The organism is Kitasatospora sp. NPDC052896, from assembly GCF_044547075.1.
Taxonomy (GTDB): domain Bacteria; phylum Actinomycetota; class Actinomycetes; order Streptomycetales; family Streptomycetaceae; genus Kitasatospora.
On the sequence record NZ_JBITZU010000016.1, the window covers coordinates 53192 to 108448 of the forward strand.

Genomic DNA, 55257 nt, shown 5'->3' on the forward strand with positions numbered 1-55257 from the left:
CCCGGAGTGACGACGGCGGCCCGATCCGGACCCCGAGCGGGACCCACCGGCGTGGGGGGGGGGGGGGGGGGGGGGGCCCCCCCCCCCCCCCCCCCCCCGCGCCACCCCCCCCCCCCCCCCCCCCCCCCCCCCCCCCCCCCCCCCCCCCGCCTTGCGTGGAGCCGTCAGGTAATGGTTCTAGGGTGGGTCGAGTTCGCTGGCCGTACTTGACCGACAGTTAGGAAGACCGTGCGACGGATCGCCGGGGTGCTCCTTGTCCTGCCTCTGCTGGCGCTGACGGCGTGCAGCAGCGGTACACCCGTGAAGAGCGGGTCGTCCGCGGCGCCGACCAGTTCGGCGCCGGCGGTGCCGAGCCCGGTGAGTTCGGCCTCGCCGATGCCGATGGTGAGCGGTGACGTCGGGAGCAAGGCGACGATCACCCTTCCGTCCGGGCCGCCGAGCGGGCAGTTCGTGGTGAGCTCGGTCAGTGACGGGGACGGCCCGACGGTCGGCCACGGCGACTGGGTGACGGTGAACTACACCGCGAAGGACTGGACGACCGGCAAGGACCTGCCGAGCTCGTACGACGCGGGGTCCAAGCCGCAGCTCTACCAGGCCGGGATCGGGCAGTTGGTGCCGGCCTTCGACCAGAGCGTGGTGGGCAAGAAGGTGGGCAGCCGGGTGCTGGTGGTGGCGCCGCCGGCGGCGGCCTTCGGCAACACCGGGAACACCACCCTGGGGATCGGTCCGGGGGACACCGTGGTGTTCGTGCTGGACGTGGCGCAGGCGGTGCCGCAGGACTCGGTGGTGACCGGGGCGATGACCCAGCCGCCGCCGACGCTGCCGCAGGTGAAGGACAACGGCAAGGCGGCGCCGACCATCACCATCCCGTCGAACGAGGCGGCGCCGACCGACCTGAAGACCTCGGTGCTGATCAAGGGGGACGGCAAGCAGGTCAAGGCGGGGCAGACGCTGGTGGTCCAGTACACCGGGGTGACCTGGAGCAACGGGCAGCAGTTCGACTCCTCCTGGAGCCACGGCGGTGCCCAGGCGCTGCAGGTGGGGACCGGGAGCGTGATCAAGGGCTGGGACGAGGGCCTGGTGGGGCAGAACGTGGGCAGCCGGGTGCAACTGGTCATTCCGCCGTCGCTGGGCTACGGGGACAAGGCGCAGTCCTCGATTCCGGCGAACTCGACCCTGGTGTTCGTGATCGACATCCTGGAGGCTGTGTAGTTCCTGGCGTGGGTGGGCATTCGCGGGGTGTCATGGACACCCCGCGAATGCCTGCCCTCATGTCGAGCTGACATACTGCTGGCGATTTCGCACAGCGGCGAGCGATCTTGAGGGCGAGGATAGGGGAGTCATGGCTGAGAATGCTTCGGGCCCGGACGAGGCCGGTACCGCGAGTGGTGCGGTAGACCCGGCGGCGTCGCGGCCCGGCGGCCCGCTGCCCGGGGACGGCGAGTCGATCGTGATCCCGCCGTCGATCCTCAAGCAGCAGGCCGGTTGGGCGCAGCCCGGTCAGAGCGCCCCGGTCGTGTCGGGTGGGACGTCCGAGGACGAGGCGCCGCAGGTCTTCGCGTCGACCGTGCGCAAGCAGCAGCTGTCCGAGGCGGACTACGAGAACGCGCCGGGCGGTGGCCGGCTCGGGGTGATCCTGGGCACCGTGCTGGCCGTGCTGCTGGTGGGCAGCGGTGCCGGGCTGTACCTGGTCAACAAGCACGACGACAGCAAGCCGGCGGCCTCGGACACCGCTAGCAGCTCGCCGAGCACCCCGGCCGTGCCGCCGCTGAAGCACGACGCCAAGGTGCTGCCGACGGTCACCGGTGACTTCGGCAAGAAGGCGACCATCACCGTGCCGTCCCAGGCCCCGGACGGTACGTTCGTGGCGAAGACGATCTCCGAGGGCAGCGGCCCCAAGATCAACAAGAACGACTGGGTGACCGTCGGGCTCACGCTGAAGGACTGGAACACCGGCAAGGACCTCCCGGGGAGCTACGACAGCAACGGTCAGCCGCAGATCTTCCAGGCGGGCACCGGCCAGCTGATCCCGGCGCTGGACTCCACCCTGGTGGGGCAGAAGGCGGGCAGCCGGGTGCTGGTGGTCGCGCCGCCGACCGCGGCCTTCGGCTCCCAGGGCAACCCGCAGCTCGGCGTGGGCGGCAACGACGACCTGATCATGGTGATCGACATCCAGGGGGCGGTCGCGCCGGACGCCCGGGTGAGCGGTGACGTGACCGAGCCGCCGGCCGACTTCCCGCAGGTCAAGGTGAACGGTCCGAAGAAGGCCGACACCATCACGCCGCCGGCGAACGTGACCGACCCGACCAGCCTGAAGACCGCGGTGCTGATCCAGGGCAACGGGCCGAAGGTGCAGAGCGGTCAGCAGGTGGTCGTCCAGTACACCGGCGTGACGCTGAAGGACGGCAAGGAGTTCGACTCCTCGATCCCCAAGGGGCAGGCATTCCCCTTCGCCGTCGGTGCCGGCCAGGTCATCGCCGGCTGGGACCAGGGCGTGGTCGGCCAGAACGTGGGCAGCCGGATCGAGCTGGTGATCCCGGCCTCGCTGGCCTACAAGGACCAGCCGCCGGCGGGCAGCGGGATCCCGGCCAACGCCTCCCTGGTGTTCGTGGTCGACATCCTGGCCGCCGGGCAGGGCTCGGGCGGCAGCGGCGGGCAGTGATGACAAGATAGGGCGACCGGCTGTCGGGGCGACCCGCGGCCGGGCCTGAACTGCGCGGGCGGCGGACGCCCGTACGGTGGTTCCCGTCGGAGCCGCGGTACGGTGCTCCGCCGCCGTGCTGTGTTCCGGGTTGTTGACGTGACGGCCGAGTCAGTCGGCCGATGAGGAAGAGGCAGTGATGAGCGAGAAGAAGAAGCCGGAGATCGACTTCCCGGGCGGCGAGGCGCCGGCCGACCTGCAGATCCGCGACATCGAGGTGGGCACCGGCGAGGAGGCCAAGCCGGGCCAGCTGGTCAAGGTCCACTACGTTGGCGTGACCTTCGAGACCGGTGAGGAGTTCGACGCCAGCTGGAACCGCGGTACCCCGTTCCAGTTCCCGCTGGGCGCCGGCCGCGTCATCAAGGGTTGGGACGAGGGTGTCGTGGGCATGAAGGTGGGTGGCCGGCGCGAGCTGATCATCCCGGCCCACAAGGCGTACGGCAACCAGTCGCCGTCGCCGCTGATCCCGGCCGGCTCGACCCTGATCTTCGTGGTCGACCTGCTGGGCGTCTGAGCCCCTCGCCGAGGTGGCCGCAGCCCGCTCCGGCGGGGTGCGGCCACCTCGGCTTTCGCTCTGTGTGGTGCTACCGGTACGGTCGGGTCGCCGGGATCAAGATTCCTCGGCGGGCACCCGCGCGCGGCGCGGCACACCGGAAGGGTCAGCGATGGCGATCGCCAAGGCAGAGCGGCTGATGAACCTCGCCCTGTGCCTGATGAACACCAAACGTCCGCTCTCCAAGCGGGAGCTGCGGGAGTCCGTCGAGGCCTACCGGGAAGCCGGGTCGCACGGCAGCGAGGACGCCTTCAACCGGATGTTCGAGCGGGACAAGGACGATCTCCGCGAGCTGGGGCTCCTGATCGACACTGACGAGAACACCCTGGACGGCGAGATCGGCTACCTGGCCCGCCGGGACCGCAACCGGCTGCCGGAGATCGCGCTGGACGCCGAGGAGGCCGCCGCGCTCAGCCTGGCGGCCAAGGTGTGGCAGCAGGCCCGGCTCTCCGGGGCGGCGAGCGGCGCGCTGCAGAAGCTGCGGGCGGCCGGGGTGCCGTTCACCGAGGAGGAGCCCGAGGGGCGCACCGCGCTGGAGCCGCGGATCCCGGCCCGGGAGGCCGCGTTCGAGCCGCTGCTGCTGGCCGCGCGGGACCGCCGTCCGGTGAGTTTCGAGTACCGCAAGGCGGGTGCCTCGGCGGTCGAGCAGCGCACGGTGGAGCCGTGGGCGCTGGAGTGCTGGCGCGGGCACTGGTACCTGGCCGGCTGGGACCGGGACCGGGCGGCGGTCCGGGTGTTCCGGCTGAGCCGGATCAGCGGCCGGGTGCGGGCCCGCGGCGGCGTGTTCACCGCGCACATCCCCGAGCACGTGGACGTGCGCGCGTACGTGGCCACCTTCGCGGGCGAGGGCGCGACCGCGACGGCGACCGTCCGGCTGCGCCGCGGCGCCGGCTTCCCGCTGCGGACCAAGGCACTGAGCACCCGCGCGGTGGACGAGCAGTGGGACGAGCTGGAGATCCCGTACGGCTACGGGCTGGGCGCCGACCTGGCCGAGTACGGGCCGGACCTGGTCGTCCTGGAGCCGGACGACCTGCGCGCCGACGTCATCGACCGGCTGCGCGCGGTGGCCGGCCTCGCAGCTGAAGGAGCCTGACGGTGAGCAACGCCATCGACCAGACCCGCCGCATGCTCTCGCTGGTCACCTACCTGCGCGAGCGCCCCGGAGCCGAGGTCGCCGAGGTGGCCCGGGCCTTCGGGATCACCGAGCGCGAGCTGATCGCGGACCTGAACGTGCTGCCGATGTGCGGTACCAGCTTCCGCGGCGGCGACCTGCTGGACATCGACACCGACGGCGAGCGGATCTGGTGGCACAACGTCGACGACGTCGCGCAGCCGCTGCGGCTGGCGGCCGACGAGGCCACCGCGCTGCTGGTGGCCGCCCGGGCGGTGGCCGGGCTGCCGGGGCTGCGCGAGCGGGACCGCCAGGCGCTCACCCGGGCCGTCGCCAAGATCGAGAACGCGGCGGGGGAGAGCGCCGAGGGCAGCGCCCGGGTCGGGGTGACCTTCGAGGCCGAGGGTCAGGTCTTCGCCGACATCGACCGGGCGCTCAGCGAGCGGCGGCGGATCTGGCTGCGCTACTACTCGCACGGGCGCGGCGGGATGACCGAGCGCGAGGTGGACCCGATCCGGCTGGTCACCGAGGGCCACACCTACCTGGAGGGCTGGTGCCGGACCTCGGAGGACCGCCGGCTGTTCCGGCTCGACCGGGTGGCCGAGGTCAAGCTGCTGGACGCGCCCGCGGACCCACCCCGGCTGGAGCCGCGCGACCTCTCGCAGGGGCTGGTGAACCCGGCGGCGGACGACCCGCAGGTGGTGGTCGAGGTCGGGCCGGCCGGACGGTGGGTCGCCGAGTACTACACGCACGACTTGGCCGAGGAGCTGCCGGACGGCGGGCTGCGGATCACCCTGCGCAGCTCGGACCCGTCGGGGCTGCGCACCCTGGCGCTGCGGCTCGGGCGGGACGGGCGGATCGTTTCGCCGGCGCACCTGGCCGAGCAGGCGCGGGAGGCGGCGTCGGCGGCGTTGGCGGGGTACGGGGAGCCGGCGGGTTCGTCGGGCGTGGTGGGCTGAGGCGTGGCGGAGGAGGACGGGGGAGTGGAGGCCGGGTTCGCCGAGGACACCCGTTTCAAGGTCTACTGCTCGCAATGCCGGGAGAAGGTCGAGCTCGCGGCGTCCGAGTTCCGGCTGGCGCTGGGGCGCACCCGGGAGCGGACCTTCTACAGTTTCACCTGTCCCGCCTGCGGGGCGGCGGTGCGCAAGCCGGCCGGGGAGAAGATCGTCGCGGCGCTGAGCGGTGCCGGAGTGAGCACCATCCGGTTGCTCCAGGCCGTTCCGGCGGCCCAGGGCTGAGGGCGTTGGGCCCGGTCGGACTCGAGTTGAGGACGGAGGAGCGTCATGCCGTGGACCATCATGGCGGCGGTCGGCCTGGCCACGGCCGGGCTGCTGGTACTGGGGGTGCTCGCGGGTCGGTTGTGGCGGGACGTGCGGGGCCTGGCCCGGCAGGTGGACGCCGCCGGGCGGGCGCTGACGGAGGCCTCCGGGGAGCTGGCGCGAACCGTACAGGGCTGACGCGGCCAAACTTCACCTGCCCGTCGGGTGCACTGGTCTGCTCCTGCCGGGACGCGCGCGTTAGGCTCTGACCGTGGCCTGCGGTGTCCCGTGGGCCCGCCGTCACGTCCACCAGCGGTTTCGGCGCCCTCGGCGGCGTCCGGTCGCCCACGTCGAGAGAGCAGTCGCCCATGGGCAGGATCCTGGCGTTCCTGATGATCGCCCTGATGGCGTTCGCCTTCTTCGGCGGCAAGCGGCTGCCGGAGCTGGCCCGGGGACTGGCGCGGTCACTGCGGATCCTGCGCAGCGAGAGCGCCGCGCCGCGCGGCGGGGGGACGGAGCGGCCGGCCGCCGGTCCGGTGGCGTCGGGCGGGACGGTCAGGACGATTCAGGCCGCGCCCGGTGACACCTCCACCGCACGGCCGGTCACCGAGCACGGGAGCGGCGGGCCGCGCTGAGCGCCCGCCGGTCCGCACCGCGGTCCGCCGTCCGGCGGGCCACGACGCACGAGTTGAGGACCGGGGTTGAGCAAGTCTTCCAAACCGCCCAAGGACCCCGAAGGTCGGATGTCCCTCGGGGATCACCTGCGCGAACTGCGCAACCGGCTGGTCAAGTCGGTGCTGGCGATCGTGGTGTGCACGATCATCGCGGCGTGCTTCAACAAGGAGCTGCAGGTCTTCCTGATGCGGCCGCTGCCGAGCTGCACCGCCGCGGAGCTCCAGCAGCAGGCGGAGGCCGCCCACAAGTGCTCGGTGGTCGCCGTCATCGGTGTCACCACGCCGTTCACCCTCGCCCTCAAGGTCTCGCTGACCGCGGGCCTGCTCGGCGCGCTGCCGGTGTGGCTGTACCAGCTGTGGGCGTTCATCTCCCCCGGTCTGCACCGCAACGAGCGCAAGTACTCGCTGGGCTTCCTGGCCGCCGGCATCCCGCTCTTCCTGGGCGGCGCGGTCTGCGCGTACCTGCTGATGCCGACCACCATCCGGGTGCTGTCCTCGTTCACTCCGATCGGGGCGCAGCAGATCCTGCCCGCCGAGGACTACTTCAACATCGCCACCAGGATGGTGCTGGTCTTCGGGGCGGCCTTCGAGTTCCCGCTGGTGCTGGTGATGCTGAACTTCACCGGCGCGCTCACGGGCAAGCGGATGCTCGGCTGGTGGCGCGGCATGATCATGGGCATCACGGTCTTCGCGGCGTTCGCCACGCCCAGTGCCGACCCGCTGAGCATGCTGGCGCTGGCCTCGCCGATCTGGGTGCTGTTCTTCGCCGCGGTGGGGATCTCGCTGCTCAACGACCGGCGCCGGCTGCGCCGCAACCCGGATGCCGGGCTGAGTGACGAGGAAGCCTCGCACGTCGATCTGGGCGTGGAGACGGTCGGGTCGGCCGAGGCCGTGACGGCGTCCGCGCCGGCGGTCGCCTCGCCGGCGCCGGTGGCGTCCGTGCCGGTGGCGCGGGGCGAGCAGGTGGACGACGACATCACCTGAGGGTGATGCGGTGACGGTGACCGGTACGGCGGAGCGCCTCGACCCTGGTGGGTCGGGGCGCTCCGCCGTTGCTGCCTCCGTCAGCCGTCGGTGCCTGCGTCAGCCGAGACCTGGGCTCGCCGTACGGGATTCCTTGGCGGCGGGTTGGAAATGTGACATATTACTGACGTGGTTATGAGACCGTCCCACGATGTCGTGGTGGTCGGCGCCGGCGTGGTCGGCGCCGCCTGCGCCTACTACGCCGCCCGCGCCGGGCTGTCGGTCGCCGTCGTCGACCGGGGGCCGGTGGCGGGCGGGACCACGGGGGCGGGGGAGGGCAACCTGCTCGTCTCCGACAAGGAGCCGGGGCCCGAACTGGCACTGGCGCTGTTCTCCGCACGACTGTGGCGCGAGCTCGCCGAGGAGCTGCCCGCGGCGGTCGAGTACGAGGCCAAGGGCGGGCTGGTGGTCGCCGCGGACCACGGTCGGCTGACGGTGCTGCGCAGGCTGGCGACCGCGCAGGCGGCGGCCGGCGTGACGGCCGCGGAGGTGTCCGCCGCCGGGCTGCGGGAGCTGGAGCCGCACCTCGCGCCCGGAGTGGCCGGCGGGTTCCACTATCCGCAGGACGCCCAGGTCCAGCCGGCGCTGGCTGCCGCCCACCTGCTGCACGCGGCGCGTCGGGCCGGTGCCCGGGTCCATCTGGGCGAGCGCGTCGACGCGCTGGTGACCGGGCCGGGCGGTGCCGTGCGCGGGGTGCGGACGGCGCGGCGCACGCTGGCCGCCGGGGCCGTGGTCAATGCCGCGGGTACCTGGGGTGGCGAGATCGCGGCGCTGGCCGGGGTGACGCTGCCGGTGTTGCCCCGGCGTGGCTTCGTCCTGGTCACCGAGCCGCTGCCGCGGGTCGTGCGGCACAAGGTCTACGCGGCGGACTACGTCGCCGACGTGGCGAGTGACTCGGCCGGGCTGCAGACCTCGGCCGTGGTCGAGGGGACGCCGTCCGGGCCGGTGCTGATCGGTGCCAGCCGGGAACGGGTCGGCTTCGATCCGGTGCTGTCGGTCGCCGTGCTGGCCCGGCTGGCGGCTCAGGCGGCGGCGCTCTTCCCGGTGCTGGCCGATGTGCGGGTGCTGCGCGCGTACCGGGGCTTCCGTCCGTACCTGCCGGACCATCTGCCGGCGATCGGCGCGGATGCGCGGGCGCCGGGCCTGTACCACGCCTGTGGGCACGAGGGCGCGGGGATCGGCCTGGCGCCCGCGACGGGGCTGCTGATCAGCCGGCTGCTGACCGGGGGGCAGATGGAGTTGGACCTCGCGCCGTTCCGTCCGGAGCGGTTCGCGGTGGGCGGGGCGAGCGGGGGACGGGGTGGGTGAGCCGGTCGGGCCGTTCGTCCGGTTGGTCCGTCCGGTCGGTCGAGCGGCTGATCGCCTGACTGCTCGCTTGTCGCTCGCCCGTTGTTCGCGTGTTTGTTCTCGTGTTCGCTTGTTCGCTTGCGCAGAACGGAGGAGCCATGGCACGTACCCCCGCCGCGCTGGTCGCGGCCGACCCGGGGCCGGCCCACAGCATCGAGTTCGACGGGCGGCGCGTGCCCGCGCTGCCCGGGCAGACCATCGCCGCCGCGCTCTGGGCCGCGGGCGTCGTGGCCTGGCGGACCACCCGGGTGGCGGGCCGGCCGCGCGGTGCGTTCTGCGGGATCGGGGTGTGCTTCGACTGCCTGGCCACCGTGAACGGGCTTCCGAACCAGCGCACTTGCCTGCTGCTCGCCGAGCCGGGCGCCGTCGTCACCACGCAGGAGGGGGACGGGCATGCCGACCTCGGGGTCTGAGCGTGGTGGGCGGCGGTGGGCGGGTGGTGCGGTGGTCCACGACCTGGCGGTGATCGGGGCAGGTCCGGCCGGGCTGGCGGCGGTGGTGGCCGCTGCCGACCTCGGGTTGCGTTGTGTTCTGCTCGACGCGGGTGCCCGGGTGGGTGGGCAGTACTACCGGCACCCGGCACCCGAACTGCGGGCCGCCCGTCCGGACCGGTTGCACCACCACTGGCACGCCTTCGCCGACCGTGCGGACCGCCTGACGTCCCACTGCCGCTCCGGTCGGGTGGACCAGTTGACGCACCATCATGTGTGGGCCGCCGAACCGGGCGAGACCTGGCGGTTGTTCGCCGCTACCGGGCCGGATGGTGCGGGCGGCGCTGTCATCACCGCCCGGGCCGTGCTGCTGGCAACCGGTGCCTACGAGCGGCAACTCCCGTTCCCCGGTTGGACCTTGCCCGGCGTGGTGAGCGCGGGTGGGGTGCAGGCGATGTTGAAGTCGGGGTTGGTGCTGCCGGGGCGGCGGATCGTGGTGGCGGGGAGCGGCCCGCTGTTGCTCGCGGTGGCCGCGTCGCTGGCGGCGGCCGGTGCCCGGGTGCCCGCCGTGGTCGAGGCCGCCGACTACCTCGGCTACGCTCGCCGCCCGGATGTACTCGTCGGCGTCCCGGGCAAGTTGGCGGAGGGGGCGGCGCACGGGGCGGCGTTCCTGTGGCATCGCGTGCGGTTGCTGCGAGGCGGCGCTGTGGTCGAGGCGCACGGTGACGAGCGGGTCACCGCGGTGACGGTGGCACGGCTGGACGGTGACTGGCGCGTGGTGCCGGGGACCGCGCGGCGAGTCGCCTGCGACGCGCTCGCGGTGGGGCACGGGCTGGTCCCGCAGATCGAGCTGGCCGTCGAGTTGGGCGCGGCCACGCGGGTCACTCCGGACGGCGCGGTCGCGCTGCGCGTCGACGGCCGGCAGCGCACCAGCGTGCCCGGTCTCTGGGCGGCGGGTGAGTCCTGTGGTGTCGGTGGCGCTGAATTGGCTCTGTGCGAAGGTGAGTTGGCTGCTCGGGCGATCGCCGGGGAAGTCGCCGGCCGGTCTGTCGATCCGCCTTCGGAACTGCTCGGCAGGCGGCGGCGGTTGCGGGCCTTCGCGGAGCTGATGGCCGCGAGCCACCGGCCGGGGCAGGGGTGGGCCGACTGGCTGCGCCCCGACACCGAGGTCTGCCGCTGTGAGGAGGTCACCGCCGCGGCGGTCTGGGCGGCCGTCGATGACCTGGGGGCCGGAGACGTCCGGACCGTCAAGTTGCTCACCCGGGCGGGGATGGGGTGGTGCCAGGGGCGGATGTGCGGCTCGGCCGTCGGTCTGCTCGCGGAGGGCGCTGGTCCTGCCGCGGGTGCGGGGGATGGGTCGGGAACTGCTCCGGTGGCCGACCGCCGGCCGTTGTCGTGTCCCGTGCGGCTGGGGGAACTGGCCGCGCTGGCCGAAGGGAGCGTGGAGGAGTGAGAGCGCTGCTCTCCGTTGCGACTGCCGATCTGTTGACGGAGCGGTGATCGGCAAGGTGGCCGGTGCTCTGTATGAAGAGCAGCGCTCTCAAGCGAGATTGGCGCTCCTCGACGAGGGCGTTGATCGCGGGCGCGAGCACTGATCTCACCCTTGTCGCCCGCCCGGCGAACAATATAAAATGTCACACCTCATTAAGGAGAAGCTCGTGGTCAACGCTTCGCTCGACCGCATCCGCCCGTGGCACGGCATCATGGTCGCCACCGCGCTTCCGTTCCGGGCCGACCTCTCGGTCGACTTCGACGCCTACGCCCAGCACGTCCGCTGGCTGGTGGACTCCGGCTGCGACGGGGTGGTCCCCAACGGTTCGCTCGGCGAGTACCAGACGCTGACGCCGGACGAGCGCGCCCGGGTGGTCGTGACCGCCGTCGAGGCGGCCGGCGACGGGGCCCGGGTGATGCCGGGGGTGGCGGGATACGGCAGCGCCGAGTGCCGCCGCTGGGCCGAGCAGGCCGCCGAGGCGGGCGCCGGCTCCGTCCTGCTGCTGCCGCCGAACGCCTACCGGGCCGACGCCGCGACCGTCCGGGAGCACTACGCCGAGGTCGCGAAGGCCGGGCTGCCGGTCGTCGCCTACAACAACCCGTACGACACCCGGGTGGACCTCACGCCCGACCTGCTCGCCGCGCTGCACGGGGACGGCAGCATCGTGGCGGTCAAGGAGTTCAGCGGCGACGTCCGCCGTGCCTACCAGATCGCCGAGTCGGCACCGGGCCTGGATCTGCTGGTCGGCGCCGACGACGTGCTGCTCGAACTCGCGCTGGCCGGCGCGGTCGGGTGGATCGCCGGTTTCCCCAACGCGGTGCCGGAAGCGACCGTCGCGCTCTACCGGGCCGCGGTCGCGCACGACCTGGCCGCCGCGCTGCCGCTCTACCGGGCGCTGCACCCGCTGCTGCGCTGGGACTCCAGGACCGAGTTCGTCCAGGCGATCAAGCTCTCGATGGAGCTGGTGGGTCGGCCCGGGGGGCCGACCCGGCCGCCGCGCGGTCCGCTGCCGGCGGAGGCCGCCGCCGAGGTGCGCGCCGCCACCGAGCGTGCGCTCGCCCAGGCGTCGGGTCTGCCGGCCGCGGGTCTGCCCGCGGGCCGGCCCAGCTGACCGCGGCAGCGGCGGATGACAGCGGACGGACCTCGCCCCGCCGCGGGGACCGCCGACCCCACCACCGACCCCACCACCGACGAAGGGTCACCGATGCGCACCCGTCACGTCTTCCACGCCGTCGACTCGCACACCGAGGGCATGCCCACCCGTGTGATCACCGGGGGGTTCGGCGTCATCCCGGGCGCCACCATGGCCGAGCGACGAGTCCACTTCCAGCGGCACCTCGACCACTTCCGCACCCTGCTGATGTGCGAGCCGCGCGGCCACGCCGCGATGAGCGGCGCCGTGCTGCAGCCGCCCACCCGCCCCGACGCGGACGCGGGCGTGCTGTTCATCGAGGTCTCCGGGCTGCTGCCGATGTGCGGCCACGGCAGCATCGGCGTCGCCACCGTCCTGGTGGAGACCGGCATGGTCGAGGTGGTCGAACCGGTCACCACCGTCCGGCTGGACACCCCGGCCGGCCTGGTCACCGCCGAGGTGCAGGTCCGCGACGGCGCCGCCACCGCCGTGACGATCCGCAACGTCCCGTCCTTCGCGGTCGCCCTCGACCAGAAGGTCGGGCTGCCCGGTCGCGGCACGGTCGGCTACGACCTCGCCTACGGCGGCAACTTCTACGCGATCCTGCCGCTGGCCGCGCTCGGGCTGCCGTTCGAGCACGCCCGCAAGCAGGAGATCCTGGACGCCGGGCTGGCCCTGATGAGGGCGATCAACGAGGCCGCCCGGCCGGTCCACCCCGAGGACCCCGGGATCAGCGGCTGCCACCACGTCCAGCTGCTCGCTCCCGGTGCCACCGCCGAGCACTCCCGCCACGCGATGGTCATCCACCCCGGCTGGTTCGACCGCTCGCCCTGTGGCACCGGGACCAGCGCCCGGATGGCCCAGCTGCACGCCCGCGGCGAACTCCCGCTCGACCGCGACTTCGTCAACGAGTCGTTCATCGGTTCGCGTTTCACCGGCCGCCTGGTCGCCGAGACGTCCGTGTCCGGCCGCCCCGCCGTGGTTCCCACGGTGACCGGCCGCGCTTGGCTGACCGGCACCGCCCAGTACTTCCTGGACCCCACCGATCCGTTCCCCGCGGGGTTCCTGCTGTGAGAGAAGGGTTTCCGCTGTGACCGTCACCTCCCGCAACCCCGCCGACCCCGCCGACCTGGTCCTCGAGACGCAGACCCGCGGCGCGTTCGGCACCGCCGCGGCCGTCGAACGGGCCAGGGCCGCCCAGCCGGGCTGGCTGGCGGCCGGCGCCGCCGCGCGCTCGGCCGCGCTGGGCCGGGCCGCCGACGCCGTCGAGGCGAACGCCACCGAACTCGCCGCGCTGACCGTCCGCGAGGTCGGCAAGCCGATCACCGAGGCCCGCGGCGAGGTGACCCGCACCGTCGCGATCCTGCGCTACTACGCCCAGGCCCCTTACGCACCCACCGGCGCCGTGCACGAGCCGACCGCAGGCGCCGGCCTGCTGCTGACCCGCCGCCGCCCGTACGGGGTGGCCGGGTTGGTCACGCCGTGGAACTTCCCGCTGGCGATCCCGGCCTGGAAGGCCGCCCCGGCGCTGGGGGTCGGCAACACCGTGGTGCTCAAGCCCGCCCCCGAGGCCACCGCCTGCGCGCTGCGGCTGGCCGAACTGCTCGACCTGCCGGCGGACGTGCTGACGGTGCTGCCGGGCGGCCCGGAGGAGGGCCACGCCTTGGTCGCGGCGGCCGACGTGGTCTCCTTCACCGGATCGACCGCCACCGGTCAGGCGGTCATCCGCACCGCCAGCAGCCGGGGCGTCCCGGTGCAGGCCGAGCTGGGCGGGGTGAACACCGCCCTGGTGCTGCCGGACGCCGACCTCGACCGGGCCGCCGCCCACCTCGCCGCGGCCATCGCCGGCTACGCGGGCCAGAAGTGCACCGCCACCAGCCGGGTGATCGCGATCGGTCCGGCCTACCCGGCGCTGCGGACCGCGCTGGCCAAGGCGCTGGCCGCGACCCCGGCCGGCGACCCCGCGCGGCCGGAGACGGTCTGCGGCCCGGTGATCTCCGAAGCCGCGCTGGACCGCCTCACCGGTGCGGTCGACTCCGCCCGGGCCGCCGGCGCGAAGGTCCTGGCCGGTGGCGAACGGGCGCCGCTGGACGGCTGGTTCATCGAACCGACGCTGCTCGCCGACGTCCCGGACGGGCATCCGCTGCTGACCGAGGAGTTCTTCGGCCCGATCGCCGTCCTGCTGCCCGCCACCGACCTGGACCAGGCCGTGGCGCTGGCCAACGCCACCCGACACACCCTGGCCGCCTCGGTGCACACCGCCGACCTGGACGTCGCGCTGGCCGCCGCCGACCGCCTGCACGCCGGGATGATCCGGATCAACGCGCCCACCAGCGGTGTCGACTTCCACCTACCGTTCGGCGGGGCCAAGACGGCCTCCTACGGCCCGCGCGAGCAGGGCGCGGCCGCGCTCGACTTCTACGCCACCGAACGGACCATCACCCTGCTGCCCGACGGCGGCCCTCGGTGATCATCGAGACCATCGACTACCACACCGCGGGCGAGCCGTTCCGGATCGTCACCGGCGGCCTGCCGGCCGTCCCCGGCGACACCGTCGCCGAGCGCCGGGCCCACGCGCTCGGCCCGGGCGGCGGCCCGCTGGACGGCGTCCGGCAGCTGCTCACCCGCGAACCGCGGGGGCACGCGGGGATGTACGGCGGGTTCCTGGTGCCGCCGGACGACCGTGGGGCCCAGCTCGGCGTCCTCTTCTTCCACCAGGACGGCTACTCGACCGCCTGCGGCCACGGCACCATCGCGCTCGGCGCCTGGGCGGTGGAGAGCGGGCTGGTCGCGGCACCCGAGGACGGCGGCGTGCCGGTGCGGATCGACGTGCCGTCCGGCCGGGTCACCGCGCTGGTGCACCGGGCCGGCGGTCGCACCACGGCGGTGGGCTTCCGGTCGGTGCCGGCCACCGTACTGGCCCGCGGGGTGCCGGTCGCCACCGCGCTCGGCACCGTACGGGTGGACGTGGCGGACGCCGGCGCCCGCTACGCCTCGCTCGCGGTCCCGGAGGTCTCCCCGGCGGCGCTGCCGGAGCTGGCCGCGCTCGGCCGGGCGATCCGGGCGGTCCTGGTGGCGGAGTACGACCTGTACGGGGTGGTCCTGTACCAGGAGCTGCCCGACACGCCGGCGGGCCCGCACCAGCGCGGCGTCACGGTCTTCGCGGACGGTCAGCTGGACCGCTCGCCGTGCGGTTCGGGGACTGCCGCCCGGCTCGCCCTGCTGACCGCCGACGGGCGGATCGCCGCGGGGCAGGAGCTGCGGCACGAGTCGGTGGTCGGCACCGTGTTCACCGGACGGCTGCTCGGCGAGAGCCCGCGCGGTCTGCTCACCGAGGTCACCGGCCAGGCCTACCGGACCGGCGAGCACCGCTTCGTGCTGGACCCGGACGATCCGTTGGGCACCGGGTTCCGGTTCGGCCCGGCGTCGCCGGGGCTCGGCGGAGGAGCGGTCGGGTGAGCGCACCGGGGCCGGTGCTGCCCGTCCTGCCGGCCGATCTGACGCCGGAGCAGGCCCGGGCGGTCATCGTCGGCGTGCTGCTCGACGGCCTCGACCCCGAGCAGGACCCGCCACGCAGTGCCGTCCCGGTGCCGGCCGGCGAGCTGCTGCTGATGCCCGCGGTGGGTGCGGCGCACGTCGGCGTGAAGATCGCGGGGGTGGTGCCCGGCAACCCCGGCCGTGGCCTGCCCCGGATCACCGGCGGCTACCTGCTGCTGGACGGCCCGACCCTGCGCCCGCTCGCACTGCTGGACGCCGCCGCGCTCACCGCGCTGCGCACACCCGCCGTGACGGCTGCCGCTCTGGACCGGCTGGCCGATCCGGCCGCCGCGCACCTGGTGCTGTTCGGCGCCGGACCACAGGCCCACGGACACCTGGCGGCGCTGTGCGCGATCCGCGCGCTGGACCGGGTGACGGTGGTCGCCCGCCGCGCCGGACCGTCCGCCGCGTTGCTCGCCCGGGCCCGGGCGCTCGGCCTGCGCGCCGAGGCGGGCCGGCCGGACGCGGTGGCGAGGGCCGATCTGGTGGTCTGCTGCACGAGTTCCGGCCAGCCGCTCTTCGATGGCGCGCTGGTCCCGGACCACGCGGTGGTGGCGGCGATCGGCGCCCATCGGCCGCGGGCCCGGGAGACGGACACCGCGTTGGTCCGGCGGGCCGCTTGCTACGTCGAGGCCCGCTCCGCCGCCCGGCGGGAGGCCGGGGACCTGCTGCTGCCCTGGGCGGAGGGGGAGGGGCCCGGACCGGACGGCTGGGCCAACCTGGCCGAGCTGTTGACCAGCCGGGCCCCGGTACCCGGTGACCGCCCGCGTCTCTTCAAGGGCGTCGGGATGGCCTGGCAGGACCTCGCCCTGGCCGCGGCGCTGCATCGGCGGGCGGTGACCGGGGCGGGGTCGGCCGGGCAGCCCCGCTCAGTAGACCTTGAAGCTGCCGGTGCCGATCACGTGGTTACCGAAGCCGGGCTTCACCGAGCCGTCGAGTGAACCGTTGAGCGCCGCGGGGAAGAGGCATCCCGGGGCGGCGTAGACGTGGACCGTGGAGTCGGTCAGGTTGTCCAGCAGGTGCGAGAAGGGCGGCAGCTTGTAGCAGGTCCCCTGCTGCGGGTTCTCGTAGACGTCCAGCGGTTGGAGCTCGGTGGAGAAGACCACCACCCGTCCGGTGGCTGCTTGGGCCGGGGCGGCGGCGCCCCCCAACAGGGTGGCGGTGGCGCTCGCGGCCGCGAGGACGGCGGTGATCACGGGACGACGCATCAGGGATACTCCTGGGGCTCTCTTCCGGACAGCCGGGAGGGCCTGAACGAGCAGTCCGACAAACGGACTTGCCGGTCAGCGGCGCCTCTCGGGAATTGGCCCAAGTCGATCACGGGAAGCGATGCTTTGTACGCGCTCCGCGCTCCCGCGTGTCGGCATGTCGGAGTGTCTGGCACCCGGTTGGCGGATCCGGCGCACTCCGCACCGGAGGCGAGCCGGAGTCGGAGGGCTTCGCCGTCTCGATGATCACCGAAACGTGACATTGTACGCTGGTGCTCCGCACCTTCCGGAGGACCGTCGTGAACGAGCCGAAGCCCCGCACCCTCATCTCCGTCCAGGAACGCCTGCGCGACCAGGTCGCCCACGCGCTGCGGGCCGCGCTGATCTCGGGCGAGCTGCGGCCCGGTGTGGTCTACTCCGCGCCGGCACTGGCCGCCGACTTCGGGGTCTCCGCCACGCCCGTTCGCGAGGCGATGCTCGACCTGGCCCGGGAGGGGCTGGTCGAGGCCGTCCGCAACAAGGGGTTCCGGGTCACCGAGCTGACCGAGCGCGACCTGGACGACTTCACCGAGATCCGGGCCCTGATCGAGGTCCCCACGGTGGCCCGGCTGGCCAGCACCGCCACGCGTGAACAGCTGGCCGAGCTGCGCCCGGTGGCCGAGGAGATCGTCACCGCCGCCCGCGCCCACGACCTGATCGGCTACCTGGAGGCCGACCGGCGTTTCCACCTGGCACTGCTCGGCCTCGCCGGCAACGCCCGGCTGGTCGAGGTGGTCGGTGACCTGCGCAAGCGCTCGCGCCTCTACGGCCTGACCCGGCTGGACCAGCGCGGCGAGCTGGTCTCCTCCGCCGAGGAGCACCTGGAGCTGTTGGACTTGCTGCTGGCGGGCGACAGCGCGGCAGTGGAGGCCTGCATGGTCCGCCACCTGGGTCACATCCGCTCGCTCTGGGCCGAGGGCCAGGAGGAGGCCAGGGCGGAGCGGCCCGCGCTGCGACTGGGCACCACCTGACCAACCGGCAACCGGCAGCCGGTAACTGGCGGCCGGCGCCCGGCCGGCGATCGCTCCGCCTCAGAACCCCCCCCGCCCCGGACGCCCGACCTCGGAAAGCCCCGCCTCAGGTCGGCTCGCTCAGCCGGCCGTCCCGCATCAGCAGCACCCGGTCCGCCCGGTCCAGCAGCGCCCGGTCGTGGGTGACCATCACGGTGGCGGTCCGATGGGTGCGGGTCACCTCGCCGAGCAGCTCCACGATCCGCGCGCCGCGCTCGTGGTCCAGGGCCGAGGTCGGCTCGTCCACCAGCAGCACCGACGGCCGGCCGAAGAGCGCCCGGGCGATGTTCACCCGCTGGCGCTCGCCGCCGGAGAGCTGGTGCGGGCGACGCTGCTGTTTGCCGCCGGACAGGCCGACCGAGTCCAGCAGCTCGGCGGCCCGCGCCCGGGCCTCGCGGACCCGTTCGCCGCGCACGTCGGCCAGTACCAGCAGCTGCTCCAGCGCGGTCAGCGAGGCCAGCAGGTTCGACTGCTGGAAGACGATGCCCAGCTTCGCCCGGCGCAGCGCGGTGCGGGCCCGGTCGCCCAGCGCCCCCGCGTCCTGACCGTCTATCAGGACCTGTCCGCTGTCCGGTCGCAGCAGGGTGGCGGCGACCGCGAGCAGGCTCGACTTGCCGGAGCCGGACGGCCCGGCGACCGCGGTGAACTCGCCCGGCCCGACCTCCAGCGAGACCCGGTCGAGCGCGGTCAGCCGGCTCTCGCCGTCCGGATAGCTGAGGGTGACCGCGCGCAGCGCGAGGCCGGTGTGGACGCCGTGCTCGGCGGCGACGGTGGTGGACGGAGTGGTCATCGGTTGGCTCCCAGGGCGGCGATCGGATCGACGGAGGTGATCCGGCGGACGGCCAGCGCGGCGCCGGCCAGCCCGAGCAGGACCATCGCGAGCACCGGGACGGCGACGCTGGACACGCTGAGGTCGAACGGCACCCCGTCGGAGGCGATCAACCCGCCCACCACCCCGGCCGCCCCGCCCAGCAGCGCGCCGGCCAGCAGCACCGCCGCGGCCTGCGCCAGCGCGTCGCGGACCAGGTAGCCACTGCTCGCGCCGACCGCCTTGAGCACCGCGATGTCGGGCCGGCGCTGCACCGTCCAGACCGTGAAGAAGGCGCCCACGACCAGCGCGCTCACCGCGAACAGGAAGCCCTGGATCATCTGCAGGCTGCCCTGCTCGGCGGTGTAGCCGTCGATCGCGCTCGGCGCGTCCGAGCGTGGTACGGCCGCGGTGTTCTGCGCCCGGTCCACGGCGGCGAGGTCGGCGCCCGGGCCGGTGCCGACCGCCAGGGCGGTCGGCCGGCTCTGCCCGCTGACCGCCTCCCAGGTGGCGATCGTGGTCCAGACGGTGGGTGCGTGCTGGTAGGAGCGGTCGTCGGTGATGCCGGAGACGGTCAGGGCGCGCGCGCCGACCGTCACCGGGCTGCCGACCGACAGGTGGTCCGCCGCGGCGGTGTCGCCGCCCACCGCGACCTGGCCGTCCTGCGGCGGGCCGCCGGAGAGCAGCGGTGGCAGCAGCGCGGACGGCGTGCCGAGCACACTGACCGAGGCGGCCGAGCCCTGTGCGGTCAGCCGGGTCAGCGCGATGCCCAGCGGCGTGACCGAGCGGATCCCGGGTGCGGCCGCCCAGCCGGCCTGCTGGCCGGCGGAGATGGTGCTGCTGCTGAACGAGGCGCTCGGCGCGGCCCCGGCGGGTGCGCCGAAGACGATCCGGTCGGCCGGCAGCCCGTCCACCGCCGAGGAGGCCGCCGACGCGAGCCCGCCGGTCAGACCGTAGAGGAAGACCACGAGCGTGGTGATGAGGGTGACCACGGCGCCCATCAGGGCGAAGCGGCCCCTGGCGAAACGGATGTCACGCAGGGCGACGAACACGGGGACCTTCCCGGTCGGTTGGGTTCGGGTGGGACTCCTCCACCTTGTCGGGTGCGCGGGCCGCTGCCATCGGGGAGAGGTGTGCTCCGCGGATCCGTCGGTCGGTGCACTCGGGAATACATCGAACGGTTGATGCCCGCGGGCTCGGCCTGGCCGCTGCCTGCCCGTAACCTCGGGAGGCGTGGGCACCACCGATCCGATCACCAGAGACTCGACCGCCGCCGATCCGGGCGACGACGAGATGGCCGCCGACCACGCGGGCCATTCTGCGAACACCCCCGCCCTACGGCTGATGAACCTGGCCCTGCACGGGCTCTTCTTCACCCTCCTGGCGGTGCTGCTGGCGCGCGGTCTGCTGGACGGCACGCTCGGCGGGCTCGGTGGGGCCCTGACGGTCGGGCTCGGCGCGGTGTACGCGGCGGGCGGGTCGGCCGAGCGGATCCGTACCGCGCGGCGCTGGGCGGCCGGCTGGCTGGCCGCGGTGATCGCGCTCTGGGCGGCGCTGGTGCTGGGCCATCCCGAGTTCGGCTATCTGGCCTTCCCGCTCTACTTCCTCTGCCTGCACCTGATGGCGCTGCGCTGGGCGCTGCCGTCGGTGCTGGGCCTGACCGCGGTCGTGGTGGCCGCCCAGGCCGGTACCGTCGGCGGGCTCACCACCGCCAAGGTGCTCGGCCCGCTGGCCGGCGCGGCGGTCGCGCTGCTCACCGCGTACGGCTACGCGGCGCTCTACCAGGAGAGCCGCGCGCGAAAACGGCTGATCGACGATCTGTTGTGGACCCGCGGCAGGCTGGCCGTCAGCCAGCGCGCGGCCGGCCAGCTGGCCGAGCGCCAGCGGTTGGCCAGGGAGATCCACGACACCCTGGCGCAGGGCCTCTCCAGCATCGTGCTGCTGGCCCGGGCGGCGGAGTCGGCGCTGCCGGCCGATCCGGCGACGGCCGCGCTGCGGATCCGCGAGGTCGGGCAGACCGCGGCCGAGAACCTGGCCGAAGCGCGCCGCTTCGTGCACGCGCTCACCCCGCCCGCGCTGGACGACGCGACGCTCAGCGAGGCGCTGCGCCGGCTGGCGGCCGGCTCCGGCGCGGTGTTCCGGCTGGACGGCGAGCCCTGTCCGCTGCCGGTGGAGGCGGAGGTCGCGGTGCTGCGGCTGACCCAGGAGGCGCTGGCCAACGCGGTGCGGCACGCTCAGGCCGCGCGGATCACGGTGACCCTGAGCTACCTGGACGAGGCGGTGACGCTGGACGTGTACGACGACGGCGTCGGGTTCGACCCACAGGCCGGGCCGGCGTCCGCCAGCGGGCAGGGGGGCTTCGGCCTGCACGGGATGCGGGAGCGGATCGCCGCGCTGGGTGGCACCCTGTCGGTCGAGTCGGTGCGCGGCGAGGGCACGGCGGTGGCCGTCTCGCTGCCCCTGCGGGTGGTCGGGACGGCTGGGAACACGCACAGCCGGGCGACCGGAACCGTGCCCGCGCCGGGCGGCGAGCGTGCCGCGCGGACCGGGGCGGTGGTCCGGTGATCCGGGTCCTGTTGGTCGATGACCACCCGGTGGTCCGGCGGGGGCTGCGCGCGATGCTGGACGAGTTGCCCGGGCTCACCGCGGTCGGTGAGGCGGCGGACGGCGCGGCCGCGCTGCGACTGCTGGCCGAGCCGGACGACCGGCCCGATGTGGTGCTGATGGACCTGCAGATGGGCGACGGGATGCACGGCGTCGAGGCGACCCGGCGGATCAACGCGCTGCCCGACCCGCCCGCGGTGCTGATCCTCACCACCTACAGCACGGATGCCGACATCCTGGCCGCGGTGGAGGCCGGCGCGACCGGCTACCTGCTCAAGGACGCCCCGCCGGAGGAGGTCGCGGCGGCCGTCCGGGCGGCCGCCCGCGGCGAGACGGTGCTCGCCCCGCCGGTCGCCGCCCGGCTGCTCGGGCGGGTGCGGGCGGGGCGGCCGACGCTCTCGCCGCGGGAGGTCGAGATCCTGCAACTGCTCGCGGCGGGGCTGGCGAACCGGCAGATCTCCAAGCGGCTCTTCATCAGCGAGGCCACCGTCAAGACCCACCTGGTGCACATCTACGACAAGCTCGGCGTGGACAGCCGGACGGCTGCCATCGCGGCCGGTCTCGCCAGCGGCCTGATCCGACCGGTCTGATCCGAGTCCCCACGGACCGACCGGTCCGGGCGAGGCCGAGTGGGCTGTCCGTCCTGTCCGCCGCCGGCGGTCAGCAGACCGGGATCAGCCGAGGTTGCTCTCGACCACCTCGAAGTCGGCGCCGGCGCCGGGGGTGGTCGGCTTGGGTGGCCGGTAGGGCTCCAGGACCGCGTCGGTGACCGGGGAGGAGACGTCCAGCGACCAGGTGCTGTTCCAGTCGGCGGGGTTCTGCTCGGGAGCCCGGTCCACCTCGGCGGTGCCGCCGGAGTAGGTGGCCGGACCATCGACGGTGCCGATCCTCCTGGCGGGTCTCTGCGCCGTGGTTGCAGACCGTGGCCAGCAACGTCCCGACCTGGCCGGGAGCCACGGCGAACGGTGGCGGACTGACGCTGACTGACAGGTCGCGGGCGTAGGCTGAGCGGGTGTTCACCCTCTCCGATCCGGTGGTTCCGATCATCGCCGCGCCGATGGCCGGTGGCGCTTCCACGCCCGAACTGGTGGCGGCGGTGAACCAGGCCGGCGGCCTCGGCTTCCTGGCCGCCGGTTACCGCACGGCCGGCGTGATGGCCGAACAGATCGCGCGCACCCGGGTGCTGACGGACCGTCCGTTCGGCGTCAACCTCTTCGTGCCCGCGGCCACCGATCCCGCCGCGCTGGCCGGGCTGCCCGCCTACCGTGCCGAGCTGCTGCCGGAGGCCGAGCGCTGGGGCGTCGAACTGCCCGAGCGGATCCCGCCGGACGACGAGGACTGGGCGGCCAAGCTGGCGGTGCTGCTCGCCGATCCCGTCCCGGTGGTCTCGTACACCTTCGGGCTGCCGACCCGTCAGGAGGCCACCGCGCTACGGGCCGCGGGCACCGCGCAGGTGGCCACCGTGACCAGTGCGGACGAGGCGCGGGCAGCGGCCCGGCTGGGGATGGACGCGCTCTGCGTCCAGGGCCCCGAGGCCGGCGGGCACCGGGGCACCCACCGAGCCGGCGACGAGCCGGGGACCGAGTCCCTGCCGGAGCTGTTGGTGCTGGTCCGCGCCGCGGTGGGCCTGCCGTTGATCGCTGCCGGGGGCCTGGCCACCGGCGCCGACCTGGCCGCCGCGCTGCGGGCCGGGGCCGCGGCGGTCCAGCTGGGCACCGCCTACCTGCGCGCCGACGAGGCCGGCACCTCCCCGGTGCACCGCGCGGCGCTGGCCGACCCGAGGTTCGAGCAGACCGTGCAGACCCGCGCGTTCACCGGTCGTGTCGCCCGCGGGCTGCGCAACGCCTTCACCGACCGGCACGCCGGCCACGCCCCGCACGCCTACCCCGAGGTGCACCACCTCACCGCCCCGCTGCGCGCGGCCGCCGCCCGCCGCGGTGACCCCGAGGCGCTGCACCTCTGGGCCGGGACGGGGCACGCTCGCGCCGGGGCCGGTCCGGCGGCCGAGATCACCGCCGCGCTCTGGCGGGCCGCCCAGCGGTAGCGGGCGGGTCGGTCACGGGCGCGACGAGTGGGGTGATGACCGGGCCGGGCTGGGGGCGCGGAGCGCCGGGGTCGTCAGCGCAGCAGGGTGGCCATCCACTCCTCGATGGCCGGGACGGTGCGTGGCAGGGCGCCGGAGAGCAGCCGGGCGCCCTCCGCGGTGATCACCAGGTCGTCCTCGATCCGGATGCCGATGCCGCGCAGTTCGAGCGGCAGGGTCTCGTCGTCCGGCTGGAGGTAGAGCCCGGGTTCCACAGTGAGCACGTGGCCCTCGGCCAGCACTCCGTCCAGGTAGGTCTCGGCCCGGGCCCGGGCGCAGTCGTGGACGTCCAGGCCGAGCATGTGCCCGCTGCCGCACAGGGTGTAGCGGCGGTAGAGCCCACTGTCCTCGTGCAGCGCCTGCTCGGCCGAGATCCGCAGCACGCCCCAGTCGGCCAGCCCCTCGGCGATCACCCGCATCGCCGCCAGGTGGAAGTCGCGGAACCGGGCACCCGGACGCAGCGCGGCGATGCCGGCGTCCTGGGCAGCCAACACCAGTTCGTAGAGCTGCCGTTGGACGGGGGAGAAGGTGCCGCTGAGCGGCAGGGTGCGGGTGATGTCGGCGGTGTGGAGGCTGTCGGTCTCCACGCCGGCGTCCAGCAGCAGGAGTTCACCCTCGCGCAGCCGGCCCTCGTTGCGGATCCAGTGCAGCACGCAGGCGTGCGCGCCGGAGGCGGCGATGGTCTGGTAGCCGGTCCCGTTGCCCTCGGCCCGGGCCCGCAGGTTGAAGACGCCCTCGATCCACCGCTCGCCGCGCGGGTGGCGCAGCGCCTCCGGCAGGGCGCGCACCACGTCGGTGAATCCGGCCGTGGTGTGGTCCACCGCGAGTTGCAGCCGGCCGACCTCCCACTCGTCCTTGATCAGGCGCAACTCGGACAACACGGAAGCGAGTTGGCCGTCCCGGTCGGCACCGGCGGTGGGGCGTCCGGTGGCCTGGTCGAGTACCGGGTCGACGCCGGCCAGCACCCGGGTGGCCGGTTGGGCGCCGGTCAGCAGCTTGGGCAGGTCGTCGAGATGGGCGGTGCGCAGGCCGGTCAGCCGGGCGGCCTCGGCCAGGTCGGGACGGCGGCCGACCCAGAACTCGCCGTACCGGCGGTCGCGGTAGCACTCCGGGCCGTTGCGCGGCGAGCGGGGGCGCAGGTAGAGCGTCGGTTCGTGGCCGGTGGCTCCGGCGGGTTCGAGCACGAGCACGTGCCCCGCCTGGTCCTCGCCGCACAGCCCGGTGAGCCAGGCGTAGGCGCTGTGCGGGCGGAAGCGGTGGTCGATGTCGTTGCTGCGGACCGTGAGTTGACCGGCCGGGATCAGCAGCCGCTCGCCGGGGAAGGCGGCGGAGAGTCGGGCGCGTCGCCCGGGCATGAGGTGGTGGCCCGGGACGCGGTCGTCGGCGGGTAGCGGAGTGGCGGCCCAGGAGGTGGCCATGAAGGCGTCCAGGGCGGGGGAGACCGGCAGGTCGTGGCTGCCGGTGTGGAGCGGGGCGGGCTGCTGCGGCGACATCTGACGGCTCCTCGGGGAGTGGGCGGCCTCCTGACGCTGTGAAATTTCACATTACTATGTTACTCGGCTCCGTGGCGCCACTAGGATGAACGAGTGACTGCTGATCAACCCGCCCTGCTGCCACCCGGACCCGCGACGTTGCCGTCCGTGGTGCGCTGTCGCCGGTGCGGGCGGGTGCTGCGGGATCCGGAGGCGCGGCTGCTGCGGCTGGGCAAGGAGTGCCGCGGGCCGGAGCAGGCGGTGCGGGTGGTGCCGGGTGAGCAGGACCCGCTGCCGGGCGTGTGACCCGGGCACGATGACCCGCCGACGTACCCGGGGTGTTGCCCGGTGGTCTCGTGGTGGGTTACAAGTAGGCAGCATGACAGCTGGGTTGCTGCTGGAGCCGGTCGAACTCCCGCCCGAGCCGATCGTCGGGGCCGCGGCCCTGTTCGCACTCGACCCCGCGGTGGCCCATCTCAACCACGGGTCGTACGGCGCCGTGCCGCTCCCGGTGCAGGCCGAGCAGCAGCGGTTGCGCGCCGAGCAGGAGCGGGATCCGGACGGCTTCTTCGGCACGCTGCCGGCCCGGGTCGCGGCCGCCCGGACGGCGGTGGCCAGGGCGCTCGGCATCGACCCGGTACGGCTGGCGCTGGTCAACAACGTCACCGAGGCGGTGGCGGTGGCGCTGGACAGCGTGTCACTCGCGCCGGGCGAGGAGATCCTGGTCACCGACCACAGCTACGGCGTGGTGGCCCGGGCCGCCGAGCGCCGGGCCGCGGAGTGCGGGGCGGTGCTGCGGACCGTCCGCCTCCCGCTGGAGCTCGCCGAGCCGCCCGACCCGCAGAGCGCGCTCGACGGCTTCGCGGGGCTGGTGTTGGCCGCGGTCGGGCCGCGGACCCGGGTGGTGATCCTGGACCGGGTCACCTCGCCCACCGCCCGGGCGGTCGCCACCGGCCCGCTGCTGAGCGCGCTGGCCACCCGCGGCGTGGTCACCATGGTGGACGCCGCGCACGCGCCCGGGATGCTGCCACTCGCCCCGGAAGTCGCCCTCGCCGACTTCTGGTTCGGCAACCTGCACAAATGGGCCTTCGCGCCCCGACCCACCGCCCTCCTCGCGGTGGGCCCGGCCTGGGGGGAGCGGATCCGTCCGCTCACCTACTCCTGGGAGCACGAGCGCGGTTTCCCGGCCGCCGTCGAGTGGCGGGGGACCTGCGACTACACGGCCTGGCTGGCCGCGCCCGGTGGGCCGGCCCTGCTGGCGCGGCTCGGCCCGGAGCGGGTGCGCGAGCACAACGAACGGCTCGCCCGGCACGGGCAGTGGCTGCTGGTGGAGCGGGGTGGGCTGCGGCCGTTGCCCGGCTCGGTCGGCGTCTCGATGCGGGCGGTCCGGCTGCCCGCCGGTGTCGCGGAGACCGAGGAGGCGGCCCGCGGGCTGGTGGCGACGGTCCGGCAGCGGCTCGGGGCACGGATCGCGGTGCGGCCCTGGGCGGGCGGCGGAGTGCTGCGGATCAGTGCGCAGGTGTACAACCGGGCCGCGGAGTACCAGGCACTCGCCACCGGCCTGGCCGGCCTGTTGAAGGGCTGAGCGGCCAGGAGGCCGCGAGGTCACAGCTCCAGCGCGGCCTCGATGCTCCTCAGCTGGTGCCGGGCCATCGCCAGGTTCGCCCGGGAGCGGCTGAGCGCCAGGTAGAGGAAGAGCCCGCGGCCGCTCTTCGTGGTCAGCGGGCGGATCAGGTGGTACTGGCTGCTGAGGCTGATCAGGATGTCCTCGATCTCGTTGTCGTGCAGGTTGAGCATCTCCATGGTCCGCATCTTGGCCCGGACCACGTCGGTGTTCCCGGCGGCCGCGATGTTGAGGTCCAGCTCGGTGTTGTCGCCGAGTGCTCCCAGGGCCATCCCGCTGCCGTAGTCGACCAGCGCGGCGCCGATCGCGCCGTCGATGGTCAACGCTTCCTTGAGTGCCGTCTCCAGGTTCGCCATCGGGCTGTCTCTCCTGCTCGTCGGTCGATCGCGTGCTCGGTCGGGGTCGTGATGTGCACCGACTGTAGGGACGGTGGCGACGTACGGTTGACGTTTGATCGCAGGCGACAAAACTCGGCCATCTTGTGCTCGATATCATCGGATACGTGATCGAATCTGTCCGGGAAAACTGTGCGATCAATGTCGGTCCGGCCGGGTAACCTCTCGCTGAGATGCTGGAACACCACAACGACCGCACCAGCTGCGTCCCGGCCCCGGCGGTTACCGGGGTGCCGCCCGCGCAGCCACAGGCGTCACCGTCTGTGCCCCACCACCACGGGAAGAACGAGGTGACGCCGATGAGCAGCGCCCTGTCCGACGATGACGCCCTGAGCCCCGCCGAGGCCTACGCGGCCGCCCGTCGGCGTGCCCAGGAGCAGGCCACCGCCCTGTACGGCTTCCAGGAGCTGTACGACTTCCCGCTCGACCCGTTCCAGCTGGAGGCCTGCGAGGCGCTGGAGCAGGGTTCCGGCGTCCTGGTCGCCGCGCCGACCGGCTCCGGCAAGACCATCGTCGGCGAGTTCGCCGTCCACCTCGCGCTGGCCGCCGGGCGCAAGTGCTTCTACACCACCCCGATCAAGGCCCTCTCCAACCAGAAGTACGGCGACCTGGTCAAGCGGTACGGCGCCGCCAGGGTCGGCCTGCTCACCGGTGACAACTCGGTCAACGGTGACGCGCCGATCGTGGTGATGACCACCGAGGTGCTGCGCAACATGCTCTACGCGGGCTCCTCGACCCTGGCCGGCCTCGGCTACGTGGTGATGGACGAGGTGCACTACCTCGCCGACCGGTTCCGCGGCGCGGTCTGGGAGGAGGTGATCATCCACCTGCCCGAGTCGGTCACCCTGGTCTCGCTCTCCGCCACGGTCTCCAACGCCGAGGAGTTCGGCGACTGGCTGGACACCGTCCGCGGCGGCACCAAGGTGATCGTCTCCGAGCACCGTCCGGTCCCGCTCTGGCAGCACGTGATGGCCGGCAGCCGGATGTACGATCTGTTCTCCAACCCGGACGCGGACGGCCGCCCGAAGAACGCCCCGCGCAACCCGGCCAAGGCGGTCAACCCCGAGTTGGTCCGGCTGGCCCGGGCCGAGGCCGACCGCAACCCGCGGTTCCAGCGCGGCCGGGGCCGCTCGATGTCCAACGGCCGTCCGGGCCGGGTCTGGACCCCCGGCCGGGTCGAGGTGATCGACCGGCTGGACGCCGAGGGCCTGCTGCCGGCGATCACCTTCATCTTCAGCCGGGCCGGCTGCGAGGCCGCCGTGCAGCAGTGCCTGGCCTCCGGGCTGCGGCTCAACAAGGACACCGAGCGCGCCCAGGTGCGCGCGCTGGTCGAGGAGCGCTGCGCCGCCATCCCCGACGAGGACCTGCACGTCCTCGGCTACTTCGAGTGGCTGGACGCGCTGGAGCGCGGCGTCGCCGCCCACCACGCGGGCATGCTGCCGCGGTTCAAGGAGGTGGTCGAGGAGCTGTTCCTGAAGGGCCTGGTGAAGGCGGTCTTCGCCACCGAGACGCTGGCGCTGGGCATCAACATGCCCGCCCGCTCGGTGGTGATGGAGAAGCTGGTCAAGTGGAACGGCGAGACGCACGCCGACATCACCCCCGGCGAGTACACCCAGCTCACCGGCCGGGCCGGCCGGCGCGGCATCGACATCGAGGGCCACGCGGTGGTGCTCTGGCAGCGCGGTCTCGACCCGGAGGCGCTGGCCGGGCTGGCGGGCACCCGGACGTACCCGCTGAAGTCGTCGTTCCGGCCGTCCTACAACATGGCCGTCAACCTGGTCTCGCAGTTCGGCCGGCACCGCTCGCGCGAGCTGCTGGAGACCTCGTTCGCCCAGTTCCAGGCCGACCGCTCGGTGGTCGGCATCGCCAAGCAGGTGCAGCGCAACGAGGAGGGCCTGGAGGGCTACCGCGACGCGATGACCTGCCACCTGGGCGACTTCGAGGAGTACATGGGTCTGCGCCGGGCGCTCAAGGAGCGGGAGAACGAGCTGGCCCGGGAGGGCAGCAGCCAGCGCCGGGCCGCCGCGGTCGAGGCCGTCGAGGCGCTCAGGCCGGGCGACGTGATCCACGTCCCGAGCGGCAAGTTCGCCGGGCTGGCACTGGTGCTCGACCCCGGCCTGCCGCCGGTCAGCCGCAGCGGCCGCGGCGGACCGCGCCACCCGGACTATCAGGACGGCCCGCGTCCGGTGGTGCTCACCGCCGAGCGGCAGGTCAAGCGGCTCGCGATGATCGACTTCCCGTACCCGGTGGTCGCCGTCGACCGGCTGCGGATCCCCAAGTCGTTCAACCCGCGCAGCCCGCAGTCCCGTCGCGACCTGGCCTCCGCGCTGCGCACCAAGGCCGGCCACCTGGAGCCCGAGCGCTACCGCAAGGGCCGGGCGGCGGCCGCCGACGACCCGGAGATCGCCCGGCTGCGCGGCGAGCTGCGCCGGCACCCGTGCCACGGCTGCGACGAGCGTGAGGACCACGCCCGCTGGTCCGAGCGCTACCACCGGCTGCACCGCGACACCGAGGTGCTGGAGCGCCGGATGCGCTCGCGCACCCACACCATCGCGCGCACCTTCGACCGGGTCTGCGCGCTGCTCAGCGACCTCGGCTACCTCAAGGGCGACACCGTCACCGCGGACGGCAAGCGGCTCGGCCGGCTCTACGGCGAGCTCGACCTGCTGGCCTCGGAGTGCATCCGGGAGGGGGTCTGGAAGGACCTCTCGGTGGCCGAACTCGCGGCCTGCGCCTCGGCGTTGGTCTACGAGGCGCGGCAGGCCGACGACGCCGCGGCGCCCCGGGTGCCGGAGGGCGGCGCCAAGGAGGCGCTGGGCCGGATGGTCCGGATCTGGGGCCACCTGGACGCCCTGGAGGAGCAGCACCGGATCTCCACCGCCGAGGGCGTCGGCCAGCGCGAGCCCGACCTGGGCTTCGCCTGGATCGCCTACCGCTGGGCGCTCGGCCACGACCTGGACTCGGTGCTGCGCGACGCCGACATGCCGGCCGGCGACTTCGTCCGTTGGACCAAGCAGCTGATCGACGTGCTGAGCCAGATCCAGGACGCCGCCGGCGAGGACGCGGGGCTGCGCACCACCGCGCGCAAGGCGGTGGACGCGCTGCGCCGCGGCATCATCGCCTACTCCTCGATCGGCTGAACCACCGTACGCCGCAAGGCGGTCGGGCCCGGAACCGATCAACACGGCTCCGGGCCCGTTCAGTTGGCCGGTGCTCAGCCCAACTGGAAGGTGGCCTGCACCGGGTAGTGGTCGCTCGGCGCGTTGCTGTCGAGCTGGCCCGCCGTCCAGCCGGCCTGCGGGTCGAAGTCGGTCCGCACGGACGGCAGCGCCAACGGCACCGGGCGGCCCGGGGCGTTGAGGTAGCCGAGGTAGTCCAGGTCGTCCTGGTAGTCCTTGGCGAAGCTCTCCACGCCCGACATGTACTGGCACCAGGCGGAGACCGGGCAGTCCATGGTGGTCAGCTGGCCCGGGTCGGTGGCCGGGGTGCCGAGCACACCGCCCACCGCCGCCTGGGCGTTGGCGTAGTCGCCGCGGCCCTGGCCGTGGTAGTACTCGACGTTGAGGTCGCCACCGAGGAGCACCGGCCCGTTCGCCCCGACGATCCCGTTCACCCAGCCCTGGATCTCGCCGAGTTGGGCGAGCCGGGTGGTCTGGGTGGTGTCGGTGGAGGTGTTGCTCTGGTCGGCCTGCAGGTGGGTGCCGACCACCCAGGTCGGGACGCCGCCCTTGTTCACCTCGGCCAGCACCGCGCCCTTGTTGGCGTCGTAGTCCCAGGTGCCGGAGGTGGAGTCGGAGAAGACGTGGGCGTACTGGGCCGAGATCGGGTACTTGGAGAGGATCATCGTCCCGCCGTTGATCACGAACGGGGAGTTGGAGCAGTTGCCGCTGATGCCGCTCCAGCCGCCGCCCGAGCAGGTCTGGCCGACCACCGGCGTGTGGTACGGGTAGAGGTCGGCGAGCTTGCTGACGATGTCATCGGTCGAGTCGTGGTTGAACAGTTCGTCCAGGACCACCACGTCGGCGCTGTGCTGGCGGATCACCGACTCGATCACCGGGGTGCGCCGGGCGGCCTGCTCGTTCTGGCTCCAGTCGACCACGGCGGTGCCGAGGTCGACGTTCCAGGCGAGGACCGAGAGGGTGCTGCCGCTCGGCGCGGCGGCGGGGGCCGCCGCGCCGGCGGTCGGCGCGGTGGCGCCGCCGAGCAGGGCGGTCGCGGCGACGGCGGAGGCGAGCGCGGCGGCGGTACGGCGCAGGGACATGATGACGGCTCCTGACGACGGGTCAGCTGTGAGCGGGACAGCGGAACCGTAGCCACCGACCGGTACGTCCGGAGGAACACCAACCGATCGGACCATGGCGGAAAGATGTCTGCACAACCTTGCGCCGCACGCCTTGGCGGGCGGCCCCGGTTCAGCCCGCGAGCGCGGCCAGCACCCGGTCCAGCGAGCTTCCCAGGCCCCAGCGGGTGGACAGCTCCTCCAGCGTCATCGGGTCCAGCGGCTCGCCGGGCAGCGCCGGGTCGAGCGCCGGCAGCGGCACGTCGGTGGCCACCCGGACCACCGTCGGCGCCACGTCCAGATACGCCGAGCCGGCCAGCAGGTTCTTCCGCCGGGCCGGGGTGAGCTTGGAGAGCGGGTCGAGCGCCGCCTGCCGGATGCCGGCCAGGTCGCCGTACTGGGCGATCAGCTGGGCCGCCGTCTTCTCGCCGATGCCCCTGACCCCGGGCAGACCGTCGCTCGGGTCACCGCGCAGCGCCGCCAGGTCGGCGTACTGGGCGCCGCCCACCCCGTACTTCTCGCGCAGCAGCGCCTCGTCGGTGAGCTGCGCCTGGCCGACGCCCTTGACCGGGTAGAGCACGGTGATGCCGCGGGCGTCGTCGACCAGCTGGAACAGGTCGCGGTCGCCGGTGACGATCTGCACCGGCCCAGTGGCCCGGGCGGTGAGGGTGCCGATCACGTCGTCCGCCTCGTAGCCGGGCACGCCGACCCGGGCGATGCCGAGCGCGTCCAGCACCTGCTCGATCACCGGCACCTGCGGGGCCAGTGTGTCGGGGACCTCCTCCTCGCCCTCGGTGGCCTCGGCGGCCAGCCGGTGGGTCTTGTAACTGGGGATCAGGTCCACCCGCCACTGCGGGCGCCAGTCGGCGTCCAGGCAGGCGACCAGCTGGTCCGGGCGGTGGTCCTGGACCAGCCGGGCGATGAAGTCCAGCAGGCCGCGCACGGCGTTCACCGGCACGCCGTCGGGGGACTTCACGGATTCCGGGACGCCGAAGTAGGCGCGGAAGTAGAGGCTGGCGGTGTCGAGCAGCATCAGTCGCGGTGCGGTCACCCGCCGATCATCCCGCATGCGCACCCCCGGCCGGGCCGCACTGCGGGTCGGGGAGTCGGACCGCCGCGCCGGAGACCCGGACCCGTGGGTCGCCGGCCCGCAGCCCGACCCCCAGCACGCCCGGCCGACCCAGGTCCTCGCCCTGGTGCAGGAGCAGCTCGGCGGTGGCCGGCGCCTCGCCCAGCTCGCGCAGGTAGGCCCCGAAGGCCGCCGCCGCGGCGCCGGTGGCCGGGTCCTCCACCACCCCGCCGACCGGGAACGGGTCGCGGACGTGGAACTCCGTCGCCGAGGCGCGCCAGACCAGCTGCAGGGTGATCAGGTCACGGGCGGTCATGAGGGCGGCCAGCCGGTCGAAGTCGTAGTCCAGCCGGGCCAGCCGCTCCCGGGTGGCGGCGGCCAGCACCAGGTGCCGGGCACCGGCGTAGGCGATCCGCGGTGGCAGCGTCGGGTCCAGCTCGTCCGCCCGCCAGTCCAGGGCGGCCAGCGCCTCCTGGACGTCGGCCGGATCGACCTCCAGCACCCGCGGCTCGACGCTGGTGAGGGTGGCCCGCAGCACGCCGTCCCGGTCGGCCGCGACGGTGACCGGCACCGGGCCGGCCGCGGTGGCGAACACCAGCTCGCCCGGGGCGGAGCGTTCGGCGATCGCGATCGCGGCCGCCACCGTGGCGTGCCCGCAGAACGGCACCTCGCGGGTCGGCGCGAAGTACCGCACGGTGAAGTGGCCGGGCCGGCCCTGCGGGTCGGGGGTGAGGAAGGCCGTCTCGGAGTAGCCGAGCCCGGCGGCGATGGCGAGCTGCTGCTCGTCCGTCAGGCCGCTCGCGTCCGGCACCACCCCCGCCGGGTTGCCGCCGACGGGGGTGGTGGTGAACGCGGCGTACCGCAGCACTGTGGTCATGATCGGACGAACCGGCCGGTGGGCGCGGGCATTCCGCCGGCTCAGTGCGAGTGCGGGCCGCTGCGGTGCACCGGGCCGTGCGAGTCCGCGCAGTGCTCGGCGGCGAGTGCCTCGGCGGCGTCGCTGATCTGCAGCAGCTGCTGGTCGTCGTCCTCGCCGACGTGGTCCACCTGGAGGGTGGCGTGGGTGATCCGGTACTCGTCGCGCAGCCGGCGCTGGAGGTCGCGGCGGACGGCGTGGCAGTCCCCGCCCGGGGCGACCAGGATGTGCGCGGAGAGCGCGGGCTGGCCGGAGGTGATCTCCCAGACGTGCAGGTCGTGGATCTCCTCCACCTGCGGGGTGGCGACCAGCCGGTCGGCCAGCGAGTCCGGGTCGACCCCGGCCGGGGCGGCCTCCAGGAAGATCCGCGCGGAGTCCCGGATCAGCCCGGTGCCGGCCCGCAGCATCAGCGCCACCACGATCAGCGAGGCGATCGCGTCGGCCCGCAGGAAGCCGGTGGTGAGCATGACGGCGCCGGCGACGGCGGTGGCGATGAAGGCGTACAGGTCGGTCAGCACGTGCTGGAAGGCGCCCTCGACGTTCAGCGAGCTGCGGTTGGCCTTCGACATGCACCAGGCGGCGGCCACGTTGACCACGATCCCGACCAGCGCGGTGACCAGCACCAGCCCGCCCTGGACCGGCGGCGGCTCGATCAGCCGGCGGGCCGCCTCGTAGCCGAGCCAGAGCGACAGCACCAGCAGGGTGATCCCGTTCGCCTGGGCGGAGAGGATCTCGGCCCGCTTGAGGCCGTAGGTGTAGCCGCCGCGGGCCGGCCGGGCGGCCAGCCGCATGGCGACCAGGGCCAGCACGATGGAGGCCGCGTCGGTCAGCATGTGCGCCGCGTCGGAGAGCAGGGCCAGCGAGTGGGCGGCCAGGCCGATCGCGACCTCGCCGGCCATGAAGACCACGATCAGGGCGAGCGCGCTGGTCAACCAGCGCCGGTCGGCGTCGGCGGCCACGCCGTGCGAGTGGCCGTGGCCGTGGTGGTCCGCGTGGTCATGCGCATGATCATGAGGTGCGTGCTGGTGGTCGTGGTGGCCGGCCATCGCGGTCGTCTCCTGAACGCTGGTGGTGGTCAAGGACGGGTGCCCTGCACGGGAAGTGAACCGCAGATCGGACGAAGATCCAAAGGCTGCACTGGTGACCGTTGTCGTTCCGATCTGTACACCGACGGACCCCTTACACAACGACCTCCGCGGACACGGCCCGTTCGGCGGCGGCCACGCCGGCCGCCCGGACCAGGGCCTCGGTGAGCCGCTGGTCATCGCCCTGCTCCGGGTGCCACTGCACGCCGAGGACGAACCCCGGGCCCTCCACCGCCTCCACCGTGCCGTCCTCGGCCAGTGCCGAGACCCGCAGCCCCTCGCCGATCCGGTCGGCCGCCTGGTGGTGCAGGGTCGGCACGGAGAGCACGGGCTCCGGCAGCAGCTCGGCCAGCAGCGTGCCGGGCAGCGGGCGGACCGGGTGGTGGTCGTAGCGGCCACCCTCGACGGCGCCGTGCCCGTGGTGGCCGACCAGGTCCGGCAGGTGCTGCACCAGTGAGCCGCCGCAGACCACGTTGAGCAGTTGCATGCCGCGGCAGATCGCCAGCAGCGGCAGCCCGGCGGCCAGCGCCGCGCGCAGCAGCGCGCCCTCGAAGGCGTCCCGCTCGGGCTCCGGCGGGTCGGTGTGCGGATCGGCCGGCTGCCCGTAGAGCGCGGGGTTGACGTCGCCGCCGCCGCTGACCACCAGGCCGTCCAGCGGGGCGAGCAGCTCCGGCGCGTGCTCCGGGGCGTTCGGTGGCAGCAGCACGGGCAACCCTCCGCAGGCCCGGACCTGGTCGGCGTAGTGCTCCGGCACCAGGACGACCGGGCGGGCCCGCCAGGACCCCCAGTTCACCGCGACGCGGTAGGCGCTGATTCCGATCAGTGGCTTCTGGCTCATACCTTCGGATCCTGTGCCGCGCGCTGACGCCACGTCAATCCGAGCCGGGCGCGGTGGGGCGAACGGGTGGACGCCGGGTCAGAAACGGGCGCGCACCGTGCCGGAGCGGCCCTGGCGCGCTCTACCGTGCGGGGGTGCCCCGGCGCTCCCGCCGGGGCGGGCCCGGCTGCCGGAGGAGCGCTCGCCATGACCGTGCTGGACCCGGGCGCGACCCACTGCCGGCGGCTGGTCGGCCGGACCGCGGTGGTCACCGGGGGTGGGAGCGGCGTCGGCCTGGCCACCGTCCGCCGGCTGGCCGCCGAGGGGGCCCGGGTGGTGGTGGCCGACCTGGACGAGGACGCCGGCGCGGCGGCGGCCGAGCAGGTCGGCGGGCTCTTCGTGGCGACCGACGTGACCGAGCCGGCGATGGTCGAGGCGCTCTACGACACCGCCTACGAGACCTGCGGCGGCGTGGACATCGCCTTCCACCACCCGTCCGGGCCGGCGGCGGACGGGCACTCGATCCTGACCACCGGGCCGGCCGCCTGGCAACGGGCCCAGCAGCTGCACCTCGGTTCGGTCTACCTCTGCTGCCAGGCGGTGCTGCCCTACATGCGGCGGCACGGGCGCGGCTCGATCGTCAACACGGCCGGCTTCCCGACCCGGCCCGGCGCCGCGGCCGAGCAGATCTCCGCCACGGCGGCGCGGGGCGGGGTGCTGGCGCTCTCCCGCGCGCTCGGGGTGCAGTTCGCCCGGGAGGGCATCCGGGTCAACGCGCTCGTGGCCGGCCCGGTGGAGCACGGCCAGCACCCGCGAGCCCCCGGCGAGCGGCCGGCACGGATCCCGCTCGGCCGGTTCGCCCGGCCCGCGGAGATCGCCGCGACGGTGGCCTTCCTGGCGAGCGACGACTCGTCGTTCATCACCGCGAGCGAATTCCTGGTGGACGGCGGGCTGGCGGCGGCCGGCGCGGGGGCGTTCTAGCGGGGGGTCCGGGACGGCCGGCCGGACTCTCACCGTAATCTCATCCGAAATGGCCCCTTCGTGGGGCTCAGTTGATTTCGCGTTTATCCGTCGAGCCATACATTTTCTGCTGTGAGTGACGCGAAGATTCCGGCCGGGTGGTACCCGGACCCGCAGGACACCAGCAGCGACCCCCGGCCCGAGCGCTGGTGGGACGGCATCGGCTGGACGGCGACCACCCGTCCCGGTGGCGCGGCCGAGGAGGACACCGCCGTGCTCGACGGTGCCCGGGTGATCGAGGGCGAGGTGCTGGACAGCGGCCACACCGTGCGCTTCCCGGAGCCGCCGGCCGGGGACGGGTCCACCGCCGCGGGGGCGGGGGAGCCGGGCTCGGTGCCGTTCCCGTTCGCCGACGCGGTGATCACGAAGCAGCGGCCGTCCGTGCTCAGGCGGCTGGCCAAGCCCGTGGTGGTGGCCGCCGCGGTGGCGGGCCTGCTCGGCCTCGGCATCGGCTCGGGGGTGACCTACCTGGCCGTGCACAAGGACGGTGGACGGGCGGTCGCCCAGCCCGCCCCGCAGCAGAACGGCGGCAGCGGCGGCGCGGGTCCCCGGCACTTCGGCGGTGGCGGCAGCGGCGGCTCGGGCGGGTCCGGCGGTGGCGGCGGCATCCCCGGCTTCCCGGGCCTCCCGGGCGGTGGCGGCGGGGACGGCTCCGGCGGCAGCGGCGGCTCCAACGTCGCCGTGGACATGGTCGACGGCATCTCGCTGCCGGTCCCGGCCGGCTGGCAGGGCGGTACCGCCGCCGACGGCACCGCCGCGCTCACCGTCGGCAGCTACACCTGCCCGGGCGGCAGCGGGAGCAGCGGGTCCGGCGGCGGTGGCAGCGGCGGTTCGGGTGGTTCCGGTGGTTCCGGTGGCAACACCTGCTCGCTCGGCGGGGTCACCACCGGCAGCGTCCAGGGCACCGACCCGCAGACCGTCGCCAAGTCGGACATCGCCACCGCGGCCCAGCAGTCCTACGGCGCGATCAAGGGCCACCAGGAGCTCAAGTCCGAGCCGGTCACGGTCGACGGTCGCAGCGGCTACCTGGTGCGCTGGCAGGTCACCGCGCCGGTGGGCAACAACGGCTACGTGGAGACCGTGGTGTTCCCGGCCGCGAGCGGCAAGAACCTGATCGCGGTGCACTTCGGCTTCGACATCGCCCAGAGCGCCCCCGACGTGTCGGTGATGGACACCATCGTCCAGGGCATCACCGACTACTCCGGCTCGGCCGGTGGTCCGGCCGGCGGCTCCGGCGGAGGGTCGGCCAGCTCCACCTGACGCGCCCCGCCGCGTCCCCCGAACACGCGCCCCGCCGCCTCCCCGGTGCAGCGGGGCGCGTCCACGTCCGCCCGCCCGGCGGTCTACAGGAACGCGTGGCCCTCGCCCCGGTAGGTCGGCACGGTGTCCACCACCCGGTCGCCCTCGACCAGCCGCAGCTCGGCGAAGCGCTCGCACAGCTCTCCGGCCTTGGCGTGCCGGAACCAGACCCGGTCGCCGATCAGCAGGTCGTCCGCGGCCGGGCCGAGCAGCGGGGTCTGCACCTCGCCGGCGCCCTCCTGCGGGTCGTAGCGCAGCCCCGGTGGCAGGTACGGCACCGGCGAGCGGTCCGGCCCCGCCGCGCCCGAGGCCGGGTAGCCGCCGCCGAGCACGGTGACCACGCCCACGCCCGGCCGGCGGACCACCGGCTGGGCGAAGAGCGCGGCCGGACGGCCCCGGAACGCGCGGTAGTTGTCGAACAGCCGCGGCTGGTAGAGCCCCGAGCCGGCCGCCACCTCGGTCACCGCGGCCTCGGCGACCGTGCTCTCCACGCTGCCGGTGCCGCCGCCGTTGACGAACTCCAGGTCGGCCACCTGGCGCACCGCCCGCACCGCCGCCCAACGCCGGTCGGCCAGCTCGGCGCGGGCCCGGTCCTGCATCAGGCGGATCACCCGGGACCGCACCGGCCGGCCCGCGACCGAGTCGCCGACCCCCGCGACGTGGCCCTCGTACGCCATCAGCCCGACCACCCGGAACCCCGCGCGCCGCTGCACCAGTTCGGCGAAGGCGGCCAGCTGCTCCGGGGTGCGCAGCGGCGAGCGCCGGGCGCCGACCCGAACCCGCCCGCCGAGCAGCTGCAGCGCGGTGTCCAACTCCAGGCAGACCCGCACCTGTTCACCGCCGGCCCGGGCCCGATCGACCAGGTCCAGCTGCGCCGGGTCGTCCACCAGCACGGTGACGGCGGTGGCCAGCTCCGGGTCGGCGGTCAGCTCGGCGAAGCCGGCCCGGTCGGCCGACGGGTAGGCCAGCAGGACGTCCGGGAAGCCGGAGCGGGCCAGCCAGAGCGACTCGGCGAGCGTGAAGCTCATCAGCCCGGCGAAGCCGTCCATCGCCAACACCCGCTCCAGCAGTGCCCGGCAGCGCACCGACTTGCTGGCCACCCGGATCGGCTTGCCGTCCGCCCGGCGGACCAGGTCGGCGGCGTTGGCGTCGAAGGCCGCCAGGTCGACGATGGCCAGCGGGGCGTCCAGGTGCGCGGTCGCCCGGTCGTAGCGGGCGCGGTCGGCCGCCGGGGAAACCCGGGAAACTCGGGAAACCGCCGGGGAAACCACCGGCGAGGAGGTGAGGTGGGCCATGCGCGCAGACTGCCACAGGGCTGATACCCGTGGGTAGGGTCCGGACCGGCCCAGCCGACCACGGCGGCCGGGCGGTAGCCGCACGAAGTCGGCCTCCAGCGGGGCCGGACAGGCCGTGCCGGCCCGCCGCGGCTGGGTCGCCACGGCGAAGCCGAACACCGCCGGCAGGCCGCCGTCGGTGTTCGGCTTCGCGCGGGCCCGCGCGCCGTAGCGGCTAGGCTCACCGGGTGGACCGCAAGAACATCCCGAACCCCGGTTTCGCCGACGACGACGGCTCGGCCGACCCGGCGTTGGCCAAGGCACTGGCCGACTGGTCGCAGGACCCGGCTGCCGAGCCCGCGCTGCTGGCCGCGTTGCCCGCCGCCCGCCTGATGGTGCCGATCGTGGCCCTGCTCGGCGAGGTGGAGGTGGACGCCGCGGGGCTGAAGCACGAGAAGACCAGCGACATGGCGGTGCCGGTGATCGAGGCACCGGACGGGCGGCGCGGGCTGCCCGCCTTCACCTCGTTGGAGACGCTGGCCCGCTGGCGAGCCGACGCTCGCCCGGCACCGGTGGCCGCGCCGCAGGCGGTGCTGGCCGCCTACTCGGAGCGGGCCGACACGCTGCTGATCGACCCGGCCGGCCCGGTGGCCTACCAGCTCACGGGCGCCCGGATGCGCGCGGTGGCCGAGAACCGGGTCTGGCTGCCGCCGGTCGAGGACCCGGACGTGCTGGCCGCGCTGCGCCCCCTGTTGGCGGCCGAGCCGCAGGTGCTGCGGGCGCAGCTGCGGCCGGGCGAGCAGACCGACGCGGTGCTGGCGCTCGGGCTGGCCGAGGGCGCGCCGGTCCAGGAGCTGGCCCAGCGGCTGGCCGGGGAGCTGGCGGCCGACCCCACGCTGCGGGTGCGGCTGGGGCGCGGGATGGACCTCGCGCTGCTGCCCGCGGGCGCCGAGCCCGCGGGGCAGCTCTTCTACCAGCGCTGAAGGTCTTCCACCAGCCCGGAAGGCGCGGCGTCAGGAGTAGACCGGCCCGGTGAACTTCTCGCCGGGGCCGGCGCCGGGGGCGTCCGGGACCAGCGAGGCCTCGCGGAAGGCGAGCTGGAGCGAGCGCAGCCCGTCGCGCAGCGGCGCGGCGTGGAAGTTGCTGATCTCCGGCGCGCCGGCGGTGACCAGGCCGGCCAGCGCGGTGATCAGCTTGCGGGCCTCGTCCAGGTCCTTGTCGGCCTCGCCGCCCTCGGCCAGACCGCACTTGACGGCCGCCGCGCTCATCAGGTGCACCGCGACCGTGGTGATCACCTCGACCGCCGGCACCTCCGCGATGTCGCGGGTCAGGTCGTCGAAGCCGATCGCGTCGTCGGCTGCGGGGTCGGCGGGGCGGTCGCCGGTGGGCTCGGTGCTCAAGGGAGGCTCATTCCATAGCGGTGGATCCGTACCCCCGGAGCGTACAAGGGCGGGTCCGACGGGTGGGAATACCGCCCACCCCCGGAACGCTGGTATGATTCGAGACTGACCGGCCAGGTTCCGTCATGGTGCCCGGCCAGCAAGTGGAGGCTCCACTGCGGAGGCCCGAGAGGGCAACCCGAAAGTCTCCCACCTGATCGGCCTCGCGGTCGACGGGTCCCGGTCCGCGACGGTAGCCGCAAGGCTGCCAGTCGCCAGGTGCCGCCCGGAAGGGCGCGCCCCCGGTCGTGTGGAGCCCCGCCTGTATACCGAGCGGGGCTTTTTTCGTGCCGCGGTGCGTACGCCGTAGGCAGCGCAGCACGAATGAAGCCCCGCCCAGTGGTCGAAGTCCACTACGTGCGACCGCCTGCCTGACGGCCGCATCGCAGAAGGTGCAACCGAGGAGGCCCCATCAGCACCGAGCCCCGCATCAACGACCGGATTCGCGTCCCCGAGGTGCGACTCGTCGGTCCCAGCGGCGAGCAGGTCGGCATCGTGCCGCTTGCCAAGGCGCTGGAGCTTGCGCAGGAGTACGACCTCGACCTGGTCGAGGTCGCGGCGACCGCCCGGCCGCCGGTGTGCAAGCTCATGGACTACGGCAAGTTCAAGTACGAGTCGGCCATGAAGGCCCGTGAGGCGCGCAAGAACCAGGCGCACACGGTCATCAAGGAGATGAAGCTCCGGCCGAAGATCGACCCGCACGACTATGACACCAAGAAGGGTCACGTCGTCCGGTTCCTCAAGCAGGGCGACAAGGTCAAGATCACGATCATGTTCCGTGGTCGCGAGCAGTCCCGTCCCGAGCTGGGTTTCCGACTGCTGCAGCGGCTCGCCAACGACGTCCAGGACCTGGGCTTCGTGGAGTCCTCGGCCAAGCAGGACGGCCGTAACATGATCATGGTTCTCGGCCCGCACAAGAAGAAGACCGAGGCGATGGCCGAGGCCCGCGCGGCGGCTGACGCCCGCAAGGCCGAGCGCCAGGGCCGCACCAGCGGCCAGGACGACGTTGACACCGCTGACGACGCCGTGGACGCGGCCGTCGAGGCGGAGGAGAACGAGGCGACGGACGGCGAGCAGGCCGCCCCCGCCGAGCAGCCGGCCGAGGTCGCTCAGGACGCCTGAGCCCCCGGGCTCCGGACGGTCCGAGTGGTCCGGCCACCACGGTTCCGGGGCACCCGCCCCGGCGACCGGAAACACCCAGCGCCCGGGTCCGCGCAGCTGCCTGCGCGGACCGGGGCGGACCGACGAGGAGATACGGCGACATGCCGAAGCAGAAGACGCACAGTGGCGCCAGCAAGCGCTTCAAGATCACGGGCTCGGGCAAGGTGCTGCGCGAGCGCGCCGGCAAGCGCCACCTCCTGGAGCACAAGCCCTCCACGCTGACCCGCCGTCTGACCGGCAACGCCGAGATGGCCCCCGCCGACGCCAAGAAGATCAAGAAGCTTCTCGGCAAGTGATCGCCCGCCGCGGTGGTGACACCGCGGAGTCCGGCTGATCCTTCCCGACCTATTCGAATGACGGACCACGTGAAGTAGTCCGTGGTCCAACCCAAGGAGTAATGAAGTGGCACGCGTCAAGCGGGCAGTGAACGCCCACAAGAAGCGCCGGGTCATCCTCGAGCGGGCCAGCGGTTACCGCGGCCAGCGGTCGCGCCTGTACCGCAAGGCCAAGGAGCAGGTCACCCACTCGCTCGTCTACAACTACAACGACCGCAAGAAGCGCAAGGGCGACTTCCGGCAGCTCTGGATCCAGCGCATCAACGCCGCTGCCCGTGCCAACGGCATGACCTACAACCGCTTCGTGCAGGGTCTGAAGGCCGCCAACATCGAGATCGACCGCAAGATGCTGGCCGAGCTCGCCGTCAACGACACCACCGCGTTCGCCGCGCTGGTCGAGGCCGCCCAGAAGGCGCTCCCGGCCGACGTCAACGCGCCGAAGGTCGCTGCCGACGCCGCCTGATCCACTCCGGATCGCCGCTGGGCACTCCAGACCCGCAGGTTCCCCGTGAGCCTGCGGGTCTGGTCGCTTCGGCACCCGTCCCGGGCCGCACCCGCGCCGAGGGCCCGTCCGACGGATCCTTCCGGGCCGCGACGCCGGGCGCCCAACGCCGTGGGCCGGTCCGGAGAGACCCGCCGGACAGGCCCCCAGCCCCCAGATAGCGAGATCACCGCACCCCCATGGTCAGCACCGACACCCCCCTGCTCAGCTCGCTCCGCTCGCCGCGGGTGGTCGCCGCCCGCAAGCTCGCCCGGCGGGCCCAGCGCGGCAAGGACCGCCGCTTCCTCGCCGAGGGCCCGCAGGCCGTCCGCGAGGCGGTGGGGTACGGGCTGCTGCCGGGCAGCGGGCAGCACGCCGTGGTGGAGATCTACCTCACCCCCGAGGCGGCCGAGCGGCACACCGACATCACCGCGGCCGCCCGGGCGGCCGACCTGCCGGTGCTGACCGCGACCGACGAGGTGATCGCGGACATCTGCGACACCGTGACCCCGCAGGGCATCGTGGCGCTCTGCCGGTTCCTGGACACGCCGTTCGAGGAGATCCTGCGGGCCCGCCCGCGGCTGGTCGCGGTGCTCGCCAACGTCCGCGACCCGGGGAACGCCGGGACGGTGCTGCGCACCGCGGACGCGGCCGGCGCCGACGCCGTGGTGCTCACCGACGCCTCGGTGGACCTCTACAACCCGAAGGCCGTCCGGGCCTCGGTCGGCAGCCACTTCCACCTGCCGGTCGCGGTCGGCGTGCCGGTCGAGCAGGTGGTGGCCGGGCTGCGTGCGGCCGGCGTGCGGGTGCTGGCCGCCGACGGCGCGGGGGAGCGCGACCTCGACCAGGAGCTGGACGAGGGCAGCCTGGCCGGGCCCACCGCCTGGATCTTCGGCAACGAGGCCTGGGGCCTGCCGGAGGAGACCCGCGCACTGGCCGACGAGGTGGTGCGCGTGCCCATCCACGGACACGCCGAGAGCCTCAACCTCGCGACGGCCGCCGCCGTGTGCCTCTACGCTTCGGCCCGCGCCCAGCGTTCGTCGGCAGGGTGTCGCGAGCCGGGCACGGAGCGCTAGGGTCGGACTGACCGCAGGCAGGGCACGGACGCGGGTCGGAGCGGGAGGACGCCCATGGTCGGCAGTGCGGAGGGTCCCGAGGCCGCGGCAGCCGGCCTGCTGCTGGACCCGGACGAGCTGCCCGACGGGCTGGTGATCGCCGACGGTCTCGGCCGGGTGGTCTGCTTCAACCGCGCCGCGGCCCGGCTCACCGGGATCTGCGCCGAGGCCGTGCTCGGCCTGCCGCTCGACCAGGCGCTCCCGCTGGAGGACCTGGACGGCCGCCGCTGGTGGCAGCTGACCGACCCGTACGGCGGGCCCGGCATCCGCACCCGCCAGCCCGAGCGCAACCTGCTGCTGCCCGGCGGCCGCGAGGTGCTGGTCACCGCCCAGTACGTGCGGACCGTCCCGCGCGGCCCGCTGCGCCAGCTGGTGGTGGCGCTGCGCGGCACCGAGGCGCGCCGGCGCACCGAGCGGGCCCACGCCGAGCTGATCGCCACCGTCGCGCACGAGCTGCGCTCCCCGCTGACCAGCGTCAAGGGGTTCACCGCGACCCTGCTGAGCAAGTGGGAGCGGTTCACCGACGGCCAGAAGCGGCTGATGCTGGAGACCGTGAACTCGGACGCCGACCGGGTCACCCGGCTGATCGCCGAGCTGCTGGACATCTCCCGGATCGACGCCGGCCGGCTGGAGATCCGCAAGCAGGTGGTGGACCTCGCGGCGGCGGTGCGGCGGCACGTCGAGGGCAAGGTGGCGGCCGGCATCCCGGCCGAGCGCTTCGACATCCGGCTGGTCGAGGAGCTGCCGCAGCAGTGGGCCGATCCCGACAAGATCGACCAGGTGTTGGCCAACCTGCTGGAAAACGCGGTGCGGCACGGCGAGGGAACTGTCACCATCGAGGTGGCACCGGCGAAGGAGACCGTCGAGGCCGCGACGTGGGAGCACCCGGGCACCCCGCCCCGGGTCCTGGAAGGGACAGCGGTCACCGTGAGCGACGAAGGCAGCGGCATCCCCGAGGAGTCGATGCCGCGCGTCTTCACCCGCTTCTGGCGCGGTAGCAAGCGCGGCGGGACCGGCCTGGGCCTCTACATCGTCAAGGGCATCGTCGAGGCCCACGGCGGCACCATCCGGATCGACCGCGCGCCCGGTGGCGGCGCCCGGTTCCGATTTATCCTGCCCGCCGGGGTGCCCGACTTCATGCTCTGAGCCTTCTGGGGCTCGGAGTGCCGCGGGCCCGGCGGGCGGACGGCAGCCGGTCGGTGTGCGCCCTGCGACTACACTCGACCTGGTGTAACGCCCTGTGCGGCTGAGCCGCGGACACCCTCCCCGTGCACTCGGTGGGAACGGCTTGCCCGCGCCCCGGCCACGCAGGGTGTGGGCGCTGGAACGTATCCGAGCACGGACGAGCAGGGAGCACGGAAAGTAGAGATGTCGGCACCCAATAAGTCGTACGACCCGGTGGAGGTCGAGGCATTGAAGCCCGAAGCGGTCGAGCGCGCCCGGGACGAGGCGATGGCGGCCTTCGCCGCCGCCGGCTCCCTCGACGAGCTGAAGCAGGCCAAGGTCGCGCACACCGGTGACCGCTCGGCGCTCTCGCTCGCCAACCGCGAGATCGGCGCCCTCCCCCCGCACGCAAAGGCGGCGGCCGGCAAGCTGATCGGCCAGGCCCGCGGCGCGGTCAACCAGGCGCTGGCGAAGCGTCAGGCCGAGCTGGAGGCGGAGCGCGACGCGCGCGTGCTGGTCGAGGAGGCGGTGGACGTCACGCTGCCGTTCGACCGCGCCCCGCGCGGTGCCCGGCACCCGCTCACCACGCTGGCCGAGCGGATCGAGGACACCTTCGTCGCGATGGGCTACCAGATCGCCTCCGGCCCCGAGGTCGAGGCGGAGTGGCTCAACTTCGACGCGCTCAACCTGGGCCCGGACCACCCGGCCCGCTCGATGCAGGACACCTTCTTCGTGGCCGCCGCCGACGGCTCGCCCGACTCCGGCATGGTGCTGCGCACCCAGACCTCCCCGGTGCAGATCCGCGCGATGCTGGAGAACCAGCCGCCGATCTACGCGGTGTCGGCCGGCCGGGTCTACCGCACCGACGAGCTGGACGCCACCCACACCCCGGTGTTCCGTCAGGTCGAGGGCCTCGCGGTGGACGAGGGCATCACCTTCGCCGACCTCAAGGGCACCATCGAGCTGCTGGTCCGCGAGCTGATCGGGGACGGTCTGGAACTGCGCTGGCGGCCCTCGTACTTCCCGTTCACCGAGCCGAGCGCCGAGGTGGACCTGCAGTGCTTCGTCTGCCGGGGCAGCAGCGTCGGCAACCCCGACGCGCCCTGCCGGACCTGCTCCTCGGAGGGCTGGATCGAGCTCGGCGGCTGCGGTGTGGTCAACCCGCGGGTGCTGGTCGCCGCCGGGGTCGACCCGGAGCGCTACAGCGGCTTCGCCTTCGGCCTGGGCCTGGAGCGGATCCTGATGAATCGTCACAACGTCGCCGACATGCGCGACATGGTCGAGGGTGATGTGCGCTTCACTCTCCCGTTCGGGATGGAGATCTGATGCGCGTCCCGCTTTCCTGGCTGCGCGAGTACGTCGACCTGCCGGCCGGCGAGACCGGTCGCGACGTCGCCGAGAAGCTGATCCGGGCCGGCCTGGAGGTCGAGACCGTCGAGCAGCTCGGCGCCGACCTCAAGGGCCCGCTGGTGGTCGGCGAGGTGCTCTCGATCGAGGAGCTGGCCGGCTTCAAGAAGCCGATCCGGCACTGCTTCGTCAATGTCGGCGACGCCAACGGCACCGGCGAGCCGCAGGAGATCGTCTGCGGCGCCCGCAACTTCGCGGTCGGCGACAAGGTGGTCGTGGTGCTCCCGGGCGCCGTGCTGCCCGGCCCGTTCCCGATCGCCGCGCGGAAGACCTACGGCCACACCTCGGCCGGCATGATCTGCTCGGCGCGCGAGCTCGGCATGGGCGACGACCACGACGGCATCATCGTGCTGCCCTCGCACTACGAGCCCGGCACCGACGCCATCGAGCTGCTCCAGCTGGTCGACGAGGTGCTGGACATCGCGGTCACCCCGGACCGCGGCTACTGCCTGTCCATGCGCGGGGTGGCCCGTGAGGCCGCCGCCGCGTACGGGCTGCCGCTGGCCGACCCGGCGCTGCTGGACACCCCGCCGGCCAACTCCTACGGCTACCTGGTCAAGGTCGCCGACCCAGCCGGCTGCGACCGCTTCGTGGCCCGCACCGTGGTCGGCATCGACCCGGCCGCCAAGTCGCCGATCTGGCTGCAGCGTCGGCTGCAGAAGATGCACGTCCGGCCGATCTCGCTGACCGTCGACATCACCAACTACGTGATGCTGGAGGTCGGGCAGCCGCTGCACGCCTACGACCGTGACCGGGTGGACGGGCCGATCCTGGTCCGCCGCGCGGAGGCCGGCGAGGTGCTCACCACGCTGGACGGCGTCAAGCGCGAGCTGTCCACCGAGGACCTGCTGATCTGCGACAACTCCGGGCCGATCGGCCTGGCCGGGGTCATGGGCGGCGCCTCCACCGAGATCCTCGACCCGGTGGCCGACCCGGAGACCGGCCAGGTCACCGGCTCCACCGAGGTGATCATCGAGGCCGCGCACTTCGACCCGGTCGCGATCGCCCGCACCGCCAAGCGGCACAAGCTGCCCTCCGAGGCCTCCAAGCGCTTCGAGCGCGGGGTCGACCCGGAGGCGGCCCGGGCCGCCGCCCAGCGCGCGGTGGACCTGCTGGTGCTGATCGCCGGCGGCACCGCCGAGGCCGGCGTCACCGACATCGCCGCCCCGCACCCCGTGCGCACCATCACCATCGCGGCCGACCTGCCGGACCGGGTGGCGGGCACCGAGTACGGCCGGGAGACCGTTACCCGGCGGCTCCAGGAGGTCGGCTGCACGGTGGTCGGCGCCGACGTGCTGGAGGTCACCCCGCCGACCTGGCGGCCCGACCTGACCGACCCCAACGACCTGGTGGAGGAGGTCATCCGGCTGGAGGGCTACGACAACGTGCCCGCCCGGATGCCGGTCGTCCCGCCGGGCCGCGGCCTGACCCCCGAGCAGCGGCTGCACCGCCGGATCGGCGTGGCGCTGGCCGGTGCGGGCTACGTCGAGGTGCACAACTACCCGTTCCTGGGCGACGCGGCCTTCGACGGGCTGGGCCTGGACGCGGACGACGTGCGCCGTCGCACCGTCAAGCTGGTCAACCCGCTGAACGACGAGGAACCGGCGCTGCGCACCACGCTGCTGCCGGGCCTGCTCGGCGCGCTGCGCCGCAACGTCGGCCGGGGCAACACCGACCTGGCGCTCTTCGAGGCCGGTCTGGTCTTCCTGCCCGACGCCGAGCCGGTCACCGCGCCGCGCCCGGCCGTCGACCGGCGGCCGAGCGACCAGGAGCTGGCCGCGCTGAACGCCGCGCTGCCGCACCAGCCGCGCCGGATCGCCGTCGCGCTGGCCGGCGAGCGGCTGCCGTCCGGCTGGTGGGGCAGGGGCGGCCAGGCGAGCTGGGCGGACGCGGTCGAGGCGGCCCGTACGGTGGCCGGTGCGGCCGGCGTCGAGCTGACCGTCCGCTCGGCGCAGTACGCCCCCTGGCACCCGGGCCGCTGCGCGGAGCTGCTGGTGGCCGGCACCGACCGGGTGGTCGGATACGCCGGCGAGCTGCACCCGCGGGTGGTCAAGGCGCTGCACCTGCCCGAGCGCACCAGCGCGATGGAACTCGACGTCGACCTGCTCACCGCGGACGGTGCGCCGCTGGTCGAGGGCCCGACGGTCTCCGGCTTCCCGGTGGCCACCCAGGACGTCGCGCTGATCGTGGACGCGTCGGTGCCGGCCGCCGAGGTGGAGGCCGCGCTGCGCGAGGGCGCGGGCGAACTGCTGGAGGCCATCCGGCTGTTCGACGTCTTCACCGGTGAGCAGGTGGGCGAGGGCAAGAAGTCGCTGGCGTACGCGCTGCGCTTCCGGGCCACCGACCGCACGCTGACCGCCGACGAGGCCTCCGCGGCCCGGGAGAGCGCGGTCGCCGCCGCGCTGGCCCGGACGGGGGCGGTGCTGCGCGGGGCGTAGCCGTTCTCCGCGGGTAGGGCCCGGGCGCACATTGGTGCTCCCGGGCCCTTCTGCGTCGGGGGATATGTCGTGGGACAGATGGGAACAGATTTGCTAGGGTCCGGGATGTGCCCAAGCTGAACCAGATCATCGCCGTCGAAAAGGGCGTCAAGTCGAAGTCGCAGCAGGAGCTGACGCAGGCCCACCAGGACCTGCAGAAGCCCGCTCTGCTCGCCGGCATCTCCCGGACGTACCAGCCCAAGGACGAGGAGGGCGAGCAACTGCCGCCCGAGTCCACCCGGGTGCAGATCAAGGCCGAGGACGTGCTCCGGTCGGCGGCGACGACGCTGACCCGGCTGTTCGACGTCACCGCCACCAAGGACTGGGCCAACCGGTCGGCGGTCGCGGACGTGGTGGTCGACGGTTCGGTGCTGCTGGCCGAGGTGCCGGTGCCGTACCTGCTCTTCCTGGAGAAGCAGTTGACGGACCTGCACGCCTTCGTGCGGCGGCTCCCGGTGCTGGACGCCGCTGAGTCGTGGAACCTCGACCCGTCGACGGACGCGTGGAAGACCGACCCGGTGCGCACCATCCGCACCAAGAAGGTCCCGCGCAACCACGTCAAGGCCGAGGCCACCGAGAAGCACCCGGCCCAGGTCGAGGTCTACTACGAGGACGTCCCGGTGGGTTACTGGACCACCGTGAAGTTCTCCGGCGCGCTGCCGGCCCGGCGGGTGAACGAGCTGCTGGACCGGGTGGAGAGGCTCCAGCAGGCGGTCAAGTACGCCCGCGAGGAGGCGAACAGCGCGGAGGTCACCGACCGGCGGGTCGGCGACGCGATATTCGGCTACCTCTTCCGGTAGGTTCCGGAGGATTCGGTAGCCCCATGAGCGCCCCTCGTGCGAGCGGGGGGTGGCGCGAAGAGCGCAAGCTGACACTGAACAGTGAAGCTGACAGGGGTGTGGTGGAGGTTCGACTCCTCCCTCCGGCAGCAGGTCTGCCGGGGTGGCCCAAGTCCGGTAGAGGCGACCCCTCAATCTCAGACTCTCGCTCCAGTCTCAGCATTCGCCGCCGATCGCCGAACCGACCGGGTGTGGACGATCATCGACGGGTGCGGGTTCGAATCCCGCCCGAGCCTCTCCTCTTGGCTTGGTTGTTTAACGGTAGAACACGTCGATCTCAGAATGATCCGTACCCTTCAACGGTCCGGCGTGCGCAGTTGGGTGGCATTCCAGGGGCCCGGGAGCTGGATACGCTCCCGGGCCCCGTCACTTCTGCCGGATCGCCCGGCGCAGCCGCTCGGCGGCACCGGTGAGGATCGGCTCGCCGTGGCCGAAGCAGGCGGTGGCGACGTCCAACCCGCTCTGCCGTTCCAGGGATTGGGCGGCCCGGTCGGGGTCGGTGTTGAACACCCCGAGCATGGTGCGGTTCTGGACGTTGGCGATGGTGTCGCCGGTGAACAGGACGCGCGGGCCGGGGAGATGGAGCGCGATGCTGCCTCCGGTGTGCCCGGGAACCTCCAGGACCTGGGCACCGCCGCCGAATTCGAGCGTGTCGCCCTCGACCAACTCGCGGTCCACCCGGAGCGCCCCGACCGGTGGCGGGAGCGGGATGCTCGCCATCAGCTCTCGTTCCCAGTCCGCCAACACCGGGGCGGGCATGGGCTGTTCGCCCCGAAGGACTGCCGCCTCGCCCCACCCGGCCAGGATCTCGCCGCCACCCCAGGACGCCGCCTCCACGGCACCCCCGGTGTGGCCGTCGTGCCCGTGCGTGAGGACGACCCGCCGCACCTCCGCCGGCTCCCGCCCAACGGCGCGGATCGCCTCCGCGATGGCGGGCGCGGACCCGGCGGGGCCGGAGTCGATCAGCGTGATCCCCTCGCGCTCGCACCACAGGTAGGCCTGGCCCACCTCGAAGCGGAGCATGTGCAGTTGGGGGAGTACCTCGACGATGTCCATGCCGCCAGGCTAGGACGGGTTCCGCGCGGTGGACGGCCCGTTCACCGAGAGCACAGTGACGGAGGTCTGGTGCGCCGGGCCGGTCGGACAGTTGGTGTGCCGGTCGATGGCGTCGGCGTACTCACTGATGAACCCCACGATCCGACCGTGTCCGTGGCCGCCACATAAGCGGTGGCGCCAGTTCTTTCGTTGCCGGCAGACCATCGACTCGATCCGGTGACGCAGCGAGTGCGGCAGTGCAGGGCCTCGGGTTCGTCGGTGAGGTGGGGGAGGAGGACGTGCGAGCGACCGCCGATGGCGCGGCGGAGCGGTTGGCGCAGGTCCCGGCGTTCGATGTCTCGCTCGGGCCGGCGATCGTCACCCCGGAAGCGCTCCTGTTGACAGTGGCGCCGGAGGATGGAGTGCGAGCGGTTCGGTCGGCTATCCGGGAGGCTGTCGGGGAGGTGTGGGGTGAGGTTCCGGAGGCTGCGGACGGATTTCGGCCGCACGTGTCGGTGGCGTACTCGAACGCGGACGGCCCGGCCGGGCCGGTAGCCGCCGCCTTGGGGACGGTCACGTCGTCGGTGACGGCGCGGATCGCCTCGGCTGAGTTGATCGTCCTGAACCGGGACAACCGGATGTACGAGTGGGAGACTTCCAGGAGCGTGCCACTCGGCAAGGACGATCGCTGACGGCTTCAACACCACCGGTGTCGCTCCTTGCTGGGGGCAAGGCCTTTCGATCACCAATCGTGCGGGGAGGAGCATGTGAGCGGGGAAAGTTGGGTCACGGACTCGGAGCCCTATCTCCGCCCGGTCCAGGCGGGGCAGCCTGATGCGTGGCAGCAGGAGGCTGGGCGACGAGGACGTTCGGGCGGGCAACGTCTCATCGGGGTGGACGAAGTCGCGGCACCGGCCAGTGTCGCGGAGAAGCTGCGGATTGCTGTTGGCAGTCCCGTAGTAGTGCGCCGACGAGTGGTCCTGCTCGACGACAGACCGGTGGAACTGACCGACTCCTACTACCCGCTGAGCATCGCGGGAGGCACGCCGCTGGCCGAGTTCCGGAAGATCCGTGGCGGAGCGGTGTCCGTGCTCGCCGGACTCGGCTACGTCGGCCGCGCCAGGCACGAGGACGTAACGGCACGCGAACCCGCCGGTGAGGAGCGCGAAGTACTGGCGATCGGCGCAGGCGAATGGGTCCTCGACGTCTGCCGGGTCGTGCTCGGTGATCACGACACGCCGATCGAGGTCACGACGATGGTCATGCCCGCGCGTGGGCGCAGCCTCCACTACGTTGCCGAGATCGTCTGACGCCACGCGGCTCTGACCGGAAGGAAGACCGATGCCGGTCGAGGCCGAGCTGAAAGCGCGGGTCCGTGAACCGGAGCGGGTGTTGGCGGCGCCGGAGGAGGCGTGCGGTCCTGGGCGGGCGGAGGTGTACCGGGAGCCTCGGGGGCGCGCAGCAGGTGGGAGAGCTGCTGGACGCGGCACTGGAGGTTGTGCGCGCGGCCCGGGGCGCGGTGGGGACCGCCGTGCGCCGGTGCTCGAGCCGGGGGCCGGTACTGGCAGGCCTGGGACGCGCTGGTCGCAGCGGCGCGCGGGTGATCCCCGCGGGAACAGGTGAGCTCTGCAACCGGTTGAACAATGCGTAAGCGAATCACTCGGAGATCGTCGTGCCTACCAAGTCCGCCATCAGCATCCACGTCTACAAGATCAATTCAGCGACCGGCCGGCGCTGCGAGATTCGCCGACTCCGCCACCCAGGTGGCCCTGCCGAGGCCTTCGCCCCTCGCTGGCCCGACTGCACCTGTCCCCGGCACCGCGAACGGGCATGACGAGACCGCCCCCGCCCGGCGCGAGGCCGGGCGGGGGCGTAGCCGCCTACGAGGGGTCGAGCCGCGCGGTGAGCCGGTAGACCCGCAGGTCCGGGCCGTCCGCGCCGGTGGAATCGGTCACGCGGCGCCTCCGTCAGGACACGGGGCGCTGCCAGGTGGCACGCCAGGTGTCCGGACCGACAACGCCGTCCACTGCCAGCGGCCAGCCGTGAGCGGTGGAGTCCTGCTGGAACTGGCGGCAGATGCTCGCCGAGTCCGGACCGTACCAGCCGTCCACGGTGATCGCCCAGCCGCGGTCCCGCATGCGTTGCTGCCAGGTCTGCACGTTCCCGTCATGCAGCATCGGGGTGCGCACCGACAGGTACTCGCCGGGCCACGCCGGGCCGGTGGGCTGCGGCGTGGGCGTCTGAGTCGGCTGGAAGCCCAACGCCCAGGAGCGCAGTTCGGCAGTGCTGCCCAGGTGGCAGTAGTCCTGGTCCACCCCGTTGCTGCTGTACTGGTGGAACAGCCACCCGGCGCTGATGCCGGGCTGCCCGGCGGGCAGGCCGCTCGTGGCTATCCACAGGAAGTCCTGGAAGAACCCGGTCGTGTCGATGTTCTGCCAGTAGTCCAGGTTGCAGTACAGGCCGACCGGCTGGTGCGGCGCGGCGGCCTTCAGGTGGCGGAGGAACGCCTCCTTGTAGGCGAGCTGGGTGGCATGCGGCACGGCCGAGTTGGTGGCGTCGTAGCCCTCCCAGTCCAGGCACAGCATCTCGCCGGGCGGCGGCTGGGCCAGCGACAGGAAGTGGTCCGCCTCGGTCTCCGGCGCGTGGGTCATGTCGGGGTAGTGGTAGTAGCCCACGACCAGGCCGGCGGCGCGGGCGGTGTCCCGCTGGGACTGCCACTCGGGGTTGGTGTAGGTCATGCCCTCGGTGATCTTGACGAACGCGAAGCTCAGGCCGGCCGTGTTCGGCTGCGCGGGCTGGTAGCTGGCCCAGTCCTGGCCGTAGATACCCATCAGTCCTCCAGAGGTGGGGGGTCGGTGACGGTGGGATAGGTCAGATCCTCAATCGGGCCACGCTTTTCGCGCGGCAAGCGCACTTCCTCGAGGACCGCGTGGTGCGTCTCGCGGGCCCGGAGGGCGCAAGCCCGGCCAAAGACGTTTTGACCGAGTATCGGCAGCGGCAAACTCCACAGCTGGATGCCTGTGCGGACGTCGTCCCTCGATCCCACTCGCTGGAGCACGCCTCGGGCGTCACGTTCGGGGTGCACGCCCGTCTCACGCCCGACTAGGGGCGGCGTGGACGGACCGCGGTCGACGCGTGGCTCCCGGCTCGAGGCTCGGCCCGCCGCCCGAACTCCCCCGTCCGGTACGGATCTTCGCGTCCGCTCCACGGGAGCGCGGAACGACTGGAAGCCCAGAAGCCCGGGCCGGACCGATCGGTCCGGCCCGGGCCTCTTCGCCGAGCGGGTCACCCAACCGCGGACCAGGGGGTCCGCACCGGTCAGGCCGTGGCGGTGTAGTCGTAGAAGCCGCGGCCGGACTTGCGGCCGAGCAGGCCGGCGTCGACCATCCGGGAGAGCAGCGGGGGAGCGGCGTAGAGGGGTTCCTTGTACTCGGCGTACATCGACTCGGCGATGGAGGCGATGGTGTCCAGGCCGATCAGGTCGCAGAGCCGGAGCGGGCCCATCGGGTGGGCGCAGCCGGCTTCCATGCCCTTGTCGATGTCGGAGGCGGTGGCCACGCCCGACTCGAACATCCGGACCGCGGCGAGCAGGTAGGGAACGAGGAGGGCGTTCACCACGAAACCGGCGCGGTCGCGGGCGCGGATCGGCTCCTTGCCGAGGGCCTGGGTGGCGAAGGCCTCGACCCGGGCGGTGGTCTCGGCGGAGGTGGTCAGGGTGGGGATCACCTCGACCAGGCGCTGGACCGGGGCCGGGTTGAAGAAGTGCAGGCCGATGACCTGCTCGGGCCGGGTGGTGGCGGCGGCGAGCTTGACGATCGGGATCGAGGAGGTGTTGGAGGCCAGCACCACGTCCCGGCGCTCGATCACCTGGTCCAGGGTCTGGAAGATCTGGATCTTGATGTCCTCGCGCTCGGCCACCGCCTCGACGACCAGGTCGCGGTCGGCGAAGTCGGCCAGGTCGGTGGTGAAGGAGAGCCGGGACAGCGCCTCCTCGTGCTGTTCGGTGGTGAGCTTGCCGCGCTTGACCGCGGTGTCCAGGGAGTTGGTGATCCGGGTGCGGCCGAGTTCCAGTGCCTCGCCGCTGGCCTCCGAGACCAGTACGTCCAGCCCGGACCGGGCGAAGACCTCGGCGATGCCCGATCCCATGAGACCGCAGCCGACCACTCCGACGCGCGCGATGTCGCTCACTCACTTGCCTTTCGGGGTTTCCTACCGGACGGGGTCGCCGCCCATGTCGATCGACGGTACTACTCCGGGTGGCTGAACGGTCGAGGGGCCCGGGAGTTCCCGGCTTCGGCCGTTCGGATGAGGAGGGTCGGCGCACCCGTGTGCCCGGGGACGGCCGTCCGACCCGACCCGCCATGCTGGCCGCCTGCACGGGCGCTCGGGGCGCCGGTCGGCGGGGTTCAGGGAGCGGCGATGCGCAGTGGGACGCTGGAGGGCCAGGTCGGCCTGGTGACCGGGGCCGGCCGGGGGATCGGGCGGGAGATCGCGCTCGGCCTGGCCGCCGAGGGAATGGCGCTCGGGCTGCTCGGCCGGACCCAGGAGACCCTGGTGGAGACCCTGCGGGAGTGCGTGCGGCAGGGTGTCCGGGGGGTCGCGGTGGCGGCTGACGTGACCCGGCCGGGCCAGGTGCGCGAGGCGGTCCGGACCGTCGAGCGCGACCTCGGCCCGATCGACCTGCTGGTCAACAACGCAGGCCAGGTCGACCGTGCCGAGCTGCCGCTCTGGGAGGTGGACCCGGCCCAGTGGTGGCAGGTGGTGGAGGTCAACCTGCGCGGCCCGTTCAACCTCCTGCGCCAGGTGCTGCCGGGCATGGTGGAGCGCCGCGGCGGGCGGGTGATCAACCTCAACTCGGGCTTCGCGCTGCGCCCGGACGGCCGCTACACGGCGTACGCGACCTCCAAGGGCGCCCTGCTGCGGCTGTCCGACAACATCGCCGACTCGCTCGCCGCGCACGGTGTGGTGGTGCTGGACATCAGCCCGGGCGCGGTGGCCAGCGACATGACGGCCGGGATGCCGATGTTCGCGGACCGGAAGGAGTGGAACAGCCTGCCGTACATGGTGGCGGTCACGGTGGACGCCGCCCGGGGGCGGTTCGACGCGCTGCACGGTCGGTTCGTCCACGCCGGGCGGGACGACCTGGAGCAGCTGCTCGCCCGGGCCGCGGAGATCCGCGAGCGGGACGCCCGGACACTGCGCCTGCGCCCGTACGGCCCGGATGACCCGCTGGGGGACGGGGAGGGATGACCGGACGGGTCAGGAGCAGAGCCGGCTGGCGGTCACCGCGGTGAGGCCGCGGTCGGCCAGTCCGTCCAGGATGGCCGGCAGCGCCTCCAGGGTGCCCGGGTGGCCCATGTGCAGGGCCACGATCGAGCCGGCTCGGATGGTGTCGAGCACCCGGTCCTCGACGGCGTCGGCGCCGGGGTCGGAGTAGTCGATCGGGTCGAGGTCGTAGGAGAGGCAGTACTGGTAGCCCACCAGCCGGGCCTGCCGCAGCACCTCGTCGGAGGCGAACTGCGCGGCGGAGGGTCGGAACCAG

The 55257-nt window shown here is 73.5% G+C and carries 56 protein-coding genes (1 of these 56 running past the window's edge); 38 read left to right on the plus strand and 18 right to left on the minus strand.

Going from position 1 to position 55257, the window contains the following annotated elements; all coding sequences use genetic code 11:
• The first annotated feature begins 357 nt into the window (after positions 1–357).
• The 17 genes from ACIGXM_RS26335 to ACIGXM_RS26415 all read left to right on the plus strand — a co-directional run bounded on the left by ACIGXM_RS26335 (position 358) and on the right by ACIGXM_RS26415 (position 16201).
• Positions 358–1212 carry an FKBP-type peptidyl-prolyl cis-trans isomerase gene (locus ACIGXM_RS26335; RefSeq protein WP_396564958.1) on the plus strand — a complete coding sequence of 285 codons (855 nt, stop codon included), beginning with the start codon at positions 358–360 and terminating at the stop codon, positions 1210–1212.
• A gap of 130 nt (positions 1213–1342) precedes the next feature.
• Positions 1343–2662 (plus strand): FKBP-type peptidyl-prolyl cis-trans isomerase, encoded by a 1320-nt coding sequence (locus ACIGXM_RS26340; protein WP_396564960.1) that lies wholly within the window; start codon positions 1343–1345, stop codon positions 2660–2662.
• A 178-nt stretch (positions 2663–2840) separates the two neighbouring features.
• On the plus strand, positions 2841–3215 hold the full coding sequence (locus ACIGXM_RS26345) for an FKBP-type peptidyl-prolyl cis-trans isomerase (RefSeq protein ID WP_396564962.1): 375 nt from the start codon (positions 2841–2843) through the stop codon (positions 3213–3215).
• 151 nt (positions 3216–3366) lie between these two features.
• Positions 3367–4347 (plus strand): helix-turn-helix transcriptional regulator, encoded by a 981-nt coding sequence (locus tag ACIGXM_RS26350; protein WP_396564963.1) that lies wholly within the window; start codon positions 3367–3369, stop codon positions 4345–4347.
• A 32-nt stretch (positions 4348–4379) separates the two neighbouring features.
• On the plus strand, positions 4380–5324 hold the full coding sequence (locus ACIGXM_RS26355) for a helix-turn-helix transcriptional regulator (RefSeq protein WP_396565141.1): 945 nt from the start codon (positions 4380–4382) through the stop codon (positions 5322–5324).
• 3 nt (positions 5325–5327) lie between these two features.
• Positions 5328–5603, plus strand: coding sequence for a hypothetical protein (locus tag ACIGXM_RS26360; RefSeq protein WP_396564965.1), 276 nt, complete (start codon positions 5328–5330; stop codon positions 5601–5603).
• Between the two features lie 45 nt (positions 5604–5648).
• Entirely contained in the window at positions 5649–5822 is a 174-nt protein-coding gene (locus ACIGXM_RS26365; protein ID WP_396564966.1) for a hypothetical protein, read from the plus strand.
• Between the two features lie 170 nt (positions 5823–5992).
• Positions 5993–6259, plus strand: a complete 267-nt coding sequence (locus ACIGXM_RS26370) for a twin-arginine translocase TatA/TatE family subunit (protein ID WP_396564968.1) — start codon at positions 5993–5995, stop codon at positions 6257–6259.
• A gap of 108 nt (positions 6260–6367) precedes the next feature.
• Positions 6368–7282, plus strand: coding sequence for a twin-arginine translocase subunit TatC (gene tatC, locus ACIGXM_RS26375; RefSeq protein ID WP_396564970.1), 915 nt, complete (start codon positions 6368–6370; stop codon positions 7280–7282).
• Between the two features lie 174 nt (positions 7283–7456).
• Entirely contained in the window at positions 7457–8629 is a 1173-nt protein-coding gene (locus ACIGXM_RS26380) for an NAD(P)/FAD-dependent oxidoreductase (protein ID WP_396564972.1), read from the plus strand.
• Between the two features lie 137 nt (positions 8630–8766).
• Complete coding sequence (locus ACIGXM_RS26385) at positions 8767–9081, plus strand: (2Fe-2S)-binding protein (protein WP_396564974.1); 315 nt, start codon at positions 8767–8769, stop codon at positions 9079–9081.
• Positions 9062–10552, plus strand: coding sequence for an FAD-dependent oxidoreductase (locus ACIGXM_RS26390; RefSeq protein WP_396564976.1), 1491 nt, complete (start codon positions 9062–9064; stop codon positions 10550–10552). Before ACIGXM_RS26385 ends, ACIGXM_RS26390 begins: the two co-directional genes overlap by 20 nt.
• Before the next feature lie 178 nt (positions 10553–10730).
• Positions 10731–11702 (plus strand): dihydrodipicolinate synthase family protein, encoded by a 972-nt coding sequence (locus ACIGXM_RS26395; RefSeq protein WP_396564978.1) that lies wholly within the window; start codon positions 10731–10733, stop codon positions 11700–11702.
• Between the two features lie 93 nt (positions 11703–11795).
• The gene (locus ACIGXM_RS26400) at positions 11796–12797 is read left to right on the plus strand and encodes a proline racemase family protein (protein WP_396564980.1); all 1002 of its coding nucleotides are present in this window, start codon (positions 11796–11798) and stop codon (positions 12795–12797) included.
• A 16-nt stretch (positions 12798–12813) separates the two neighbouring features.
• Positions 12814–14193: an aldehyde dehydrogenase family protein gene (locus ACIGXM_RS26405; RefSeq protein ID WP_396564981.1), complete on the plus strand. Its 1380-nt coding sequence runs from the start codon at positions 12814–12816 to the stop codon at positions 14191–14193.
• Positions 14190–15182 (plus strand): proline racemase family protein, encoded by a 993-nt coding sequence (locus tag ACIGXM_RS26410; RefSeq protein WP_396564983.1) that lies wholly within the window; start codon positions 14190–14192, stop codon positions 15180–15182. Before ACIGXM_RS26405 ends, ACIGXM_RS26410 begins: the two co-directional genes overlap by 4 nt.
• The gene (locus ACIGXM_RS26415) at positions 15179–16201 is read left to right on the plus strand and encodes an ornithine cyclodeaminase family protein (protein ID WP_396564985.1); all 1023 of its coding nucleotides are present in this window, start codon (positions 15179–15181) and stop codon (positions 16199–16201) included. The genes ACIGXM_RS26410 and ACIGXM_RS26415 overlap by 4 nt, the downstream gene beginning before the upstream one ends.
• Here the strand turns inward: ACIGXM_RS26415 and ACIGXM_RS26420 are convergent.
• Complete coding sequence (locus ACIGXM_RS26420) at positions 16130–16468, minus strand: hypothetical protein (RefSeq protein WP_396564987.1); 339 nt, start codon at positions 16466–16468, stop codon at positions 16130–16132. The two genes, ACIGXM_RS26415 and ACIGXM_RS26420, sit on opposite strands and share 72 nt — an antisense overlap.
• 299 nt (positions 16469–16767) lie before the next feature.
• Between ACIGXM_RS26420 and ACIGXM_RS26425 the strand changes: the two genes are divergently transcribed.
• Entirely contained in the window at positions 16768–17478 is a 711-nt protein-coding gene (locus ACIGXM_RS26425; RefSeq protein WP_396564989.1) for a GntR family transcriptional regulator, read from the plus strand.
• A 106-nt stretch (positions 17479–17584) separates the two neighbouring features.
• On the opposite strand, the gene ACIGXM_RS26430 is transcribed toward ACIGXM_RS26425, so the two are convergent.
• Both ACIGXM_RS26430 and ACIGXM_RS26435 read right to left on the minus strand, forming a co-directional pair.
• The gene (locus tag ACIGXM_RS26430) at positions 17585–18307 is read right to left on the minus strand and encodes an ABC transporter ATP-binding protein (RefSeq protein WP_396564991.1); all 723 of its coding nucleotides are present in this window, start codon (positions 18305–18307) and stop codon (positions 17585–17587) included.
• Positions 18304–19377 (minus strand): FtsX-like permease family protein, encoded by a 1074-nt coding sequence (locus ACIGXM_RS26435; RefSeq protein ID WP_396564993.1) that lies wholly within the window; start codon positions 19375–19377, stop codon positions 18304–18306. Before ACIGXM_RS26435 ends, ACIGXM_RS26430 begins: the two co-directional genes overlap by 4 nt.
• A 241-nt stretch (positions 19378–19618) precedes the next feature.
• Between ACIGXM_RS26435 and ACIGXM_RS26440 the strand changes: the two genes are divergently transcribed.
• Both ACIGXM_RS26440 and ACIGXM_RS26445 read left to right on the plus strand, forming a co-directional pair.
• Positions 19619–20890 carry a sensor histidine kinase gene (locus ACIGXM_RS26440; protein ID WP_396565143.1) on the plus strand — a complete coding sequence of 424 codons (1272 nt, stop codon included), beginning with the start codon at positions 19619–19621 and terminating at the stop codon, positions 20888–20890.
• Positions 20887–21519, plus strand: a complete 633-nt coding sequence (locus ACIGXM_RS26445) for a response regulator (protein ID WP_396564994.1) — start codon at positions 20887–20889, stop codon at positions 21517–21519. Before ACIGXM_RS26440 ends, ACIGXM_RS26445 begins: the two co-directional genes overlap by 4 nt.
• Before the next feature lie 84 nt (positions 21520–21603).
• Here the strand turns inward: ACIGXM_RS26445 and ACIGXM_RS26450 are convergent, their stop codons facing one another.
• Positions 21604–21768: a hypothetical protein gene (locus tag ACIGXM_RS26450; protein WP_396564996.1), complete on the minus strand. Its 165-nt coding sequence runs from the start codon at positions 21766–21768 to the stop codon at positions 21604–21606.
• Between the two features lie 173 nt (positions 21769–21941).
• Between ACIGXM_RS26450 and ACIGXM_RS26455 the strand changes: the two genes are divergently transcribed.
• Positions 21942–22973: a nitronate monooxygenase gene (locus ACIGXM_RS26455; protein WP_396564998.1), complete on the plus strand. Its 1032-nt coding sequence runs from the start codon at positions 21942–21944 to the stop codon at positions 22971–22973.
• Between the two features lie 74 nt (positions 22974–23047).
• Here ACIGXM_RS26455 and ACIGXM_RS26460 read toward each other — a convergent pair whose 3' ends face one another.
• Positions 23048–24505: an aminopeptidase P family protein gene (locus ACIGXM_RS26460; protein WP_396565000.1), complete on the minus strand. Its 1458-nt coding sequence runs from the start codon at positions 24503–24505 to the stop codon at positions 23048–23050.
• Positions 24506–24598: 93 nt separating this feature from the next.
• Between ACIGXM_RS26460 and ACIGXM_RS26465 the strand changes: the two genes are divergently transcribed.
• On the plus strand, positions 24599–24790 hold the full coding sequence (locus ACIGXM_RS26465; RefSeq protein WP_396565002.1) for a DUF6011 domain-containing protein: 192 nt from the start codon (positions 24599–24601) through the stop codon (positions 24788–24790).
• 73 nt (positions 24791–24863) lie between these two features.
• Positions 24864–26069, plus strand: coding sequence for an aminotransferase class V-fold PLP-dependent enzyme (locus tag ACIGXM_RS26470; protein WP_396565004.1), 1206 nt, complete (start codon positions 24864–24866; stop codon positions 26067–26069).
• Between the two features lie 20 nt (positions 26070–26089).
• Here ACIGXM_RS26470 and ACIGXM_RS26475 read toward each other — a convergent pair whose 3' ends face one another.
• Positions 26090–26464: a hypothetical protein gene (locus tag ACIGXM_RS26475; protein ID WP_396565006.1), complete on the minus strand. Its 375-nt coding sequence runs from the start codon at positions 26462–26464 to the stop codon at positions 26090–26092.
• A gap of 338 nt (positions 26465–26802) precedes the next feature.
• Here ACIGXM_RS26475 and ACIGXM_RS26480 point away from each other — a divergent pair, with 338 nt between their 5' ends.
• The gene (locus tag ACIGXM_RS26480) at positions 26803–29643 is read left to right on the plus strand and encodes a DEAD/DEAH box helicase (protein ID WP_396565008.1); all 2841 of its coding nucleotides are present in this window, start codon (positions 26803–26805) and stop codon (positions 29641–29643) included.
• Between the two features lie 74 nt (positions 29644–29717).
• Here ACIGXM_RS26480 and ACIGXM_RS26485 read toward each other — a convergent pair whose 3' ends face one another.
• From ACIGXM_RS26485 to ACIGXM_RS26505, 5 genes are all read right to left on the minus strand, one after another.
• On the minus strand, positions 29718–30764 hold the full coding sequence (locus tag ACIGXM_RS26485) for a sphingomyelin phosphodiesterase (RefSeq protein ID WP_396565010.1): 1047 nt from the start codon (positions 30762–30764) through the stop codon (positions 29718–29720).
• A 151-nt stretch (positions 30765–30915) separates the two neighbouring features.
• Positions 30916–31815, minus strand: a complete 900-nt coding sequence (locus ACIGXM_RS26490) for a 5'-3' exonuclease H3TH domain-containing protein (protein WP_396565145.1) — start codon at positions 31813–31815, stop codon at positions 30916–30918.
• A gap of 25 nt (positions 31816–31840) precedes the next feature.
• Positions 31841–32728, minus strand: a complete 888-nt coding sequence (locus ACIGXM_RS26495) for a PhzF family phenazine biosynthesis protein (RefSeq protein WP_396565012.1) — start codon at positions 32726–32728, stop codon at positions 31841–31843.
• Between the two features lie 41 nt (positions 32729–32769).
• Positions 32770–33813: a cation diffusion facilitator family transporter gene (locus ACIGXM_RS26500; RefSeq protein WP_396565147.1), complete on the minus strand. Its 1044-nt coding sequence runs from the start codon at positions 33811–33813 to the stop codon at positions 32770–32772.
• 133 nt (positions 33814–33946) lie between these two features.
• A complete protein-coding gene (locus tag ACIGXM_RS26505; RefSeq protein WP_396565014.1) occupies positions 33947–34690 on the minus strand; it encodes a gamma-glutamyl-gamma-aminobutyrate hydrolase family protein in 744 nt (247 codons plus the stop codon).
• Positions 34691–34876: 186 nt separating this feature from the next.
• Here ACIGXM_RS26505 and ACIGXM_RS26510 point away from each other — a divergent pair, with 186 nt between their 5' ends.
• A complete protein-coding gene (locus tag ACIGXM_RS26510) occupies positions 34877–35650 on the plus strand; it encodes an SDR family oxidoreductase (RefSeq protein ID WP_396565016.1) in 774 nt (257 codons plus the stop codon).
• A gap of 111 nt (positions 35651–35761) precedes the next feature.
• Positions 35762–36949, plus strand: a complete 1188-nt coding sequence (locus ACIGXM_RS26515; RefSeq protein WP_396565018.1) for a DUF2510 domain-containing protein — start codon at positions 35762–35764, stop codon at positions 36947–36949.
• A gap of 83 nt (positions 36950–37032) precedes the next feature.
• Here ACIGXM_RS26515 and ACIGXM_RS26520 read toward each other — a convergent pair whose 3' ends face one another.
• Entirely contained in the window at positions 37033–38283 is a 1251-nt protein-coding gene (locus ACIGXM_RS26520; protein ID WP_396565020.1) for an alanine racemase, read from the minus strand.
• Between the two features lie 227 nt (positions 38284–38510).
• Between ACIGXM_RS26520 and ACIGXM_RS26525 the strand changes: the two genes are divergently transcribed.
• A complete protein-coding gene (locus ACIGXM_RS26525; RefSeq protein WP_396565022.1) occupies positions 38511–39245 on the plus strand; it encodes an SseB family protein in 735 nt (244 codons plus the stop codon).
• Positions 39246–39275: 30 nt separating this feature from the next.
• On the opposite strand, the gene ACIGXM_RS26530 is transcribed toward ACIGXM_RS26525, so the two are convergent.
• The gene (locus ACIGXM_RS26530) at positions 39276–39662 is read right to left on the minus strand and encodes a DUF1844 domain-containing protein (protein WP_396565024.1); all 387 of its coding nucleotides are present in this window, start codon (positions 39660–39662) and stop codon (positions 39276–39278) included.
• Positions 39663–40112: 450 nt separating this feature from the next.
• Between ACIGXM_RS26530 and infC the strand changes: the two genes are divergently transcribed.
• From infC to ACIGXM_RS26570, 8 genes are all read left to right on the plus strand, one after another.
• Positions 40113–40823, plus strand: a complete 711-nt coding sequence (gene infC / locus ACIGXM_RS26535; RefSeq protein WP_396565149.1) for a translation initiation factor IF-3 — start codon at positions 40113–40115, stop codon at positions 40821–40823.
• Positions 40824–40963: 140 nt separating this feature from the next.
• On the plus strand, positions 40964–41158 hold the full coding sequence (gene rpmI, locus ACIGXM_RS26540; protein ID WP_396565026.1) for a 50S ribosomal protein L35: 195 nt from the start codon (positions 40964–40966) through the stop codon (positions 41156–41158).
• Positions 41159–41264: 106 nt separating this feature from the next.
• A complete protein-coding gene (gene rplT, locus ACIGXM_RS26545) occupies positions 41265–41660 on the plus strand; it encodes a 50S ribosomal protein L20 (protein ID WP_396565028.1) in 396 nt (131 codons plus the stop codon).
• Between the two features lie 218 nt (positions 41661–41878).
• A complete protein-coding gene (locus tag ACIGXM_RS26550; protein ID WP_396565029.1) occupies positions 41879–42754 on the plus strand; it encodes a TrmH family RNA methyltransferase in 876 nt (291 codons plus the stop codon).
• 54 nt (positions 42755–42808) lie between these two features.
• Positions 42809–43939 carry an ATP-binding protein gene (locus ACIGXM_RS26555; RefSeq protein WP_396565031.1) on the plus strand — a complete coding sequence of 377 codons (1131 nt, stop codon included), beginning with the start codon at positions 42809–42811 and terminating at the stop codon, positions 43937–43939.
• A gap of 222 nt (positions 43940–44161) precedes the next feature.
• A complete protein-coding gene (gene pheS / locus ACIGXM_RS26560; RefSeq protein WP_396565033.1) occupies positions 44162–45283 on the plus strand; it encodes a phenylalanine--tRNA ligase subunit alpha in 1122 nt (373 codons plus the stop codon).
• Complete coding sequence (pheT, locus tag ACIGXM_RS26565) at positions 45283–47802, plus strand: phenylalanine--tRNA ligase subunit beta (RefSeq protein WP_396565035.1); 2520 nt, start codon at positions 45283–45285, stop codon at positions 47800–47802. The genes pheS and pheT overlap by 1 nt, the downstream gene beginning before the upstream one ends.
• Positions 47803–47909: 107 nt before the next feature.
• The gene (locus ACIGXM_RS26570; RefSeq protein ID WP_396565037.1) at positions 47910–48641 is read left to right on the plus strand and encodes a hypothetical protein; all 732 of its coding nucleotides are present in this window, start codon (positions 47910–47912) and stop codon (positions 48639–48641) included.
• A 405-nt stretch (positions 48642–49046) separates the two neighbouring features.
• Here the strand turns inward: ACIGXM_RS26570 and ACIGXM_RS26575 are convergent, their stop codons facing one another.
• Complete coding sequence (locus ACIGXM_RS26575) at positions 49047–49736, minus strand: MBL fold metallo-hydrolase (protein WP_396565039.1); 690 nt, start codon at positions 49734–49736, stop codon at positions 49047–49049.
• 9 nt (positions 49737–49745) lie between these two features.
• Positions 49746–49874 (minus strand): hypothetical protein, encoded by a 129-nt coding sequence (locus tag ACIGXM_RS26580; protein WP_396565041.1) that lies wholly within the window; start codon positions 49872–49874, stop codon positions 49746–49748.
• Positions 49875–49972: 98 nt separating this feature from the next.
• Between ACIGXM_RS26580 and ACIGXM_RS26585 the strand changes: the two genes are divergently transcribed.
• Entirely contained in the window at positions 49973–50407 is a 435-nt protein-coding gene (locus tag ACIGXM_RS26585; RefSeq protein ID WP_396565043.1) for a 2'-5' RNA ligase family protein, read from the plus strand.
• Positions 50408–50482: 75 nt separating this feature from the next.
• On the plus strand, positions 50483–51025 hold the full coding sequence (locus tag ACIGXM_RS26590; RefSeq protein ID WP_396565045.1) for a UTRA domain-containing protein: 543 nt from the start codon (positions 50483–50485) through the stop codon (positions 51023–51025).
• Between the two features lie 657 nt (positions 51026–51682).
• Here ACIGXM_RS26590 and ACIGXM_RS26595 read toward each other — a convergent pair.
• Together ACIGXM_RS26595 and ACIGXM_RS26600 are read right to left on the minus strand one after the other, a co-directional pair.
• A complete protein-coding gene (locus ACIGXM_RS26595; protein ID WP_396565047.1) occupies positions 51683–52546 on the minus strand; it encodes a GH25 family lysozyme in 864 nt (287 codons plus the stop codon).
• A 487-nt stretch (positions 52547–53033) separates the two neighbouring features.
• The gene (locus ACIGXM_RS26600) at positions 53034–53903 is read right to left on the minus strand and encodes a 3-hydroxybutyryl-CoA dehydrogenase (RefSeq protein ID WP_396565049.1); all 870 of its coding nucleotides are present in this window, start codon (positions 53901–53903) and stop codon (positions 53034–53036) included.
• 231 nt (positions 53904–54134) lie between these two features.
• Here ACIGXM_RS26600 and ACIGXM_RS26605 point away from each other — a divergent pair, with 231 nt between their 5' ends.
• Entirely contained in the window at positions 54135–54965 is an 831-nt protein-coding gene (locus tag ACIGXM_RS26605; RefSeq protein WP_396565051.1) for an SDR family NAD(P)-dependent oxidoreductase, read from the plus strand.
• Positions 54966–54974: 9 nt separating this feature from the next.
• Here the strand turns inward: ACIGXM_RS26605 and ACIGXM_RS26610 are convergent, their stop codons facing one another.
• Positions 54975–55257, minus strand: the final stretch of a protein-coding gene (locus ACIGXM_RS26610) for a polysaccharide deacetylase family protein (RefSeq protein WP_396565052.1). It continues 671 nt past the right edge of the window; the window shows 283 of its 954 coding nt (coding positions 672–954); the start codon falls outside the window, past its right edge; the stop codon is at positions 54975–54977.

Excerpts from the sequence above, each read along its gene's own strand:
- ACIGXM_RS26340 (WP_396564960.1), top strand. The coding sequence starts at position 1,343 with ATGGCTGAGAATGCTTCGGGCCCGGACGAGGCCGGTACCGCGAGTGGT.
- ACIGXM_RS26345 (WP_396564962.1), top strand. The coding sequence starts at position 2,841 with ATGAGCGAGAAGAAGAAGCCGGAGATCGACTTCCCGGGCGGCGAGGCG.
- ACIGXM_RS26350 (WP_396564963.1), top strand. The coding sequence starts at position 3,367 with ATGGCGATCGCCAAGGCAGAGCGGCTGATGAACCTCGCCCTGTGCCTG.
- ACIGXM_RS26355 (WP_396565141.1), top strand. The coding sequence starts at position 4,380 with ATGCTCTCGCTGGTCACCTACCTGCGCGAGCGCCCCGGAGCCGAGGTC.
- ACIGXM_RS26365 (WP_396564966.1), top strand. The coding sequence starts at position 5,649 with ATGCCGTGGACCATCATGGCGGCGGTCGGCCTGGCCACGGCCGGGCTG.
- ACIGXM_RS26370 (WP_396564968.1), top strand. The coding sequence starts at position 5,993 with ATGGGCAGGATCCTGGCGTTCCTGATGATCGCCCTGATGGCGTTCGCC.
- tatC (WP_396564970.1), top strand. The coding sequence starts at position 6,368 with ATGTCCCTCGGGGATCACCTGCGCGAACTGCGCAACCGGCTGGTCAAG.
- ACIGXM_RS26380 (WP_396564972.1), top strand. The coding sequence starts at position 7,457 with ATGAGACCGTCCCACGATGTCGTGGTGGTCGGCGCCGGCGTGGTCGGC.
- ACIGXM_RS26385 (WP_396564974.1), top strand. The coding sequence starts at position 8,767 with ATGGCACGTACCCCCGCCGCGCTGGTCGCGGCCGACCCGGGGCCGGCC.
- ACIGXM_RS26390 (WP_396564976.1), top strand. The coding sequence starts at position 9,062 with ATGCCGACCTCGGGGTCTGAGCGTGGTGGGCGGCGGTGGGCGGGTGGT.
- ACIGXM_RS26395 (WP_396564978.1), top strand. The coding sequence starts at position 10,731 with ATGTCACACCTCATTAAGGAGAAGCTCGTGGTCAACGCTTCGCTCGAC.
- ACIGXM_RS26400 (WP_396564980.1), top strand. The coding sequence starts at position 11,796 with ATGCGCACCCGTCACGTCTTCCACGCCGTCGACTCGCACACCGAGGGC.
- ACIGXM_RS26420 (WP_396564987.1), bottom strand. The coding sequence starts at position 16,468 with ATGCGTCGTCCCGTGATCACCGCCGTCCTCGCGGCCGCGAGCGCCACC.
- ACIGXM_RS26430 (WP_396564991.1), bottom strand. The coding sequence starts at position 18,307 with ATGACCACTCCGTCCACCACCGTCGCCGCCGAGCACGGCGTCCACACC.
- ACIGXM_RS26440 (WP_396565143.1), top strand. The coding sequence starts at position 19,619 with ATGGCCGCCGACCACGCGGGCCATTCTGCGAACACCCCCGCCCTACGG.
- ACIGXM_RS26460 (WP_396565000.1), bottom strand. The coding sequence starts at position 24,505 with ATGTCGCCGCAGCAGCCCGCCCCGCTCCACACCGGCAGCCACGACCTG.
- ACIGXM_RS26470 (WP_396565004.1), top strand. The coding sequence starts at position 24,864 with ATGACAGCTGGGTTGCTGCTGGAGCCGGTCGAACTCCCGCCCGAGCCG.
- ACIGXM_RS26475 (WP_396565006.1), bottom strand. The coding sequence starts at position 26,464 with ATGGCGAACCTGGAGACGGCACTCAAGGAAGCGTTGACCATCGACGGC.
- ACIGXM_RS26480 (WP_396565008.1), top strand. The coding sequence starts at position 26,803 with ATGAGCAGCGCCCTGTCCGACGATGACGCCCTGAGCCCCGCCGAGGCC.
- ACIGXM_RS26485 (WP_396565010.1), bottom strand. The coding sequence starts at position 30,764 with ATGTCCCTGCGCCGTACCGCCGCCGCGCTCGCCTCCGCCGTCGCCGCG.
- ACIGXM_RS26490 (WP_396565145.1), bottom strand. The coding sequence starts at position 31,815 with ATGCTGCTCGACACCGCCAGCCTCTACTTCCGCGCCTACTTCGGCGTC.
- ACIGXM_RS26495 (WP_396565012.1), bottom strand. The coding sequence starts at position 32,728 with ATGACCACAGTGCTGCGGTACGCCGCGTTCACCACCACCCCCGTCGGC.
- ACIGXM_RS26500 (WP_396565147.1), bottom strand. The coding sequence starts at position 33,813 with ATGGCCGGCCACCACGACCACCAGCACGCACCTCATGATCATGCGCAT.
- ACIGXM_RS26505 (WP_396565014.1), bottom strand. The coding sequence starts at position 34,690 with ATGAGCCAGAAGCCACTGATCGGAATCAGCGCCTACCGCGTCGCGGTG.
- ACIGXM_RS26510 (WP_396565016.1), top strand. The coding sequence starts at position 34,877 with ATGACCGTGCTGGACCCGGGCGCGACCCACTGCCGGCGGCTGGTCGGC.
- ACIGXM_RS26520 (WP_396565020.1), bottom strand. The coding sequence starts at position 38,283 with ATGGCCCACCTCACCTCCTCGCCGGTGGTTTCCCCGGCGGTTTCCCGA.
- rpmI (WP_396565026.1), top strand. The coding sequence starts at position 40,964 with ATGCCGAAGCAGAAGACGCACAGTGGCGCCAGCAAGCGCTTCAAGATC.
- ACIGXM_RS26550 (WP_396565029.1), top strand. The coding sequence starts at position 41,879 with ATGGTCAGCACCGACACCCCCCTGCTCAGCTCGCTCCGCTCGCCGCGG.
- ACIGXM_RS26555 (WP_396565031.1), top strand. The coding sequence starts at position 42,809 with ATGGTCGGCAGTGCGGAGGGTCCCGAGGCCGCGGCAGCCGGCCTGCTG.
- pheS (WP_396565033.1), top strand. The coding sequence starts at position 44,162 with ATGTCGGCACCCAATAAGTCGTACGACCCGGTGGAGGTCGAGGCATTG.
- pheT (WP_396565035.1), top strand. The coding sequence starts at position 45,283 with ATGCGCGTCCCGCTTTCCTGGCTGCGCGAGTACGTCGACCTGCCGGCC.
- ACIGXM_RS26575 (WP_396565039.1), bottom strand. The coding sequence starts at position 49,736 with ATGGACATCGTCGAGGTACTCCCCCAACTGCACATGCTCCGCTTCGAG.
- ACIGXM_RS26595 (WP_396565047.1), bottom strand. The coding sequence starts at position 52,546 with ATGGGTATCTACGGCCAGGACTGGGCCAGCTACCAGCCCGCGCAGCCG.
- ACIGXM_RS26605 (WP_396565051.1), top strand. The coding sequence starts at position 54,135 with ATGCGCAGTGGGACGCTGGAGGGCCAGGTCGGCCTGGTGACCGGGGCC.